This window comes from Shewanella kaireitica, from assembly GCF_023284045.1.
In the GTDB taxonomy this organism is placed as follows: domain Bacteria; phylum Pseudomonadota; class Gammaproteobacteria; order Enterobacterales; family Shewanellaceae; genus Shewanella; species Shewanella kaireitica.
Window position 1 is genome coordinate 1 of record NZ_JAKIKQ010000016.1, and the last position, 57671, is coordinate 57671.

The window sequence follows — 57671 nt, forward strand, 5'->3', positions numbered from 1 at the left end:
TCGCGAGTTCGAGTCTCGTCCGTTCCGCCAACATAAAGACGAAAGCCTCTACAGAAATGTAGAGGCTTTTTTCGTTTACATGCTAAAGCATTTAAAGCGATTAATAGTGACTACAGAGCGGAAGTTCAGTTGGTTAGGCTCCCTATGAACAGACTGCGGCCTGTCACGCCGGCGGGCGCTAGTTCGAGTCTCGTCCGTTCCGCCAACATAAAGACGAAAGCCTCTGCAGAAATGCAGAGTCTTTTTTCGTTTACATGCTCAAGAGCTAAAGCGGTTAATCACAACTGCAGCGCGGAAGTTGAGTTGGTTAGGCTCACTATGAATAGACAGCGGCCTGTCACGCCGGAGGCGCGAGTTCGAGTCTCGTCCATTCCGCCAACACAAAGACGAAAGCCTCTGCAGAAATGCAGAGGCTTTTTTCGTTTACATGCTCAAGAGTTAAAGCGGTTAATCGCAACTGCAGCGCGGAAGTTCAGTTGGTTAGGCTCCCTATGAACAGACAGCGGCCTGTCACGCCGGGGGTCGCGAGTTCGAGTCTCGTCCGTTCCGCCAACATAAAGACGAAAGCCTCTGCAGAAATGCAGAGGCTTTTTTCGTTGTGGAAAAAGTAAAGTTATATGCACCGATCACGAATTTGGTAAGATATTAACTTATTGCTAAACAGTATGTGATGTCATACCAACCTATTTTCATTTGATGAATGTATAATGAACATTGCTAATTTAAGGTATATAAATGAACTGTCGTTTAGGTTGCGGTGCATGTTGCATAGCGCCCTCTATCACTACACCCATTCCTGGAATGCCTGAGGGTAAACCTGCAGGAGTAAGATGTATTCAGTTAAATGACGGGAATTTGTGTAAACTTTTTGGCAAACCAGAAAGGCCTGTTGTATGTGGCCAATTTGCGGCAACTGAAGATGTTTGTGGTAGCAATACTAAAGAAGCTTTATGGTTGATATCTTCATTAGAACAGGCTACAAACTGCTAATTAGGCGTTATTTTGATCGTTTTTATGGATTGGTAAGCAATGCAACTAACTCGTTACACTGATTTTGGATTGAGAACACTTATGTACCTTGCTTTGCACCCAGGGCGTGAGTCGCTTTTCCGTATCTCTGAAATTACCGATGTTTTTGATTTGTCGGCAAACCATATCTCTAAAGTAGTGCATCACCTCGGCAAGTTGGGTTATTTAAAGACTGTTAGAGGTAAAAGTGGTGGCTTTAAACTAGCAATGCCTGCTAGCGAGATTAATGTTGGTGATGTGGTAAGAGCACTAGAGAACTCACTATCTCCAATTGATTGCAGTAAGCCATATTGTTTGTTTACACCTGCCTGTAAGCTTAAAGGCGTATTAGCTGAAGCGGTAAACGCTTATTTGGCAGTTCTAGATGGTTATACGCTTGAGATGATCGTTACTAACAATAAAGAGCTAAAGTCGTTATTGCCTGATCTTTCCATCTCAATCCTGCAGTAAAGTAGTATCACTCTTACTTGTAATACTAATAGGTAATAGCTTTGACGGTGGTACGAGTGCGATGTCAGCTTGTGTTAGCCGGTGTAGATTATTATTTAAAAAAGTAAGCGTTTCAGGATAGGGGTGAGCGATTACGACTACATCAGTTTGAGTTTTAGTTAGCGCTATTGCTTTTTGAAACTGAAACTCCAAACCCGCATCTGTTTTGTCATTATCAAGAAAAATAGTCCGCTTTAATAAGGGTACGCCAACTCTTTCCGCCACTGCACCTGCTTGAGTGTATTTGGTTGTTACACTGTCTATAAAGTAAATATCCCGCTGAAGAAGTGTATCCATTACCCAATGCATGGGTTTATCTAGCTGGGTAAGTAAGCTTCCCATATGGTTATTCGCACCTGATGCAAAAGGTACACTATCGATAGCCTGTTCTAATTGCAGTTTAAAGTCTCGCTCAGACATGGAATTGGTTAAAGCGCCTGGGCCAATTGTTTTGCCATTAAGCGCCTGCATAGGCAGGTGCACTAATATCTCGCTACCTTGTTGGTGCGCTTTAGTGGCGACAGCTTTACCCAAAGGTGTGAGTGGTAACACCGAAAGAGTCACGCTAGGCGGCAGTGCTAGCACTGCTTTGTCAGATTGACGATAACCTATATCGTCAATAATGATAGCAATCCTTGCTGCAAATGAACTTGAACTAAATAGTAGAAAACAAAGTAATAGATAGCGCACTGTATTGGTTATTTTTCTGTTTTAATCCAGGCAATTGCTGAGTTAACAAGTTTATCTTCAGCAATATCACCACGGAGTGAATTTGCATCGATTATAGGCATACTTTCATCCGTTGTTATAGTCTCTAGTGCCACTTTTATATCTGGTTCGATCCCTCTTGAGTGTATATCTTTACCATTTGGAGTGGTGTATTTCGCGATGGTGAGCTTAATTGCATTACCTTCAGTTAGCGTTGGGATAAGGCTCTGTACTGTACCTTTACCGAAGCTAGTTTGACCGATAAGCTTTGCTCTGCCATTTTCTTGTAGTGCTGCCGCGAGAACTTCAGATGCTGAAGCTGAACCTTTATTGATTAACACTAGCATAGGTACGCTTTTGACCATGGTTTGTGGTGAGGCATAGTAGTCAGAGTTTGCATCAAAAAAACGACCCTCTGTGGCAACTATTCTTCCTCTGTCTAAAAATATATCCGCTATTTGTATCGCTTGATCCAGCAACCCGCCGGGATTATTTCTGAGATCGAGAATCAGCCCGTTTAAAGGTTTTGTTTGCCATAGGGCAAGTTGTTTGACAAGGTCTTGTGTTGAGTTCTCTTGGAAGCTAGACAGTCTTATATAGCCAATTTGATTGTCTAACAGTTGCGCCTCTACCGAGTTAATAGAGATAAGGCCTGGGCTGATGGTGACTTTATAGCTGGTCTCTGAGTTTGCTCGTACAAGTTCTAAGTCAATCGCTTGTTTATCATAACTGTGCTGTTTAATTTCACTGAGCAAGCTCTCTAACTTATCTGCAGTGACTAATTGTTGGTTAAGCTTAATAATTCTATCACCCGGCATGATGCCTGCTCGTTCTGCGGGTGATTGAGGAAAGGGCGTTACAATGGTTATTTGGTCGTTGTCTGTCGCAATCTCAACCCCGAATCCATAATACTCACCGTCGTTGCTCTCTTGGATATTTGAAAAAGCCTGTTTATCTAGAAAGCTAGAGTAAGGATCGAGCTTGGAAAATATGCCTTCAATAGCAGCTTCGATAAGCTCTTCTTCGGTGAGTTTTTTTACGTAGTAGGTTTCAATTGTGTCGATGACATCGAGCAGAACAGGATAGTCAACTCGGGTCTTATATTGTTGAGTATGTTCTTGCCCAAAGAGTGTGAGCGACAAGCCCAGTGCTAATCCAGCGGCAGCAAAACTAAAATTACGAATAATACCTGACATATTAACCCCTTGTATCAAATGGGGTTATTGTGCCTACCGCTTACAATATCTAGCAGGATCGACCGCTTGCCCCTTATGTCTTACTTCAAAGTATAGGCCAGACTCGGTCTGTCCACCTGAACGACCGACTAATGCTATCGATTCTCCCTTAATAACAGAGTCACCTGCTGACTTTAAAAGAGTTTGTGCGTGACCATATAAGCTCATATAGCCTTTACCGTGATCGACGACTAGCACCATGCCGAAGCCACGTAGCCAATCGGCGTAGATAACCTTTCCACCTGCAATAGCTGCAATGTTTTGTCCTTCAGAAGCTGAAATGGTGACGCCTTTCCACTTCACTTGGCCAGAGCGTTTACTACCAAAACCAGATTTAATACGTCCCTTTGTGGGCCATTTAAGTTTGCGTTTACTTGATAACCCATCGAGCGACGGGTTATTTTTCATTGCCAATAGCGCTTGTTCGACAACTCGCTTTAAGCTGGCTTCTTCAATCTGCAGTTGCTCTAGTTTGGCACCACTGCTAGTTAAAGTTCGCTGTAATTGAGTGAGTGTTTGTTGGCGCTGGGATTGCTCTTGGTCTAAACGTTTTGCTTGTTGCTGTTGCTCAATGACTAATTTGTTGAGTCGAGTTTGGTTCTCTTGCTGTTTGAGTTTGACCTCATCAAGCTCAACAATGGTGGTCTGTAGCTGTTTAATTGAAGCGATACGCGCGTTATTCAAATACTGATAATAGGCTAACAAACGCTCAATACTGGCTGGTGATTGTTGATTGAGCAACATTTTACTGTAGTCATGGTTACCAGCTAGGTAGGCACTAGCAAGTTGATTTGATAAGGTTTTTTGCTGGATTGTTTTAAGTTTATCTAACTGGGTGAACTTCACGCTGAGTTCTGCCAGTGCTTTATCTATACCGGCCAAATCTTGTTTGGTTTTATTAACTTTTTTAGCCGCAGTAGCAATCGCTTGCTCATCTTTTTTAAGCAAAGAGATTAAGCGTTCCCGCTGCTTATTCGTATCCTTCACCGCAGATTGTTGTTTATTAATCTGCATCTGAATCGACTTAAGTTCAGATTGACGACGATCAAGATCGGTCGCTTGGGCTGATAAAGGCAGTGATATAAAGCCAGCAATAATGCTGGCTTTGATAAAAAGTCGAATGGTCATATTACTCTTTGAGTTTAATTATCGCTCGGCCTGTCATCTCTTCAGGCACTTCTTGTCCCATCAAGGTTAACATAGTCGGCGCTAAATCACTCAAACGACCGCCTTTTTCTATATCTGCGTCACGACCAACATAGATTAGTGGTACTAATTCGCTGGTGTGTGCGGTATGTGCTTGGCCAGTTGTTTCATCGGTCATCTGCTCAGCATTACCGTGATCGGCGGTAATTAAACACTCTCCGCCCACTTTATCGAGTGCTTCAACAACTCGACCTAAGCAGCTATCAACCGCTTCACAGGCTTTAACTGCTGCATCAAAGTTACCTGTATGACCAACCATATCGCCATTGGGGTAGTTACAAATAATCACGTCGTAGTCGGTAGACTCAATTGCAGCCACTAATTTGTCCGTTAGTTCTGCCGAACTCATCTCTGGCTGTAGGTCATAAGTCGCTACTTTTGGAGATTGGACTAAGATGCGGTCTTCGCCTTCGAAAGGTTCTTCCTTGCCACCGTTGAAGAAGAACGTGACATGAGCATACTTTTCCGTTTCCGAAATACGCAGCTGAGTCATATTCTGATCTTGTAAGGTTTCGCCTAAGGTATTGACCAAATCTGTCGATGGGTAAGCGATAGCGGCGTCAATATCTGCAGCGTATTCGGTTAGCATCACAAAATGTGCATTAGGAGTAACAGCGCGTTCAAAGCCATCAAAATCTGCATTCACAAAGCTGCGAGTAATTTGTCGAGCACGATCGGCGCGGAAGTTCATGAAAATGAGTGCATCGTTGTCTGCTAGTTTGGCAATTTTGCCATCAGCATCGGGAATCACTGTGCTACCAACAAACTCGTCATTCTCATCACGAGCGTAAGCGGCTTCAATACCTTCTACGGCATTAGCTGCGGTATGCAGTCCCTTACCCTCGGTAATAAGCTCGTAGGCCTGTGAGACTCGATCCCAGCGGTTATCTCGATCCATTGCATAGTAGCGGCCAATAAGCGAAGCAACTTGACCTGTACCTAGTGTTTTGAACATCTCTTCAAAGTGCGCTAAACCTACTTTTGCACTGCGAGGGGGCGTATCACGTCCGTCCAAAAAGGCATGAAGATATACTTTAGTTGCACCGCGTTTCACAGCAAGACGACACATAGCTTCTATATGGTCTTGGTGACTATGAACACCACCAGGTGATAATAGCCCCATGATATGAACCGCACCATTTGCTTTAATTGCATCGTCAATGGCTTTAGTCAGTGTTGGGTTGGTATCGAACTCACCATCATCGATAGCTTTACCGATACGAGTAAGCTCTTGATAAACAATACGGCCAGAACCGATATTGATATGGCCAACTTCAGAGTTACCCATTTGGCCATCTGGTAAGCCAACATCAATTCCTGAACCTGAGATTAAACTATTGGGATATTGCGCATTTAGCTTGTCGAGAACAGGAGTTTTTGCATGAAAAACAGCATTTTCTTGCGTATTTTCACGGTAACCCCAGCCATCGAGGATCAGCAATGCCAACGGGCGTTTGCGTGTCGTCATGGTAGTACCTTTAAGTTTGAAAGAATAAGATTAAAATTTGAATTGGTTAAATATTACTACCAATTGGGGTTCGGCATAAAGAAATTTACCTAGATTGTGGTTATCGTTTTAGTTATAGCGATGATCCAAAGCCTGTTGTCATGCACGTTACGTGACTAACATTCTGTATTCTGCCATAGCAATGGTATACTCTGTGCCTCATTATATTTGGGCTAATTAAAAGTAGGCAGTTAAAGCATGCAAGAATATATGGAATTTTTTAAAGCAAACCCGATGTTAAGTTTAGCTTGGGTTGGTTTATTCGTTGGACTCATCGTTATGGTGTTCAAATCTAGCGTATCAAAAGTTAAAAACGTTAATCATCAAGAAGCCACATTGCTGATGAACAAGCAAAGTGCAAAGGTTGTTGATGTGCGCGGAAAAGAAGAGTTTAAGAAGGGTCATATTGTTGATGCCGTTAACCTTCCTTTAGCTGATATAAAAAATAATCAGCTCGGTACCCTTGAAAACGCAAAAGGCAGTCCCATTATAATGGTATGCAACGCTGGCATGACTTCGTCTCAAGCGGCTCAACTGATGGTTAAACACGGTTTTGAAAACGTGAATAACTTGAAAGGTGGTATGGGTGAATGGCAGTCAAATAACTTGCCTGTTTCAAAGAGCAAAAGATAGAAGTGTCGGTGTAGCCATTGCATTATTGTTAAGTAATTGATTAAAGTGTCACGGCTTAGCATTAATGGTTACCGGCATTGAATTGAGGGATTACCCTCCAAAAAAGCGTCTGTTGACTAAATAAATCAAAAACTGGGACAGCTATTTGGGTTGTTACCCAAATAAGCAAACCCTGAGACTGGCTCTTTTGAAGTAGCCTCACAAACTTTTTAAGGTAGGAAATTATGGCTGAAGTAGCTAACAACGAAGAACAAGCACCACAATTCAACATTCAACGTGTTTACACAAAAGATATCTCTTTTGAAACACCAAACAGCCCAGCTGTTTTCCAAAAAGAATGGACTCCAGAAGTTAAGCTAGACCTTGATACTCGTAGCAACAAGCTTTCTGACGACGTATACGAAGTTGTTCTTTCTCTTACTGTTACCGCTAAAAATGGCGAAGAAACAGCATTCCTTTGTGAAGTACAGCAAGCAGGTATCTTCGCAATTACTGGTCTTACTGAGCAGCAACTTGCACATTCTCTAGGTGCTTACTGCCCTAACGTTCTTTTCCCATATGCTCGTGAAGCCGTTGGTAGCCTAGTTAGCCGTGGTACTTTCCCACAACTAAACCTTGCTCCAGTTAACTTTGACGCGCTATTCGCTCAGTACGTTCAACAGCGTCAAGCTGCTGCCGCTGAAGCGCCTGCAGAAGAAGCTAACGCTTAATAGCATGGAAAACACTGCCGATATTACGGTACTGGGGGCGGGCTCTTATGGCACCGCCCTTGCTATTTCTCTCGCGAGTAATGGCCACAGAACCTTGCTTTGGGGACATGAACCCGAGCACATTGAAAACCTAAAGAACGACAAGTGTAATCAAGAGTTCTTACCTGGTATTCCGCTTCCAGATTTGCTTATCCCTGAATCCGATCTAGCAACAGCACTTGCTGCTTCCAACAACGTATTAGTTGTTGTGCCTAGTCACGTATTTGGGTTGGTATTAGCGCAAGCTAAACCGCTGTTACGTAAAGATGCACGAATTGTATGGGCGACTAAAGGCCTTGAGCCTGAAACGGGTCGACTGATACAGGATGTGGCGCGAGAAGTCTTAGGTGAGGCGTTCCCACTTGCCGTTTTATCAGGACCTACGTTTGCAAAAGAACTTGCTGCTGGCATGCCCACAGCAATATCTATCGCAGGTACAGATCCGCAATTCACTAATGATTTAGTTGAATTGTTGCATAGCCCTAAGCGTTTACGCGTTTACGCCAACGATGATTTTATCGGCCTCCAATTGGGTGGCGCGGTGAAAAATGTTATCGCTATTGGTGCGGGACTATCTGACGGTATCGGTTTTGGTGCCAATGCTCGAACAGCATTGATCACTCGTGGTTTAGTCGAACTAACTCGTCTCGGTGAAGCGATTGGTGCGCAAGCATCGACCTTTATGGGGATGGCAGGATTAGGTGATTTAGTATTAACGTGCACCGATAATCAATCTCGTAACCGTCGTTTCGGTTTAGCGTTAGGTAAAGGCAGTGATGTTGAAGCCGCGCAAATAGAGATTGGCCAAGTTGTCGAAGGCTATCGCAATACTAAAGAGGTCTATACATTGGCAAAACGTTTAGGCGTTGAAATGCCAATCACTGAGCAGGTTTACCAAGTGCTTTATCAAGGTAAATTACCAGTGGATGCCGCTAAAGAGTTGTTAAGTCGCGAGAAAAAATCTGAAACATCGGCAGAGTAAAATCTGCTAACTATTACTATGAATGTGGTGATGGTACAAACATAAATAAGGGTGCTAAAATAGCGCCCTTTTTTGTGCCTTGTGAAAGCTAGGTGCAGTACAACAAGCTAAGATGATTTAGGAGTAAGCGAGTGGAACATCATGACGTTATTATTATCGGAGCGGGTGCAGCAGGACTTATGTGCGCTGCAACAGCTGGCTACCGTGGTCGTGATGTATTGGTACTCGACAATGCTAAACAAGCCGGTAAGAAAATTCTTATCAGTGGTGGCGGTCGTTGTAACTTCACCAATCAAAAAGTAGAGCCTGCGAACTTTCTCTGTAGTAATAGCCATTTTGTAAAGTCAGCATTAGCGCGTTACCGCTCAAGCGATTTTATCGAATTAGTTGAGCGTCATGGCATTGAATACCACGAACGCGATCATGGTCAGCTATTCTGTAACGACTCAGCCAAAGAGATTGTTGCTATGTTGCTTACTGAGTGCGATTGGGCTGGTGCACAAGTCAAGCTGCGGAGTGAGATTAAATCTATCAGTAAAAATGCCGATAGTCAGTTTGAAGTTCATACCGATAAAGCACAGTACACTTGTGAGTCACTAGTCATTGCGACTGGCGGGTTGTCGATGCCTAAACTGGGCGCGTCACCCTTTGGTTATCATATCGCTGAGCAATTTGGCCTTAAAGTGTTGCCGACTCATGCGGGCTTGGTGCCTTTTACTTGGCATAGTGATCAGAAACAGCGTTTTGAGCCACTGTCTGGTATTGCTGTACCGAGCACTATTACCGCTAAAGATGGTACTCAGTTTAGTGAAGCACTACTTTTTACTCATCGTGGCCTTTCTGGCCCAGCGATTCTCCAGGTCTCCAATTATTGGAACCCAGGAGAAGCCATCAGCATTAACTTGTTGCCCGGTAAAGATGCCCGAGCAGAGATAAAGCAACTGCTCGATAATAGCCCCAAGCAAAGTCTGCGTAATGCGCTGGCTTTATGGTTACCAAAGCGTTTAGTTGAAGCATTATTTGATGAAGCTCTGCTCAATAAAGCACTCAATCAATTAGTTCATGCCGAACTCGAACAACTTGCGTTGGATCTTGAAGCTTGGTCTATCGTAATGAATGGCACCGAAGGTTACCGCACCGCAGAGGTCACTTTAGGCGGCGTTGATACTGACGAGCTATCGTCTAAAACCATGGAAGCCAAAAACGTTTCTGGTCTATTTTTTATCGGCGAGGTGATGGATGTAAGCGGCTGGTTGGGAGGTTTTAACTTCCAATGGGCTTGGAGCTCAGGTGTTGCGGCTGGGCAAGCGGTATAGCTTCAGCGCAGAGACAATCAATATAGATAAGGCTTCGCATGACGAAGCCTTATTTTTTGCTGTTATTTTAAAAAACTAACCTAGAAAGTATAGCCAATATCTAAGCTAAATGAGCGACCTGGGGCAGGGACTTTTCCTGCTGGTGATACGTCTAATCCTCTAAAGAAGTACTCATTATCAAACAGGTTGTTGACTGATAAACCTAGTTTTAGGCTACTATCATTCTGTTTAAATAATTCTGTAGCAATGTTGAAGTTAACCAAAGTGTATTCTGGTATTTCACCCGCTGTTCCCGATACGTTTTCTTCAACTGTATTGGCTAAATCGGCAAATGATTCACTGTAGTAGAAAGCCATTAGCCCTAGGTCAATATCTTTAATGCTGTATAAGGCACTTGCTGATAGTTGATGCTTTGAGGCGAAAGGTAATTGATTACCTGCATATTGTCCTTCGAGTTGTTCGGTATCTAGGTAGTTATAGGCGCCTGTTAGTGTGAGATCTGGCAATGACATCGGCGAGTAAGTCCCCTCTAACTCAATACCTTGGTTTTTAGTCTTACCGATATTAACGAACATGCTGATATCTCGGCTGTACTCTGCTTTATTCTCAAAGTCGATTCGGTAAGCTGCCAAGTTTAAGTTGCTGCGCGCTGTTGGGGTAAAGCGTACACCGGCTTCATAGTTCCACGATAACTCTGGTTCTAATGTTTGCCCTTTAGGCCACAGTTGTGAAATTTGTGGGGTACGTAGTGAGCGCTGTGCATTGGCATAACCAAACCAAGTGTCGGTGAACTCATAGCCGACAGTAATACCCGGTAGCCACTCCTGCACATGGTTATCTTGGCTATAATCTTGTCCGACGTTGGTGAACGTCATGCGTACATCTTCGTAGCGGATCCCCGGCGTAACTGACAGCCTATCATCAAGGAAGCCAATTTTATCGCTGATGTAATATGCCATCGCATTGGTATCCATCTGCCAGTCACGAGGACGGACAGCGACTTGAGTTGTGTTGTCGATTTGGTTAAGTTGGTAGCTAATATCTTCGTTAACATAACGTACCCCTGCGATGATGTGCTGGGAAATATCGCCATCGAGCAGCAAACTGGCTTTGGGTTCAATGCCGAAAACAGCGAATTCACGCGGGGAATTACGTAAGTGTGTTGCGTCTTGAGTGGTGTCTGCCCAATGTGAGCCTAAGTCACCGTCAGTGTCGCTATTTTTGTTATAGAAGTCCCATTGAAAATTACGCTTACTTTTATTGCCAAACACGGTTAGGTCAAGTTCACCGTAGTCAATGGTTTTTGAGTCATCAAGTACGTGGTTGTAGTTGACCGAAATGCGTTTGGTATCTGCTTTAAACTCATCATTAGGGCGTAATGACTGATTGCGGTCTTCATCGTATGCCACTGAGTTCAGCGCGCCGGGAAGTTCGGAAAAAGCATCGTAATATTGCAGTGTAGCATCGAGGCTATTTTGTTCATCGATGTTCCAGACTGTTTTTAACATGACGTTAGTCACGTCAGTATCTGAGTGGTCTCTAAAAGATTCGCCTTTGATAAGGTTAGCGTCTAAACGCATAGAGAAATCTTGGTTAACAGCGCCACCAGTGCTGATATTAGTGTCATACAGGTTGCGACTATCACCAAAGAAGGTGATGCGCTCATTAAGGTTAGTTTGCCAATCTTCTGAGATAGGCTTTGATACTAAGTTAATGACACCACCAACGTTGTTGGGGCCATATTGAATTGAAGCGCCGCCACGAGCAACATCAATCCTATCAATCATAAACAGCGTTGCTGGGAATAATGATTGACCTGTATGACCGTACGGAGCAAGAGTCATCGGGATGCCATCCAGCAAGATCTGTGCATAACCACTACGACTGCTATCTAAGCCGCGTACTGAGATATTGGGTAATACACCTGTACCAGTTTCATCTTTAATTTTTAGCCCGGGTACTTGTTGCAGTGCGGTATCAATGGAGCGCACTGCTGTGCGCTCTAATTGCTCTTGAGTGATGATAGAGCGGTTACCGGTGTAGGTCTTTAGATCGGCAACTTCTGAGTCACCCAGTAAACTACCTGTGACGACAATGACTTCTGTTGCTTGCTTTTTTTCACTTGCCTCAGCAAAGACAGTCGAGCAGTACAAGCTGCTTGAGATAGCGACTGCAATCGTGCTCAAGTTGAATAATTTTTTGCGGTTTAACATATGTTTCCCTACGTTTTACTTGGTATTTTTGAGTTACTTGAATATGTGGAAGAGTGCTCTGCGGTCCTCATAGAGTAAGCGGCTAAACGCTCTGTGTTGAACTGTAAGTCTGTTTAAAAGTTAACTTTTTGAACGTTGGTGTGGCAGTCACTCTTATTGCGGGTTTAACTGAGGATGGTAATTATTATCATTTGCGTGGTCGTGATCAAGTGGTTTACTTGTAAAGGTTAGGTAATCAATGTCACCCAGAAAAATATTATTATTTATTAGTGTATTACCGTTTTTATTTGGGTTTAATGTGATTATTGAATAATGGTGTAAATAACCCTTTCAGCTGATTTATAACGTTTTACTTTTAATATAAGGCTACTCGGGAGAAGACCATGCTTTAATCCCTCTACCTCTTCTGCAGTGCAGCCTAAAGACTCGAAAAAGTCGGTATGTACCTCGGATAGATCCCTTTCAAACTCTATATGCCACTTATGTATGGCTTACTCATCCATACCAGACACTTTAAGAGTATTGACCCACTGCTCTTTATTCATGGTTTTAGCGGTTCTGATTAGCGAGTTATGACCGAGTAGTTTAACCACGTGTTGCTGCTGGTGGGAGGGATCTCATCGTTAGCGCAGTGGATTGGGGTGAGCCCTACAAGTATGGTGAGGCTAATGTGATTGCCAATGTTGAGTACAGCAAAATTATCAGCTCACTCATTTTTGGCTATTTTCTGTTTAATGAAATGCCTAATAGCATCGCGTTGGTTGGTGTTGTACTGGTCATTTTAAGTGCCTTTTTGCCATAGCTAACAAAGCGGCACTAGTGAATGAGTCTAGAGTCGAGATTGATTTGATTACTGTTGCTTAGTATCCGTTTTATGTTGCTGCCAATAGGGTTTTATCCATTGCCAAACTAGTGCTTGGTGTTGCCTAATCGGACTTTCGCCAAGTGTGGCACTGGGTCCTGGTTCAAAATAAGGGCTGGTCAGTGATTTTTGCAGTTGTTCACAAATATAGATGTCTTCTTGCATGAAATCGCCTGAGCCTAGAGGATGGCTGCTGTCATATTGAGGTTGGCTAGCCTTGGTTTTTTGCCTCCAGTAATTTGCAGACCTCATTCCTTGTTTTAGGTATTCAAGGTTACTGCAGTTTTTCACTTTGGTGCGCACAACCACCTTAGTCTTATCTACCGCACAAGGGATGATATGAAACACAGACCAGCTGCATTCGGTTGCTGCTAAGCCTATGGCCGGAAATAGCATAGGCACCCAAGTGCCTCTCTTTTCCTCTTGAGCATGATCAATCAGCGGTAGTGGAGCATTTTTAGCGAGATCTACAGCATAGTCTTGGGTTAATGGTTCCCAAAAACGAAAGTGATGACCAACAAAAGCAAATTCTGCTTTTTTATGGTCGTACATATTTAAACTGCCGGAATGGAGCTGTGCTAAATGGTAGTGGTCGATATAATTATCAACCACGATTTTCCAGTTGGCATTGATCTCCTCGATTTGTAAATCATCTTTGGATTCCACCAGAGACTCAACGTCATGTGGGCCTAAATACTGACTAAAAGGCCCGAACCACTGCTCAATCGATATGGCTTCAATATCGGGATGAACCCAGAGCATGCCGCTAAATATTGCCACTTTGGCTTTTTTTAGGCCAAGACAAGACTTGTCTATATCGGCAAATTCGCTGCGTTGCTTGGGCAGTGACAGCAAGTTACCTTCTAGATCATAACTCCAATCATGATAGGGGCAGGTTAATTTGCTTTTAAGCTGCCCTTTGCCATCTACTAAACGGGTGCCTCTATGGCGGCACATATTGTGAAATGCGGCGAGCTGCCCTTGGTTGTTCATTATCAGCAGTATATTGTTTAGGCCTGCTTGCACAGTGATATAGTCACCCACTTCGACGATATCTTCGACTAAGCCTGCTAATGCCCAAGTATTGGAAAATATATGCTGCATTTCAAGTTTAAAGAATGCCTGATCGGTATAGGCTTCTTTTGGGAGTGTGTCATTCATTGCATCACCTTGTTTCACTATACATATGGCCAATTGGGATAGATAAAGCAGCTTGCTGCGACTAAGCTCCAAATCAACATGGTTAACCAGTACATTGCAGGCTCTGTTCGACGTTCATACGACTGCCAGATGTAGGCTTTTCCTGTGACTAAATCCATTAATAGCCACAGTACTAATACGATTCCTAGCCAATAGGCCCAAGGTAATGAAAGCCACATGTTATTTCTCCTCATCAGCATTTAAAATGCTATTTAAATCGCGGTCTAGCGCAGATTGCCAACCTTTGCCAGGCACGGTACAAGTATAGGTGATGGTATTATTCGCCTCTTTAGCGAGAGCCACCATCTGCTCAGGAGTGAGCATAGGGTCTTGAGCTGCATCGCTGCGGTAATGTTTGCTTATGGGGTCAAACAGGTAGCCTCGTGCGGCACTGTTTATCGAGCCAAGGGCGATTAAATCGCACTCGGTGACTTCACCACCTAAAATTTTCGATATGAAGGGAGTCGCGGCGCGTTGTTCAAATAGTTTAATGCGCTTTTCAACTTCAGGAATCGATAATGCCGATAGGGTGATTTGTTGCCCTACAATGGGGGCTAAATCGTTATCAAACTCCATCATGTAATCGACGAGCCCTTGACGCACCGACTCATTTGGAATGCCTATCTCACCTAGATTAAAGTGACAGCCGTATCGCTCATCAGCTCCGTCTGGGCAACCTATTTCTCCATTATCAAATACGCCTCCTTTTAAGAAGTTGAGCAGCTGATCGGTTGCACCGTCATGAAGAAAACCAAAACCTCGGATCTGCTTGCCTTGATGCTCTTTGGTGTGTGAAGGTAAAAAACCTTCTCTATCGGGCAAGCCAAACATACCGACTCGGGTATAGAGGTTTCTAAGTTGTGGTACTTTTAGTATTTGAATTTCACCTCCGTGGGCTATTTCGCCTCTGCTGCCGTAAAAACCTTGGCTGGCATCAACACCATGGCAGCCTTCACAGTTAACGCCATCAACACTGTCACCATTTAATGGGGTGTCAGTTGCTGCGCCGTCAGCCCTACGTTCGCCATGAAAAAATAGCGAGCCACGCATTGCTGAAGCAGAAATTGAGTTATCAAGCCCTCTAATTGGGTTAGGTGGTAGTGCAACTTTAAGCATGAAATCAGCAAATTGATCTATCTCTTGCTCTAACGCTAATACTTGAGCTGATTTTTGGGTGGCATTGGCAGATCGGGGCAGGTCAATGTCTAGGCCTAATAACCCTTCAAAGGCGACAATGAAGTTCTTGAATGACGTTTTCTCATCAAGAGATTGAGCGGTATCTGTGCCAAAATAACCAACAGAGCGGTCGCCTCGCCAGTGCATGTGACCATGGTTGTGCATACCTCTTAAAGTCTGTGTTGCCATCGGGCCTTTCATCGAGGCAAATGTCCTCTTATCACCATTGCCATTAATTATCTCTAGCAACTGACAGCTCTCATCTTCAGTGCCCACAAGTACGCAGCCTAGCTCCGAAAGGTTTTCGGTCGGAAAGGGTTGTGGGTTAATGCCATTTGACGCATCTGGGTTACCTAAATTCCAGCTTAAGTGATCGGTATCGCCGAATATGTGGCAACTAGCACAAGATGATTCACCATTAGAAGATGAGCGATTGGCATCGTAAAGTAGCGAACGCCCTGCACTGAAGCTTGTAGGTTCTAGTGTGGCTAATGTTATTCGTTGCTTTTCGGTGCCGGTGCTGAGGTCAATATTAACCAAACTGTTATCAAAACGAGTAAATACATACAGTGATTGCTTGGTATCATCCAATAATAATCCCACAGGGCCGCCATCAACTGATAGATATGATTGGCTTGCCAAGGCTGGATTAAACTCTTCGGCTTCATTGTCCCAATAAGCATCTTGCTCTAGTTGCACTGTGGGTATTACCGCAACCTTGTTACTACCGATTACGGCGCTGTAGAGTGTTTTACCGTCTGCAGAAACTGCAAGCTGTGTTGGGGTTGAGAGTGAATGCTGCTTAATCGTTGCATTGCCTTTTAAGTCGGCGTAATTGATATGCCTATTGAGGTGACGCGGCTTAACGGTGCCGCTGCTTGGGGAGAGAACGCTAATGCGGCTTTGGGCAATATTACCTTGTACTGTTGAGCCTGCAAATAATCCAGGCCCTTCAAATCGAGTGGCATTATTTGCCTCGGTATTTGAAACGTAAACCTGGCCTGATTTAGGGTTAATCGCCAGATTGAATAGTGTGGTGCCTACATGGGCAAACGCAGTTTGTTTGGTTAAGCTACTACTATCAATCGCAAATACATCAAGGTCGGGCAGGGTAAAGCGGATGCCATTGGAGAAGTTACGCCCTTTGCTATCGAGCCATTGACCTGTCCTATTATCATATTGAACAATCATACTGGTCCAAGGTTGATATTCACCATCTACATTAACGCTTGGTTCCGTGCGTCCGCCGGGCAAGTAACCATCATCTAAACCATTTGGGCTGCTGATCTCATCGAGCACCTTGCACGGATAAGCGCCATATTGATCATCTTCAAAGCCGTAGCACATGACTGCTTCATGTACGGCAGTTGTTTGATTCCCGGAATTGAATACGCCTGCATAGACACGAGACTCATCGGGCGTAACAGCTAAGCCACGCAGGGTATCACCAAAAAGAGAGACTATTTTAATCGGTTTGCCACCTAAGCTCGCGCCTAGGTTATTGCTATCAAATACCCAAATATCAGCTCGGCCGACACCAGCCTCATGTAATAGTGGATCGCCTGCGCCATCAACTGATGCTAAAGCCGGGTTCATTCTTTGTTGGCCACGATGCGCAGTGGTGATGAAGGCTTTATCTTTAGCAAAAACAATATCTCTGGGCTCATCGCCAACCAACAATGTACGATTTACTTTTGCGACATCAGCGCTGATATCAATCAGGCTAATAGAGTCTGACAGGTGGTTTACCACCCATGCCATGTTGTCCTTTATTGCCACGGCAACAGGCTCCAGCCCAACATTAATACTCTGTTTATGAGTCACATGGCCATCAGCTGCGATATCAAAGAGTTCGACACTGTTATTCGAGGTGTTGGTCAGTAGTAATTGTTTACCGTTGGCTGTTTGGGCGATGGGTCTGACTGGGCCTGACTCAAATCCAATGAAATCCGCTTTTGGTTGCGGTGGCTTGACACTAACGGGCGGTGTTACCACCGCTGGTGGGACAACATGGTCAATATTATCTTTGCTGGAGCTACCACCGCAGCCCTGTAGCAAGGCGAGTAACACTGTAGCGGAAATGACTTTTTTCATGTTTTGTCCCTAATCAATGTTAGTAAATTGTCTTCTTGACAATTTATATCCTACACTGCTTGAATTTAAATTGTCAACGTGACAATTAAATCGGTTTTGTTATAGTGGCTATTCTATTTTTGGGAGGAGGCTCTATGGCAAGGCCGAGTATGGCGGGACAGCGTCGCGAAGAAATATTGGATGCCTTAGAAGCGTGCATTTTGGCGAAAGGTATTCAAGCAACCTCATTAGAAAACATTGCTGAAGCAGCAAAGGTAAAGCGCACAATACTGCGTCACTACATTGGTAACCGTGATGAGATTATCTGTGCGTTAAGTGAAAGATGGACTCTGAAGTATTCATTGCAATGGCAGGAGTTATTGAAGTGGCTGCCACAGAATAATCGCGCTGAAGCACTTATTGATTCATTGTTTTCCACACGAACCAATGAAATGGTTAACAGTACCATTATAGGTGAAGCGATATTCTCAGAAGCAAAAAGGTTGGCGCCGATTAAGCTGCATCAACAACAGATCATGCAAGAGTTTATTCAGCACTTAGTGAGTGTTCTCAGCATTCAGTTTGCCAATGCAGACCCCAAAAATGTTGAGTTAGTTGCATATGGCATCTACTCAAATTATCTGATGAGTGAATCTTTATTGCCGCTAGGGATGCTTGATGAAAGGTATAAACTGAAGCAATCGTCGATGCTGTTAAGCACTACTTTGTAGTTTTTAAGTAAATTGTCTGTTTGACAATTTAACTCGAGAGGTATAAATTGCACAACATATTCTAAATATGGATGTGTTGTATGAATCTGTTTAATTCAATATTAACCTCATTGGTAGTAGTTGCTCTCTTTTGGGGGGCTGCGCTGTTTCAAAGCAATATCGCAGCGGCATTTGTTGGCAAGGACGATGCCGTAGAGGTTAATGTCGTTGCGAATAAAGCAAAGCCGCAGGTAACTGTTGAAAGTAGCAAGGTAGTGGCTTTAAGTGTGCAGACTATTTCTGGAGTCACTGAACAGCTGTTATTGGCTGACATACTGCAGTTATGGCAACAATTTAATGCTGACAGCGAGCTACACAACAAACTGACAAATCAGCCAAATAAAGTCTATGTTTACTATCGTGGATTCTCCAATAACTATCAACAAGCGAACGTCACTATTGGCTATGACGTAGCGTTGCTGCAGAAGCCGCGACTCCCGGTCGTCATTGACACTCAAGAGCAAGAGATATTATTAGTCGCTGGAGAGCATGGCGAAGCAGAGTTGGCTGCAGCATGGAACCGGATAGACTACCAAGCACTACCGCAGCATGTGCTTGAGGTACATAGTTTAAACCCCGCCGGTGAAACCACATCGACTCAGCTTTTTGTATCGTACAAGTAGGGAATGAGCATGGAATATCTAACTCAGTTGTTATCTCCGAATGATGTTTGGTGGCTAGAGACGTGGATTGATGATTGGTTTTTTGTGGTCGCCATTGGTTTATTTGCTGTGGAGTGTTTGCGCTATATCTTTAAAAAGCAGTTCACAAAAAAGTTATTAGGCGACAGCATTGCTAACTTTGTCACCTTAGCGCTATTCATCGTGATCTTAGCGCTTGTGGGGGCAACCTATGCTGGCGTATTTATCTATACCTATGACAATTTCAGTATCACTGAATTGCCTATCAACGGCTGGACAATTCTCTGCTGTATCGTGTTAGCAGATCTGGCTTATTACTGGGAGCATAGGTTCTTGCATATGAACGGTTTCGGCTGGGCAACGCATACCGTGCACCATAGTTCGCCCCATTTTAATATTTCAGTCGCTTATCGACATGGGCCGATGGATTGGTTCTTCCCATTGTTTTTCCATTTACCGTTGGCCATTTTGGGTTTTCATCCATTTGTTATTTTCTTGGCCGAAATCGTGGTACAGGTTTTTCAAACCTTACTGCATACGGAAATCGTGAAGAAAATGATCCGCCCTATTGAAGCGGTCTTCAATACGCCATCGCACCATAGAGTGCATCATGCGACTAATCGGCAGTATCTCGATAAGAATTATGCGGGGATATTCATCATCTGGGACAAAATGTTTGGGACTTTCGCTGAAGAGAAAGAGCCTGTTACTTATGGTGTTTATCCTAGACTAAACAGTGTTAATCCCGTGCGTGTTTTCTTCTCTGGTTATGTGACCTTGCTACGGCGATTATGGCAAGCTCCTAGTTGGGGCTACCGTTTGAATTTGTTGGTGAAGTCACCAACATGGGCTTGGCAACAAGAGCAGTCCTCAAAAATAGATAAGAGGGGTTAATTAAGATGGGCTTTGTTGGCTCAACCAATACTTAAATTGGCTGGGGAGTTGTCCGGTCCAGCGCTTAAACGAGCGCCTAAAGTTATTACTATCAGCAAAGTGCAATTGCTTGGCGATGGTTAAATTACTTTCGCCTGATACAGCTAGCAGGAAGATAGCTTGTTGCATATTGGCTTCATCTTGTAACTGCTGAAAACTGATGTCATACGCTTTCAGGCGGCGTTTTAAGGTTGCTGGGCTTAGGCCTAAGGATTCCGCAACTTGTGGGAGTGTATAGCAACGTGTTTTAGGCCGAGTCAGTAATAAACGGATATAGGCGGGAAGCCCTATTTGATACTTGGCCGCTTGCCTTTGTTGATTAACTTGTTGCCTAGCGAGCTTTAGTCCCTGTGAGTTTGCTAGCTCGAACGGATCTTGTCTTGTGGTCGCATTGTAACTAATGACGCAGATAGGTTGATTAAATGACAAGTCATGACCTAAGTATTTGTAGTATTGGTCTAATAATTTAGGCTCGGTGTAAGGTAGGGCAAAATGACCTTGCCACGCTTGATGAGTCAACCTCTTATAGGTTGATACTAGGCTTGAAAGTGTTAATTCAGTAAAGAATCGCCGCTGGCGCTGGGCACCGATATCTAGTTGCAGCAATAAGTGTTGCATCTGCTTTGTACGCCAATGCCAGCCTTGAAGCCAAGGTTGGCTGGACCAGTGATACCTATGCCAAAAGTGCTGCATTTGCGTAAGGCTATTACAGCAAAAAAGACCATTAGTGAGTGGGCCGCTTTGGACAGGTAACCATTGCTGGCCAAGTAAAAATGCTAAATCATCTCCCGGCCAAAGCGCTATTGCATTGTCGATTAAACTCATGAGTTGAAGAGGGCTGATCATGTGCTCTATCAGTTGCAAGTCCTGCTTGAAAATTCCAGTTCCTTTCAGTAAACGGTCTACATTGAGCCGTCTATATTCGAACATCGCCACAATACTGGCTGCAAGTAATTGGCTATCAATACACTTGTCTTGGGCATAGGCGATGGGTTGCATCTAAATAGCCTGAGGCCAAGTTCTTGCTTGTTTGACACGCTCCATCTGTTGATTAATCTGATTGATCAAGCCGTCAGTATCCAGCGGGTGCTGCTCTGTATCTGGGTCGAAATGAATATAAGCACTGCTGGCATGGCAACCAAAATGTGCGATAACGCGTTGTAGCTCTGTTGCCATCGCTTGCGAGAATGGTGCAGAGCAGTTAGGCAGCAATATAATGAAACGGTCACCAGCAAAACGGCATACCAAGTCTTGGGAGCGTAGTTGGCAGGTGAGCATCTGCGCAATATTAGTAAGTAGCTTATCCCCTTGATTAAAGCCGTCGCGCTGATTTATTTCAGAAAAATTATCGATGTCTAACATGATTAAACTTAATGGCTTACTGCTGTTGAGGGCTATTTGGTGGCGAATCGCCCGGGCATCATAAATTTTAGTCACTCGATCAACGAGTTTGTGCTGGCGGAAAAACTGTTCTCGAGTGCGTAGCTGTTCATTAATGGTGATCTGTTCTTCGCGCCACAGCCATATGCCAGCTGTTAATGTCAGTAAGCCGATAGGTGTGGGCAGCTTTTCAATCAATGCGAACCAAGCGGGAAGGCTGTGGTTAATAAAAAACTCATCGAGCAGATCCATATAGCAGCCCAGGCTATAACCCAGTAAGCCGAAGATTAACAGTTGCGTGACTTTACCACCTGGTCGTGCCTGCAGTACCAATGCTAGCCAACTTAATCCAAGCAGCAATAAAGCGCCCTCGGTAGCCACATCGAACCAATCGATGTTCGCGCCAATTTTGGTCTCGCCCTGCAACAGACAAAGACTGAGTATTATGCTGCTAAGTAAGATGATACCTAGGGTAAATTTTGAGGTCACAAATCTGAGCATGCTGTATTTGTTCGTAAGCCGAGAATTGCATTTAACCTACTGCTATTTCATGACGACTTTATGAACCTGTAAGTAGTCAAATTAGCTCAATGGATAGTCAACGTGGGAGAGATTTTTTTAATATTAAGGCCACTTTTAGGCAAGGCAAGATGTGCTTTCTTGAGTTTAATTCTTTTTATACAGCAGCTTAACTAGGATTGGTTTGGCCTTTTAATTGATTCAGGATTAAAGCTAGCAGCCGTAACGGGTAGTCAAAATAGCTCATTTACGGCCAAAGTCGTTGAAAAACAGCCTTTTTCTCGCTGTTCAGATCTGGACGTCACCTTACTGTCATCTCTCTATTTTAGATTTGCCTGCAAATCAGCCATATAACGCAAACAAAAATAGGGATCTAACAACATGAAGCCGCTCGGTTTGCTTTCACCACTTTACCTCGCGCTATTTGCTACCAGTTTGGCTTTTCCATCCACATCATGGGCTGGAAAAGTTGAAGGTGCAATTACTGATGAAGCAACAAAAATGCCATTACAGGGGGCACTGATCAGTATTAAGGAGCTAAATCTTAAGCAAGAGTCTGGTAGAGATGGTCGCTTTTTCTTTCAGGAAGTCCCAAAAGGGAAATACACGTTGGTGGCCCAATATCTTGGAGGCTCGACATACACTCAGTCTCTTATCGTTGGAGAAGTGAGTCTTATCAATGCTCAAATTGAATTGAAAGGGCAGGGCGTTGAGCATATACAGGTTGTTGGTCAACGCGGCTCATTGAGTAAATCTTTAAACCGTCAGCGGGCTGCAGATAACTTGGTGAGTGTATTGTCTGCCGATGCGTTGGGTAATTTTCCGGATACTAATATCAGTGAGGCTCTGCAAAGAGTACCAGGGATCTCAATTGAGCGAGATCAAGGGGAAGGTCGCTTTGTGCGTATTAGGGGCATGGCGCCAGATTACAATGCGGTATCGATGAACGGTACCCGACTGCCGTCACCTGATAGTGATCGCCGAGCAGTAGCACTTGATGTTGTGCCAGCAGATTTACTGCAGTCTGTTGAGGTAACTAAAACCTTAACGCCAGATATGGATGCAGACTCATTGGGTGGCGCTATTGAGGTTAAGAGTTTATCTGCCTTTGACCGTGATGATACTTATGTCAATGTCAGCACCGAGGGCAGCTATGACGAAATGACAGGCAGTATCAACCCTAAACTTGCGGGTAGCTATAGTGATATTTTTCAAGAAAATATCGGCGTAGCCATTGCCGCTAGCTGGTATAACCGTGATTTTGGCTCGGATAATGTTGAGACGGGTGGCAAATGGAGCTTCGATGAGCCTACTAAATTAGAAGAGGTAGAGCAGCGAGACTACTTGATTAACCGTGAACGTGTCGGGCTAGGAGCAAACCTAGATTTTAGACCTAACGATGACAATGATCTTTTTATTCGAACCCTCTATAGCAGCTTTGTCGATACTGAAACTCGCAACGGCAATGAAATCAAATGGGAAGAAGGTGCACTTGCTGATACACCTACAGCCGCAGAAGCGACCCGTTCACTAAAATCTCGAGAGGAAGATCAAGCTATTTACTCTATCGTATTAGGTGGTGAATCTCGGTTTGATACTTGGACTGTTAACTACCAGACCAGTTGGAGTCGAGCAGAGGCTGATAAGCCCCGCTATATCGGCGGCGCAGACTTTGAGGGTGAGTTTGATGAAGTTGAATACCAAAATAGTGCAGTGCCAATCATCACAGCAGAGGAAGGCTTTTATAGTGCAGACAACTATCTGCTAGATAAAGTTGAAATAGCAGAATCCAATACTGTCGATACGATGGCATCAGCCAAGTTTGATTTAAGCAAAACTTGGTTGCTAGCAGATAGGCCTGTAGCTGTTAAATTTGGCGCAAAATACAGTGCTCGGACTAAAGAGAACCAAGAAGATATTTGGATCTTCGAGGATTTTGATGAGCAAGGTATTACTGAGCAGCAACTATCCATGAGTCAGTTCGCAGGTGCGCAGCCTGATTACAATCTAGGGCGATTCGGTCCCTCTATTGAAGCCGACCCTGTGTGGAATTTGGTCAATGGCATGGATAGCACGGCTGCAAAAGATGAGATTGAATCGCGGATCAATGACTTTGATATTGATGAAGATATTAGCGCTGCTTATGTGATGGGGCATATCGATATTGATAACCTGCGTCTGCTGGCTGGGGTGCGTTATGAGCATACAGCGATGCAGTCGAAAGGCTCTGGCTTTGATGAAAGTCAGGATGACTTTGTTGCCAATAACACTGACCGCAGTTATCAGCACTGGTTACCTGGCATTCATCTTAACTATAAGTGGAGCGATAAAACTGTAGCGCGAGCATCTTGGAGCAACACCATTGTGCGACCTACTTTTGGTCAGTTAGCGCCAGGGTTTCTTATTGAGCAAGATGACGATGAGCTAGAGGCAAGCTTTGGTAACCCAGATCTAGAAGCATTGGAGTCGATGAACTGGGATATCAGTATTGAGCACTATATGGGCGGGCTTGGCGTTATCTCTGCCAGTGGTTTCTATAAAGATATTACTAATTTCATCTATGAGGCAGATCTGGGTGGCTACGGTAAATATCAAGATTTTGATAGCGCAGAGACTTTTGTAAATGGTGATGATGCCGACATTCTTGGGCTTGAGCTCGCTTACGTACAGGAGTTTGGCTTTATGCCTGAGGGTTGGAAGGGACTGATTTTTACCAGCAACCTGACTTTGAGTGATTCCACTGCGCATATCAGTTGGCAAGATGATGGTGTGCAAGGTCGTGATATTCCACTGCCTAGTCAGTCAGAGCTAACCGCTAACGCCTCTTTTGGTTATGAAAACCCTTACGTTAGTGTCCGCCTTTCTGCTGCCTATAAGTCTGAATATCTGGTTGAAGTTACAGAGCTTGATGATGCTGCTTTTGATGTCTACCAAGATGCGCACACCCAATGGGATTTTGTTGCTAAAAGCTTTATCACTGAGGACATTACCATCTACTTCAAAGCAATAAACATTACTGATGAGCCTTTCTACGCTTATACCGGACAGAGCCGTTATAACGCCCAATACGAAGAGTATGGTCGCACTTTCCAGCTCGGCATTCAGTTCATCAATTATTAAGCCTAGGAACCCACATGATTAATCTAAAAAATATAGTGGCTTTAGCCATAGCGACTTTTGTTAGTAGCCCGTTAGCAGCCCAAAGTAACAATGATGTCCAACAAAACAGAACAATTTGGCAAGGACCGGCCGCTGCCAGTGAAATGGCAATTTGGCAGCAAAGAGCATTGTTTGCCAGTGAACTGCATGGGTTAGTGTTGGCAGATAAACAGCTGTTAAATGTTATGGTCCCTGGGCAGTTTGAGTATTTAGCTGTGCATGGTGATACCGCGTTAACCTACGATACGCAAGTTGATCAAGTGCAGGGGATCAGTTTAAGTTTCAGCAATACTCAGCGTTTATCACTGCTACCAAAGCGTGCCTTCCAAGTAGAGTGGCTCTGTTTACAGCCTAGGCTAGCAGATGGCAATCTTTATGCTTGGATTGGGGACGATGCCGGTCATTCTGAGCAATGGTTATTATCGTCAGGCGGAGAGTGGCAACCACAACTGGTGCGTAGCTTAGCGATATCGATGGGAGCCTTAAAATGTGCTGTCGATGATAATGAACAGTTGTTTGTACTCGACAATCATCAAGGTGTTTGGCGTTATCCTGCAGCGCCTCATATGGCGGATGAGTCAGAATTGGTGAGTTATCTACCTGATAATCAGTACTCAGGGTTGGCTTTCGATAATGGCAACATTGTGCTGATGGATGAAAGTGGGCAAATTTTTGATATTGACGGCAGTCAAATTGCAGCGCCTTTCAAAGGCCGCGAAGCGCTCGAAAGCTTATATGTAGCGGAGAAACAGCTTTGGGCTTATTCAGATGATGACGATCAATTCTATCAGGCAAATTGGCAGCTAAAAGCCGCACTAACATCGACCGTGAGTGAGCGAATAAAAGAGATCCCCACTGCAGTCGAAAGTGATATCTCCGATAGAGCGGGTGATACCATGGATGATCCTGCAATATGGGTTCATCCAACCATGCCAGAAAAAAGCCGTGTACTAGGCACCAATAAACGCTGGGGATTATTAAGCTTTTCAATGCAAGGCAAGCAGTTGCAAGCCATTGCTGCTGGTCGGGTAAACAATGTCGATATTAGGCAGCAAGTATTATTGGGCGGCGAGTATCGTGATATCGCTGTGGCCAGTAATCGCGACCGCAATAGCTTAAGCATATTCAATATCAATGAGCATGGAAAGCTAACGCAATTGGCAGAACAAGCAACAACCTTAACTGATATTTATGGCCTTTGTATGTATCAACCTAGTGAGGATGAGCTGTATGTATTTGCTAACGAAAAGTCAGGCTTGGTCAAACAGATAGCATTACAGTGGCAAGGTAACCACCTTAAAGCGACAGAGGTGCGAGAGTTTAGCGTTCCTAGCCAGCCAGAAGGTTGTGTCGCCGATGACCTCAACAAGCAACTATTCCTTGGCGAAGAAAATGTGGGTATTTGGGCATTTAACCTCGATAGTCGCTCTACTAAATTAACTGGCGAGATGATTATTAAAGCAGGCGGGCCGCTGGTGGCTGATATAGAGGGGATATCGCTGTATCAAACCAATAATGAAACAGGTTATCTGGTGGTATCTAGTCAGGGAAACGATAGTTATTTGCTGTACAAGAGTACTGCGCCGTATAGCTACATTGACCGTTTCCGAATAGGGATTAACGGCAAGCAGGGGATGGATGGGAGCGCAGAAACTGACGGACTCGATGTAACCGCGCACTCGGTGGGTCGTGGAGTTTGGTCGCAAGGTATGATGGTGGTCCAAGATGGTCGCAATCGGATGCCGGATCAAAACCAAAACTTTAAATGGGTGCCTTGGAGCGAGATAAGCCAAGCGTTGCTGCTAGAACGGAAAGATTAGTATTCATGTACTTAGCCACTAACAAGCTCATTGCTTGTTAGTGGCATTTTCTGATTTGGTTTTATGGCCTTTTGAAGTTTAAGTTTTCTTCTATTTCGCCGTCACCGTTTTCGTCAACACTTAGGGTCAACACATCATCAACCACAGTTAAATAAAGTCCTAGACTGCTATCGGTGGCAAAGTCATTGAGCCCAGCTTCTTCATTGCCGTCGAATATCTGGCTTACGGTTACACGATTGGTGTCTGTGTTTATGCTGTAGGTTCCCCATTCCATACCTGATTCTTCAATAACCTCATTGGCATCAACTCCGGCTTGAACATAAGTGCCGTCAGCATAAAAGATAAACATCAATAAGCCGTTTTCATAAGCTTCTCCATCGATGTCATGGATTATCCATGCACCCAATTCGTTGCTGCTATCAAGCGCTTCAAAATTAAGGGTTTCATCAATAGTACCGTCGGCGTCTTCATCGACTGTTACGTTCAACTCTCCATTTGTGACGGCGATAAATAGTTCCGGTGAGCCAGGATCTGTGGTTAAGTCATTGAGACCGACGTTTTCGTTGTCATCAAACTCTTGGCTTGCTGTGACTCGGTGAGTTTCACTGTCTCGTTGGTAAGTGCCCCACTCCATGCCAGAATCTTCATAGTCGTCATCTGAGTCGACTTCAAAAATAACGTAGGTACTGTTATCAATGAATATGATGCTGAGCAAATCATTATCGTCATTTGTTGCATTCCAGCTCCCGATGATCCCTATCTGAATATCTTGTTTCTCAAGCTCTTCAGATAAATGTTCCAGTGCTGCTTCAGTATCGATCAGCTCTGACACCGCGGTATCTTGTCCACCATTTGCAATGGTTGCTTGCACCGCTGCAGAGGTTGCAAAGTCAGCTGTCGACATGCTGAAGTCAACAGGTTCTGCGCTATCAATCGCTGTTTGGGTGATGCTAATGCCATTACTTGGGTCACCATCTTGATCTAGGGTTTGCAGTAGTCTGGCCATATTGATGACAGCGGTATTTGTGACATCGTCGGTCGCGGCAATATTGAGGGGGGTGACGATACCTGTTGCCGTTGTTGCTGGGAACTCTAAGCCTCCAATGAAGAAAGTGACCGTTTCACCAGGCAGGTACTGATACTTTCCTTCTGCATCGGTGGTGCCACTAAGTGTTTCGGTTCGATAGCCAATGCCGATAACAGCACTATCCAAAAATACACCTGTGTTCGGTGTAACTGTGACAGGAATGGGCTGCGGTAGTGCTTTTGGCTGGGGGTCATCATCACTGCTGCCACAGGCAACGAGAGTTAATGAAGCCAATAAAGCGGTAGTGATTGAGTATTTAAAATTGAAATTACAGGCAAGACTAGACTTAAACATATCAAGCTCCTTTACAGATCTGGTTAGACGATTTGCTGCTGTGCTTCATGTTCAGAACATCCATCTCAGAAGCGACAACATAGTTGAGTTGACTCTAGGTTTAACACATAAATTTCTCGACAAAATTATGTCATCATCAAATTCAAGATATTTCAGTAACTTTCATATTTACGGCCGTTGCTGCAATTTTGAATCAATCACTTAGGAGGTGTTTTGTCTATTCAGGCAAGCTTTACTTTGGCTGTGGTGAATTCAATCATCATTAAAATCCAACGCTAATCGATGTTGATGACTACTTTTCTATTACTCTCAATATCACTGTCAGGCTCATCGACCCTCTATGAAAGGGGGCTGTTTTTTGTGTTGCGTATTGCCTAAAACCTACTTATACCAATCAGTATAAGAAGTTGATCTACTCAGAGTGGTTGTTGCGAATTAATTCAAGGCAGACGAATCCAAAGAGAGTAATAACATAATGGTTACTCCCTTATGAATTTATTCTTTGCCGAAGTTGGCAGCAAAAAAACACTTAGATATAATTCACTTTTAGTGAATATATATTTGCTTTTATGTGAGAATTAAAAAGGAAGTTTTCTGAGACTGTATCGATAATATTTTAATGGTGGCTTAATCTATAAAGAGTATGCTGGAAATCAGGAGTTAAATATGAACACTTGTTTTAAAACCGCTCCAATTATTAATGCTTGAAGCGGCTTTCACTCAATTATAACCAAGAATATAACTTGGTGTTTCATCCTCCTGCTCATAGGTATATAGCAGGCTTTCATGCAGTGTCGAGTCCTCTTCTGTGTTTTTTGAATGTTCAATTTCGCCCTGTTTATAGTTATTGATGATATATTTTTCCATTACAACGTCCTTTAATTTAACTAGCGCTCTCTTTATATATAGTTTAAATAATTTACTTTGCTTGTTTCCTTAGTAATTAATTTCGTATTTACTAATTTAAAATAGAGGCTAGCGCCGAATTCACCCCGCTATTGACGATATATTTACTACGGATTTATATGAAATTTATTGTTGTTTTAAGCTTATTACTTTTATTAAATGCTTGTTCAAGTGCACCAAATCGTGACGAAAACCTGCAAGCTGCGCCGAGAAATAAGATTGAATTAGACAATGGTATTGCTGTAAAAAGTCAATTAATGCAATTACATAAAGAATGGAAGGGCACACCTTATCGCTTCGGTGGCTTGAGTAAGCAGGGTGTTGACTGTTCTGGTTTTGTGCAAGTAGCCTTTCAGACCAAATTCGGTTTAACATTACCGCGCACCACTGATGAACAAAGAGCTGTAGGCCGAAGTGTCAGTAAAAGTAACTTGAGGCCAGGAGATCTAGTTTTTTTCAAAACGGGTTGGAGCACGCGACACGTTGGGATCTACATAGATAACCATCAGTTCTTACATGCTTCAACGAGCCAAGGGGTGATGATCTCCAGTTTGCACAATAGCTACTGGAAGCAAAAGTACTGGCAGTCGAGAAGGTTGTAGCAGGGACTTTCTGTTTTGGCTATTATTTTTGAAATGAGTATCTTTAACTTGGATAGAGATATATTAGATATTTATCAAATTCCATCAGCTAACTTTATGCTACTTTGAAAGCCATTCTTGAATGCATCTATTTAGTCAGGGTTTATGCACGCTAGGTAAGAACTGATATTATGGCCTCAACAGGTTTTTTACATTCGAAGCAGAGTCGCGGCGGATGTAATCGCAACAGATTAAAGTGAAAGGATTAAGCAATGAGCAAAGCAAAAATAGGTATTGTTACTGTCAGTGATCGCGCGAGTGCTGGTGTGTACGAAGATCTATCAGGTAAGGCGATTATTGACGTACTCAATGAGTACCTTACGTCTGAGTGGGAGCCTGTTTATAAGGTTATCCCTGATGAAACTGATGCGATTGAAGCGACGCTAATTGATATGGCGGATGTGCAAAACTGTAGCCTAATTGTCACCACTGGCGGCACTGGCCCTGCTAAGCGTGATGTTACCCCTGAAGCGACTGAAGCGGTATGTGATCGTATGATGCCTGGCTTTGGTGAGCTGATGCGGGCTGAATCATTGAAGTTTGTACCGACTGCAATTTTGTCTCGTCAAACAGCTGGTCTTCGCGGTGACTCTTTAATTGTTAACCTACCAGGTAAGCCAAAATCTATCCGTGAATGTCTAGATGCGGTATTCCCTGCTATTCCTTACTGCATCGACCTTATGGATGGCCCATTCCTTGAGTGTGATGAAGCGGTCATCAAGCCATTTAGACCCAAAGCAAAGTAGTTTGCCCAGGCAGGTTTGAAATACACAGAAGCCCGAATCAACTCGGGCTTTTTTGTGTCTGGAACACTTATGCCAAAACCCATGGATGGTTTAGTTTTGGTAGCTGCACTCAGCTTTGATCAAGCAAATGCAATCACAATGCGGCTAGCATTTCTTGTTGCATAAGCTGGCGGCATTTAGCCCGGTGATGAGTAGCAAAGCAGGGATCATTACGAAGTGCACCATCGCATTGGGCTCGATACTAAAATTGAGCCAGACCAGTAAGCCCCAGCTCAATAACCAATAACTGATACTGAATAGATGTTTAGTAGCGAATGACTTCATAACGAACTCCTTGTTTTCTAGCTTGTGCCTGTTTGGCTGAACTAATAACAACTTGGATACAGTTTAAATTCTGGACAATTAGTAGATAAGTGTCATTATTGACAAAATAAGGGTGATTAGTGACAGGTGGCTACAGTGAAAAGAATTGTGATTTTGGCGGCTGATAATGCTGTTGCTGGTGGCATCATTAGTTTTATGGATGTATTTAGCTTCTGTAATACTTACTGGAAGGTGACACAAGCCAATGCTGAAGAGGATCTGTTTGAGTGTAAAATTCTGTCACCTAACGGAGAACCAATTCGCAGTGACTATGGCTTATCGTTACCTGTCGTGCCTCACGCAGATGCAGAACATTATTTATCACACGCCGATGCGGTAGTCGTTGCTTCATCCACCATCACCAACCGCACAGAGTTAGAAAGTTACTTAAAAGCATTTCACCCACATATGTCGAGCCTGCATCAGTTCGCTCAAACGGGCAAGCCGATAGCTGCCTACTGCTCTGGTACGTTGGTGTTAGCAGCAAGCGGTTTACTCGACGGTAAAACCGCTACTTGCGTCTGGTGGTTGGCAGAACTGTTTAAGCGCAGGTTCCCAAAGGTGAACCTGTGTATGGAACACTTAGTCATGAGTGATGGACCCATGTACACCGCTGGGGCGACAACCGCTAACCTAAGTTTAGCACTACAACTCGTTAAGCTGCTGGTAGGGGAACAGATAGCCACCCAAATGGCTAAGGTTTTGCTCATCGATCCTAACCGTATCTCGCAACAACCATTTATGACACTGGATAGTGAGCCACGGCATAAAGATGAGCTTGTGAGGCGAATTCAAGATTGGATGCAGCTACATTTAACCCAGAGTTTCATATTGGATGATATCGCGGATAAATTCGCGGTGGGTAAGAGGACTTTGATCCGCCGTTTCAAGAAGGCACTCAATGAAACGCCTGCAAGCTACATGCAACGGCTTAGAGTGGATGAAGCTAAACGCTTACTGGAAACCACAGAGTTAGCGTTAGAGCAGATTGTCGAACAGGTAGGTTATGAGGATGTCAGCTCATTTCGGAAGCTGTTTATTCAGTTAACTAGCGTCTCGCCCAGAGCCTATCGGCAGAAGTTTAATACTCACAGTTGCTGCGAGTATTAAATTCATTTCTGATGGTTGCGATTAAGCTTGCTTCTGGCCCCGGTTGGCGTACTTGTCGACTGCTTTGCCAGTAGTCGCCCAAATCAGCACACCACCCCAAGCAATCAGTGAAAAGCCTGCAGGAATACAAGCGACTAAGATTAATTTGAAATGTTTGCGGTTGAATACCAGTGCCAGTAGCGCTGGCAGAAACCATAGAAACACCACCGCTATTGCAAGCAATGCTAAGAATAAATACCCGTTCTACCTGAAGATGCAGGATTCAGTGGGAATTTAATGGACTTTAATCACGGCATTGATTGCCACTAATGGTCATTCCCTTGGTAAAATCAATAACACTGAGTAAAGTCCATTAAAGCCCATCGCAGAAGGCTTTGTGCCTGCCCACTTCGTTGTTGCACTAATTTAAAAGGGAATAACCATTTCTACATTAATGCGCCTAGAATTGAGCAGCCACAATGCCTCTGAAACGAGCACCTTCAAGTAGAATGGGTATAGTTATCACTAGCCAAAATATTATCGATAAATTCCATTTTACTCATCTCCTATATTAAGCCTCCTAAATAGTTAAGAGACTTATTGTTTTACTTATAAGCCAAAGACAATTTTTTCGCTTTTAAGTGACTTTTGCATACCCATTGCTAAACCTGCCGAAATAACCAATGTGGTGATTGATGACACTGCGAGCTGCACTACCGGTAGCTCACGCCCCTTGATAAACTCCATCAAGGCTTGTAGTTGGCCAGATACTGGTAGCCATTGCAAAGTATCGGGAGCAATATCATAGCTGGCTGCCATTGCTAGCATCATAGGCAAAATAAGTACGATGGTGAGGTACGACTGGGCTTCCTTAAAGCTCTTAGCCATAAACGATACAAACAGCTGCAGGCAAGCGGCCATTATGGCAACGGGTAGGCCGATTAGCATCATCATGCCGATGAAATTACCATTAACGCTGACGCTAAAGCCTAGCTCCTGCCAAGGGACAAAGCTGTAAGCAAATTTCGATACGATTAAGGTCAGTAGCAGGCCGATCATGGCAAAGATGGTCACGGCAAGAATTTTAGATAGTACAATCTGCCCTGTTGATACTGGATGACTGAGCAATAATGCTAACGAGTTACGCTCGCGCTCACCGGCACTGGTATCAATAGCGAGATTCATGCCTGAAATAAATACCGCGTAGATCATTGTCATAGTGGCAATGCCCAAAATCATGCCTGCTTTTGAGTCTGGTGTCGCTTGGTCTTCTACATTTAGCTTAATAGGCTGCATGACTCTAGGGTCAATACCGCGAGCAATTAAGCGTAAACTGCCCATTTCAGAGCTGTATGCCTGCAAACGTTTCTCAAGGCGGCGAATCGATTTTTGTAGCTTCTCATTGGAAGCATCAGCGATAAGGGTAACGTCAGCGCTGATCCCTTTAGCCATATTGCTGGCGTAATCATCACTGATAACTAACAAAATGTCCTTAGTATTCTCGCCGTCGGTTTGGTTAATCCCTTCGCTAGATAAGTACTTTACTAGATCAGGAGCGCCTTGCGGATTGTCGATGTTAATATTCAAATCTTCAGGGCTAGTCAGCTGGCCGATCAGCATAAAGAACATGCCGCACATCAGCAGTGGTGCACCCATCGCATAGTAAAGTCCAGCCATTACCGAGCGTTTGTCTCGTGCGGCATCAATAAGCTCTTTGCGGAGCATGGTGATTATTTTATTACTCATTTCAATATCCTTTTGTTGCCGATGTGCTGTGTTGCATTGCGTGTTTTTATTATTGAATGCATCATGCGGCAATCCCTTCATCGGTGCCGATAAGTTGAATAAAGGCATCCTCTAGTGAGGCTTTACCCGTTTGTTGGCATAAAGCGTCAGGGCTACCCACGGCAACCACTTTACCTTCTGCCATCACAATCACTTGGTCGCAGAGTGCGGCAACTTCCTGCATCACGTGGCTGGAAAACAGTACACAGTGACCTTGATTTTTAAGGTCTCGCAATATGTCACGCAGTACTCGAGTGCTCATTACATCTAGCCCTCGTGTCGGCTCATCGAGAATAATATTGGTTGGCTGGTGGACAATGGCTTGTGCCAGCGCGGTTTTCATTCGTTGACCTTGAGAAAAGCCTTTGCACTGTCTGTCTGCAATATCAGCTAAGTGCAGTTTATCAATCACATTGCTGGTGGCTTGTTTGGCATCTTTACGCGATAAACCATTGAGCTCGGCAAAGTAACTGATGTACTCCCGCGGGGTTAAACGTTCGTACAGACCAAATGGGTCGGGGAACAACCCCAGCTGCTGCTTGGCTGCAACCGGTGATTTGGCAATGTTAATTCCGTCGATTTCAGCGATACCATTGTCGGGTTTAAGTAAACCAAAAACAGTGCGTAAACAGGTTGTTTTACCTGCACCATTAGGGCCAAGTAACCCTGTGATTTGACCGTCGAGTGCAGAGAAGCTTAAATCGTTCAGCGCCTGCACATCTCCGATGCGTTTTGACAAGTTTGATACTTTAATCATCAGTGTTTCCTTACTTATTCAGGGCTTGTTGTGGGCTCAAAGCTTTGTCAGCATCGGCACTTAATGTCGTTTCTTGTTGGCTGCCTTCAGCTGGAATGGCTTCTACGGTACTCGCATTCAAATAGAAATTACGGCGAGTATCTTTGCTTAAACACTCTGCATCGATGTCGGTTACCGCGCCTGTTTCGACCAGTTCGGCAATCAAGTTATTGCCGCAAGATTGGTAGGCAACGCCGTGAGTCGCATAAGGGGCGATAAAGTGTTTAGCGTTGGTTAATTTTTCCATTGCCATCTCTCCCCAGCTCGGTGGTGTTGCCGGATCTAATTCACCTGATAACAATAAAGTAGGAATGTCACTGGCGATGGCTTGGCTGAAACTGTCGTCAACTGCTGGCATATTCCATACGGCGCATGACTGCTCAAAGGTCTTGAGCATCTCTTTACCGAAGTAGTTTGCTGCGGTAGTAGCACGTAATTCGGGTGTTAATCGCTGCCAATCTTCGCCACATACCACCGAGGCGTGCATGCCCATTGCGATGCCAGTACTGTCCATAGACATGGCATAGAGGCCGGTAATCGGTTGAAAGTTACCTTTCGAAGCTTGGTGAATAGCGTGGGGGATCAAGGCTCGGACGCTGGGTGAGTAAAGTGCCATGCGTAGCGCACCTTTAAACTTACTGCGAGTCATGGTGAGTTGGGTTGCTTCGCCAGTGGTTGGATCTGCAATAGTGCTTATTTTCGGCGCTTCAGCCAGTTCGCTATCTACTTTTTCTAGATCGGCTGCGAGCTGCGGAAACTGCTTATGACATAAAGCGTTGTTGTTACAATCTTGGATCACCAACTCAAAAGCACGGGCAATCGCATCACCAATCGCCAATACACTTTGCTGCATTGGCACGACACCATCTAAGGTGACGGTGGCTAAATGTTCAGGGTAGTGGCGCATATAAAGCTGTGCCATGCGAGTCCCATAAGAGACTCCATAAAGGTGCAACTTTTGATAGCCTAGATGGGCTCTTACCGCTTCAAAATCTTTCAGTGCGGGTAGGCTGCCATATTGGGTAACATCGGCGTCTAATTCATCTAAACACTTTTGGGTTTCGACGCGAGTATCAAAGTCGCTTTCGTTAATCGCGAGTGTATTGTCAAAGCCATCACCGATGCATTGCAGTTGGTTTGATTGGCCAGTACCACGCTGATCGATCAAGATAACGTCTCTAGTTTGGCGCACCTTAGTTAGCATCTTATCAAAGCCTTGGGCATTCTCTATCGCTGATTGTCCAGGGCCTCCAGCAATCGCTAACAAGGCTTCACTTTTGCCACTGCTCTTAATTGCTGGCATCACCACGTAATGTACTTGAATCTGTTTGCCGTCTGGCTTGGCATAATTTTCTGGTACGCTGACCGCTCCGCAGTTCATCTGCTCTGATAGCCCGTCAACATAACAGCTGTTATCAGTACTCGATGTTGAAGTTGTCGTTGAAAGCGCAAGTGGCTGCGAATGAACAGAAGGAAGCAGTACAGCTGCCCAAATGGCAACAGCGATGGCAACTTTCTTACGGCGCGTCAGAGTTGGACAAACTCCTGCTCGTAATTGCGAATACATTCCTTGGTGCATGATACTGATTCCTTTTTGCAATTTAGCGGGTATATGTTAACTTATCACTGTATCGGTGTATCAATGTATTAATACAGTGACTAAAGGCTAATGTTAGAGCAACTAAATGTCAACCCCAGTAGTGGTGAGCCAATTTATAAACAGTTAAGCGAGCAGATCGTGCGTTTGATTGTGGGCGGCCAGCTACAAAGTGAGCAAGTATTGCCGTCAGTGCGGCAGATGGCTGAGCATTTAACGGTAAATCCGATGACGGTGAGCCGAGCAGTGCAACAGCTAGTGGAGCAAGGTTGGCTGGAGCGCCGCCGTGGTCAACCTACTCGCGTGGCACCACGTGATCAGAGTGATATCAGCTCCAATGGACAGTTATTACACCCGCAGATTGACGCGGTGGTTGAGCAGGCTAAACAACTCGGCATCAGCTTAGATGCGCTAAAGACACTGCTTGGTGATCGCTGGAAGTAAAATTTAAAGGATTTTTTTCGATGGATATGAACGAAACACCCATTTTAGTCTGCAAGCAGCTGACAAAAAAATTTGATGATAAAGTCGCGCTTAATGGCTTAGATATGGCGCTGTACCCTGGGATGGTTGTTGGCCTGCTTGGCCAAAATGGCGCGGGGAAATCGACCTTAATTCGCTGTGCTCTTGGGATCATGCAAGCCAGTTCTGGCAGTATTGAGGTGCTAGCTACGCCCGTTGAACAGATGACGTCAGAGATCAAAACGCAAATAGGTTATGTGCCGCAGCAACCTTTTGGTTATGAGGGCTTTAGTGTATCTAAAGCGCTGGATCTGCATCGGAGTTTTTACCCTGAGTGGGACAAGTCATTAGAGGCTGAATGGCTACAACGATTCGATCTTGATGCTAAACAGCAGGTGCAGCGTTTATCGGTTGGACAGCGTCAGTCGTTAGCACTGATTATGGCAATGGCTTACCGGCCTAAGCTGCTTATCCTTGATGAACCCGTCGCCAGTTTGGATCCCATCGCCAGACGTAAATTTATGGCCGATCTTTTTGAGTTAGCAATCGAGTCAGGCTCTTGTGTGCTGTTTTCTTCTCATATCACTTCCGATCTTGAACGGGTTGCTAGCCATCTCGCGCTGATTAAGCATGGCGAACTAGTCATATTTAAAGAGATAGATGAGCTAAGAGAGCAGGTGAAGCTATTAAAGCTGAGTGAGTCTGCCGCACTGCCTGCTGAGCTAAATGTACTGCATCGAAATGGTTGTAATGTGCTGGTTGATAACTATCAACAGCAACAGTTTGCAGGACTGATTAGTGCTAACTCACTTAACTTGGAGCAGCTGTTTATGGAGCTGCACTCATGAACTGGGCATTGATAACCTCGGGAAAGTGGTTAAAAGGTTCTGTTCGGCTGTGGTTATTTGATCTTGGTTGTGCCAGTTTTCTGGGTGTTGGCTTGCTGGGGTTGGTTATGGCTTTTGGGATGCCTTTTTTGCTCCCTGATGACGCTGAGCGCAAAGTCGATACACTAATTTTGCTGATGAATATGTTTGTCGCTTCAACTTGTGTCGCTATCGGTTGGCAGATGAACCGCTTAGCAGCCACAGAGTGGGCCGCTATCGTACCTCAATACCGGCAAAGTGTGCTGCTACAAGCGCTTGGATTATTGATAACAAGTCTTATCATCGCCACCATTTTTTTAGCAGCACATGACGCATTTGATAAGTTTGATGAGCTACTACTGACACTGTTGTTCGGGCTCAGTTTTCTCTATTTTAGCTTGAAGAATAGCAGTGCTTTTCATCTATCATTTGTATTGTTTGTCTCTTTGCCGATGTTGCCCTACTTGGCAGGTCTTTTGCCTGCTAGTGGCAGTGCTTTATTACTGCTTGCAGATCTGCTTTTAGCAGCGCTTTTATGGCGCAAGCTATCAAGGTTTGGCTGGAATAATAAGGCGCGTATTGTTTACCTTAATGGTCTCGAGATGGGCTGGTTATGGTTACCATCATTTAAGTCTTCCAAGTTGCTTAACCGATTCGAACGTTATCTGCATCCCGCTAACTATTTCATTGGCCCTATGCTGACAATGATGTTGTTAGCAATGCCAGTAGTCACGCTGTTTTTAGCACTTGGGGCGTATCTACTCGATGTGCAGTTGCCTGTGCTATTTCTGTTGATTCAGTTTAGTAGTATCGCTTGCGCCATGTTGCACTGGAGCCGCATTCAACGTTGGCGCGCGGTAGAAAGTCTATTCGTATTGCCTGGCTTTGATGGCAAAAAGGGCATGATCAATGCCTTCATGTTAGCTCAATACCGTTTGCTAGCCATATTGACCGTGAGCATGATGGTGACTGCTGCATTAGTCAGCTTGCTATCACCACTGATGAGTTTGTCGGTTTGGCTACACATAGTCTTGAGTAATGTGATTGGCTGCGCGGCGATATTAGGTTTAGGGTCTATGTGTCGTACTTCAATGCAGATCTCCGCCACAATCTTTTTAGTCGCACTGCAATCTGGCTGGGTATCATCTTCGCTTTCTACGGTGCAAAGTGGCGGAGATATTTGGCACTGGGTAGCTTGGGACGTTCCGTTGTTAATTTTGGCGTTTTTCTGTCTTTGGTATGGCAAATATCGACTATGGCGTGGAGATCTATTGTCTAGCTAACTGTTTGAAACTGTTATTAACAGGCTGGTTTTGTTGTGTTATGGATTGTAGATATTCATTGCTGAGCATATAAAAGGCTATGTTTGAAATCAATATAGCATTCATTAACCAGGCTTTTTGCGGCGTAATTACATACACTTGTTACTGAGGTGTTTCTGTTTTAATTGAGCTGGTTAGCTTAAGATATTTTTTGTTAATCGAAGGCCGTTCATCAGCATGAGCGGTCTTTTTTTGTGTTTGACTTAACACTAATAGAGCAAAAGCTCTTAGTTTTTGAGCGAACTTCGAGTAAACTTACTTTAAAGCGGAACACTTGTAAGCTAAAAGGTAGTTATTTTATGTCACTCGAGTCATTTCACGTTATACGTCTTATACAGCAACAGAGCCAAGCACTTGGCGATGCGATAGCACTCGAAGGATTCGAAATGGCCGCGCCTTGGCATCAAGTTAGCTGGGGCCAGTTTGATGTTATCACCTCAAAAATTGCACGGGTGTTAATCCAGTTTGGTATAGAGTCGCAAGACCGTGCTGTGATCCTTTCACAGAACTGTCCGCAGTGGACCTGTGCTGATTTAGGCTTATTAAAGGCTAAAGCAGTGGTTGTACCTATCTACCCTACCAGCACTTTAGAACAAGCTGCTTACATAGTTAACGATGCACAAGCTAAACTTATTTTTGCTGGCGACGCTGAACAATACGCTATGGCGTGTGATTTGGTTGCCCAGTGTGATTCAGTATCACGCATTGTGGTTTTCGATAAGAGTGTGCCGTTACAAGATAGCCGTAATCACTTTTACTTAGACACACTACTTGAGCGAGAGCTGGATAAGGTCGCCGATACTGAGTTGCAAAAGCGACTCGCTGATACCAATCTTGATGATCTACTTACGCTTATATACACCTCTGGTACCACGGGTGAGCCAAAAGGGGTGATGTTGGATCATCGTAATATCGCATCGACAGTGCGCCAACACGATCAGAAGATGAACTTCGAAACTGGCGATACTTCATTGGCATTTTTGCCATTAAGCCATGTATTTGAGCGTGGCTGGAGCTTCTATGTGCTTTGTCGCGGTGGTCACAATGTTTATCTGCAAGATCCAATGACAGCAAAAGACGCCATTACGGCTGTGCGCCCGCATACATTATGTGTTGTGCCGCGTTTCTTAGAGAAAGTTTACAGCGCAGTACAAGATAAAGTGAGTAAAGCCCCCAATGCACGACAGAAAATGTTTGCTTGGGCGATGTCAGTTGGTGAGCGCCAGTTTGAAGTAAGTCAAGGCCGAGCTAAAGGCTCTGCAATGCTGAATTTGCAGTGGGCAATAGCTAACAAGCTAGTTTATAGCAAACTGCAACAGGTATTGGGTGGTCGTCTTAAATTTATGCCCTGTGGCGGTGCTGCGCTAGACACTAAAGTGGCTAGCTTCTTCCATAGCATTAATGTGCCTGTGCTGTGTGGTTATGGTATGACTGAAACCACTGCAACAGTGACCTGTAATACCTTGAGTAACAGAGTGACTGGCTCAAATGGACAAGTATTGCCTGAAACCGAGATTAAGCTTGGTAAAGACAACGAAATTCTTGTTCGTGGTGATACCGTTATGCGTGGTTACTACAACCGCCCACAAGAAACTGAAGAAACCTTTGAAGATGGCTGGCTTAAAACCGGCGATGCGGGTCACATTGACGAAAACGGCAACCTGTTTATCACTGACCGTATTAAAGAGTTAATGAAAACCTCAAACGGTAAGTATATTGCGCCGCAGCGTGTTGAGGGCAAAGTCGGCTGTTGTCCATTCATCGAACAGGTAGCGATTATTGCTGATGCGCGTAACTACGTTACCGCATTGATTGTGCCTGCATTCGAGTCTTTAGAAGTATGGGCAAAAGAGAAGGGCGTGCATTATGAATCGCCACTTGAGTTGCTGCGTCATTCCCATGTTGTAGAGCACTTTGAAGAGCGCTTAAAGACCTTACAAACAGAGCTTGCAGGATTTGAGAAGATTAAAAAATTCACCCTACTGCCAGATGCATTTTCAATGGAAGCGGGTTTGATCACTCCAACAATGAAGCTACGCCGTAAGGTTATTTACAATAAATACGCTCGTGAAATAGATAAGATGTATGCTCGTTAAATTGAGTTAAAATATCAATAAAAAAGGGATGCAATGCATCTCTTTTTGCTATCTAGCTTAAAGCAATTAGGGCGGGCATAACTCGAGGTGAGCAAGTACTGCGTTGAAAAAGAAATATCGGTAGAATGAATCGATAACATGACAACAATAATAACAAGCATAAGGAAGAGATAGCGTGCAGCAGAGTGAATTTAGCTTAACCATACAACCGCGTTTTTGTGAAACAGATGCACTAGGTCATATCAATAATACGGTGATCCCGGTTTGGTTTGAAGCGGGCAGAGAACCGATTTTTAAGATCTTTAACCCAACTCAAGATTTGTCGAAGTGGAATCTCATTGTTGCAGGCTTTACCATCGCCTTTAACGCACCGACTTACTTTGCGAGTGATGTGACAGTTAAAACTTGGGTTAGTCGTATTGGCAATAGTAGTTTCGAGCTTACTCAAAGTTGTTGGCAAAACGGCAAAAAAACTGCAGAAGCTCAAACTGCGATGGTGCATTATGATTATGCCACCGAGAAAAGTGTGCCTTTGAGTGAAGAAGTGCGCCAACAGCTGGCTTTGTTAACGGGTGAATAGTGTCATCTACGTTATTCCATCTCAATAATGATAAAGCTGCAGTTTAGCGGTGTAAACTGGCTGATTCGTTGTGGGGTAAACAACTGAGCGGGGCTATTGCCTCGCCATGTCTTTCTCATTATCTCTTTACGTATATAGTCCTGCTGGTGCTCCATGATGTGAATAGTGAGCGTTTGGCCATCAAATAACCACTGGCCTTTATAGCTATCTAGTTGCTCTAATTCTGTATCTAACGCTTCATGTTCGAGGGTGGCATTGCCCCCTGAGCTTAATGCTACTAGCGTGTCGCCTGCTGTACAGTTGTCGCTTCTTAACCAGCTAGGTGGCATGGCTGTAGACTGACTGCCGCGGATATAGAGACCGATATTATCGATACTGTAAAAGTGTTTTCTCTCAGCAAATTTATAGGTTTGCGGCTGATTAAACCCAAGCTGTTGTAACTGAGTTATCAACAGCTTGATAGCATCTTGATTTTGTTGGGCGGGGTTCATGGCGATACTGGTATCTGAAAATTCCGCAGGGATCTCCAGTTGTGTCAACGTCACCTGCCAGCCTTGGGCTTCAAGTTGCTGGCTTAATGCATTGAGTTTAGCTGGCTTAACACCATTAGCGCTGATAAATGCGTGCTGTTGGGCACAGCCTAATAGCAATAAAACGCTGGCTAAACTAATTATTACTAGCTTAACTAATCTAAAGAAATTTATGTACATACCAGCAACTAGCTTCTATTTGCAGGTCTTGTGATTTTGCCCAGCTTAAGCCATGTCGAACTAACTTCTCAGCTAAGCCTTTTCCTCGTAACTCTTTTGGGACAAAGGTGCGGCTGAAGTTGCATAAATCTTGGGTATTTAGCGCTGTGTTACTGGCCGATAACTCGTAAGTGAGTACCGCTTGTGCTGTGCCGACATTAATCACAAATTGGTAATTATCAGGCTGGTGAATAATCTTTTCACTCATCTCAAATCCTTTGAATTTACTTAAACTTCAAAAGAAAACCATACAGATATATCTGGCTCGGAGCTACTGTTGATAAGTTTTTAACGCGTCCAATAGCTGTGGCGTTAATTGTGCTTTTTGCCCCGTTTTAAAGTTAAACATCACCACTTGAGATGAGCCAATAGTGGTTACAGCTTGTTGGGTTTGGCTAAAAACGTGGTAATGCATCATGAATCGGTCATCATTAATATCACTGATGCTAACGCCAACTGTTAGTGTATCTGGGAAGGTTACTGGGCGCTTGTAGCGCGCTTGGTTTTCGCTAATAACGGGGCCAATAGCTGTTTTTTGTAGGTCTTCTAGCAGATTTATTTGGTTAAAAAAGTCGATTCTGGCGGTTTCGAAATAGCGAAAATAAACCACATTGTTGACGTGTTGCAGTGCATCCATCTCACCCCAAGCGACATTTATAGTGGTATTTATTGGGTACTGGGCTAGAAAGTGTTCCATAATGATTGCAGATCCTTGGTTAAAGCTAATATTAAATTAAACGTTTGTTTGATTTTTATTCAGCATAACAGTAAGCCAATAATGCAACAAGCGTATAGTACTGTTTTAAAATGAAGATACGGCAAAGCTAGCCAAAAAAAAGGGCATTCAATGAATGCCCTTTCTCATCAATCTATCGCTTACAGTTCAAGATCTGAAAAACTGCTGATTTGCTTAAAGTCGCCAGTACGTTGGCTGCTATCGCGCACCATCTGTACTACGTTTAAGCCTGCTTCACTGGCTGCTTTTAGCTCTTCAAGCACATCAGAAACAAATAGAATCTGCTTCGGGCTAAGGCTAATTGTATTGAGGATATTGCAGTAAGCTTGCTTAAAGCGTTTGTTACCCGTGCGGGTGTCAAAGTGGCCGTTAAACTTATCAGTTAAATCGCCAGCATCGCTATTACCAAATAGTAACTTCTGTGCATCAACAGAACCGGATGAGAAGCTATACACTCGCAAGCCTTGCTGCTTGTAACCGTCTAGCGCTTCGATAAAGTCTGGGAAGATATGCCCTTTAAACTCACCGTTAGCGTAACCTTGCTTCCAAATTAAACCTTGAATAGTTTTAAGTGGTGTCGCTTTGCGGTCTTCTTCAATCCACTGCAACAATATTTCTGTTACTCGAGCAAGATCTGCGTCAGGTTCTAGTGCGATATCTTGTACATCACAAATGCAGTTTTCAACTAAAACATTATTCTTATTCTCTTCAAGAAAAGCGGGTAATACCTTAGCTGAATAAGGAAAAAGAATATCCTCAATAAAGTTAAGATCGGTAGTTGTACCGGCTGTATCTACGACAATGGCTCTGATACCCATGATGTTTGGTTACTCCGCAATGTGCTATTGATCTGTTTATTGCTCAGATCCTAAGCTGAAACGGTCTGTTTGGCTAGTTTATTCGGACTGCAAATCGTAGTTAATTTTCAGTCATGTAGGTTTGGTAAAACTTTCGAGGAATTGTTATCGATTTCTTTAGCTAACGAAGGGGATAATTCTGAGTAAGTTGGTTGCTCACTAACATGTAGTAAACTTAAACGGACTGCTTTTCTGGCATTGCACAGGTAAGGTTGTAGTCGTCAGTTTAATCGTTGATTCATCTAGAGATGGACTTGCTGCGTGTAACGAAAGTGTCTGCGCATATAGCTGCTGCAGGTAATTGGATCCACGTCTGTCGGAAGCCACTCCAAAGCTCCAGATACAATAAAGACTAACACCACTTCCAAACGATGAGTTGCCTCATCGCTCAGGTGTTCCACTTTTTAGATGAATTTACTGATGCACTAAACGGCCATTCTTAACTACTTCAATACATGAACCAACACCATAGGTGTAGGAAAGCTCCGCTGGGGTGCTGATATTCCATAAACAGAAATCGGCGGTCATTCCTGCTTCGATAACACCCACTTGCGTTTCGATTCCTAAGGCTTTGGCAGCATTGCGAGTCATACCTGCGAGTGCTTCCTCTGGCGTTAAACGCATTAAGGTACAAGCCATGTTCAGCATCAAAAGGCTAGAACACATTGGCGATGAGCCTGGGTTATAGTCACTGGCAACCACCATGGGGACTTGGTATTGGCGTAGCAGCTCAATTGGAGGTTGCTGGGTTTCCCGTAGGAAGTAAAAAGCACCGGGCAGCAAGGTGGCGCAAGTGCCACTTTCGCTCAGGGTTTTGACCCCGTCCTCATCTAAGTATTCGATATGGTCTACAGACTTGGCGCCTAGCTTGGCTGCCATGGCTGAACCGCCTAAATTTGATAGCTGCTCAGCATGGAGCTTGATATCAAGTCCAGCATCTTTGGCTGCTGTGAGTACTCGCTCAGTTTGCGCGAGGCTAAAGGCGATATTCTCACAAAACACATCAACGGCATCGGCAAGATCTTCGGCAATCACTTGAGGCAGCATCTCATTGATCACTAAGTCGACGTACGCATCACTGTCATTTTTATATTCTGGTGGGATCGCATGTGCACCTAAAAAGGTTGTTTTCACGTCCACGTGGTGATGCTTACCTAGCTCACGTGCTACGCGCAGAAGTTTTAACTCGGTTTCAATATCTAAGCCGTAACCTGATTTGATTTCAACTGTGGTCACACCCTCTTTTGCCAGTGCATTAAGGCGCTGACGGCCTAGCTCAAACAGCTCGGCTTCGTCGGCTTCACGGCACGCTTTAACGGTTGAGATAATACCGCCGCCACTGCGAGCAATCTCTTCGTAGCTAGCACCTTGTAGGCGTAGCTCAAATTCATTGGCGCGGTTGCCTGCAAATACTAAATGGGTGTGAGCATCAATGAGCCCTGGAGTGATCCAGCCACCTTTACCTTTGTAAATTGGCGTGGCGAGTACATCAAATTCTGGCAGCTTGCTACGTTCCCCTACCCAGGCAATTTTTCCATCTTTAACCGCGAGTGCAGCATCTTTGATTGCACCGTAAGGCTCTGAAATGTTTGGTGACATGGTAGCGATATTGATATCAATCCAGACTTGATCCCACGACATACTGCACTCTCTTTTTGTTGTTTTAGCTAGTGGTTGAATACTAACACTAAGCATCGTCACTAAAAATAATTTGTGAGCTAGCTTGTATTTACTTGTATATACAAGCTAGGATTGTAGCCGAGTTTTTGATCATTATAAATAGCAGACTACTGCTAATTGACTGCTAACAACCAGCACTTTGAATCGGTCATCAAAAACTCAAACCGTGACAGCAAAACAACCGATAAAGGTAATTAGACCTGATATGGCAACGCCGAAGTTTGAAGAGATTAAGCAATATATTTTAGCCCAAATAGAATCTGGTGAGTGGGCTGAAGACAGCCGAGTACCATCGGAAAACCAACTGGCTGAATTGTTTGGCTGTAGTCGAATGACCGCAAGGCGTAGCTTAACGGAGCTTACCGAATCTGGTGTGTTAGAGCGTTCTCAAGGGTTAGGCACTTTCGTTGCGGGGCTTAAAAGCCAATCTTCTATGATGGCAATTCGCAATATTGCTGATGAGATCAAAGACCGTGGCCATGGTTATAGCGTGCAGCAAGTTTCTTTGAGCCAAGCTAGCGCCACAGGTGCCATAGCCATCGCATTAGGGCTAGAAGAGGGCAGTACTGTTTATCAGTCAGTGCTAGTGCACTGCGAGCAGGGTACGCCGCTGCAATTAGAGGAACGTTTCGTTAACCCTAAACTCGTGCCTGAATATTTAGCGCAAGATTTTATCAAACAAACGCCGCACGAATATTTATCTATGGTGGCACCGCTGACTGAAGCCAAGCATACCATTGAAGCCAAAATGGCCGATGACGCGCAGCTAGCACTGCTCAACATCGAGGCCTCAGAGCCCTGTTTACAGATTACTCGTCGCACTTGGTCACGCCAAGGTGTGGTGAGCTTTGCACGTTTAGTGCATCCCGGAAGTCGATTTAGATTAGGTGGTCATCTGACCTTTAACTAGAGGTTGGTTTGCTACAGCTCCACAAGTAAAACGCTCGAACAAATGAGCGGAAAATGGTTCTAAAAAACAAAAAGACAGTTATAAAAACAAGCATATAAAAACAAATTGAACGAGGTAGTACCGATGGATAAGAGACACGATCCAAGCCGCCGCATCATTGCGCCGACAGGAACAAAGCTAAGCTGTAAGAGTTGGTTAACCGAAGCACCAATGCGTATGTTAATGAACAACTTACATCCAGATGTTGCTGAGCGCCCTGAAGATCTCGTGGTTTATGGCGGTATCGGCCGCGCCGCACGTGACTGGGAGTGCTACGACAAAATCGTTGAAGTACTGCAGCGCCTTGAAGAAGACGAAACCTTAATGGTGCAATCGGGTAAACCAGTCGGTGTATTCAAAACTCACAATAATGCACCGCGTGTCATTATTGCTAACTCAAACCTAGTACCTCATTGGGCCAACTGGGAACACTTTAACGAGTTAGATAAGAAAGGTTTGGCGATGTACGGCCAGATGACAGCAGGTTCTTGGATCTACATCGGTTCGCAAGGCATTGTGCAAGGGACTTACGAGACATTCGTGGCGATGGCTAAGCAGCACTTTGGCGGTTCATCGAAGGGTAAGTGGATCTTAACTGGTGGCCTTGGTGGCATGGGTGGTGCACAGCCGCTAGCTGGCACTATGGCGGGGTATTCGGTGCTGACCTGTGAAGTTGATGAAACGCGTATTGATTTCCGAATGCGTACTCGCTACGTCGATAAAAAGGCGACGACCTTAGATGAGGCGTTAGCGATGATTGATGAAGCAAACGCCAGTGGCAAGCCTGTATCAGTTGGTCTACTCGGTAATGCTGCTGATGTTTTTGCCGAGCTGGTTGAGCGTGGGATTACACCAGATGTGGTTACTGACCAAACGTCTGCGCACGATCCGCTAAACGGCTACCTGCCACAAGGCTGGACGCTAGAGCAAGCGATTGAAATGCGTAAAACTGACGAAGCGGCTGTCGTTAAAGCGGCTAAACAGTCAATGGCAGTTCAAGTTAAAGCAATGCTAGCACTGCAAGCTGCCGGTTCTGCGACGACAGACTATGGTAACAACATTCGCCAAATGGCGTTTGAAGAGGGGGTTGAAAACGCATTCGACTTCCCTGGTTTTGTGCCTGCTTACGTGCGCCCACTATTTTGTGAAGGTATTGGTCCATTCCGTTGGGTAGCGCTGTCTGGTGACCCAGAAGATATCTATAAGACCGACGCTAAAGTTAAAGAGCTTATTCCTGATAATCCGCATCTGCACAACTGGTTAGATATGGCGCGTGAGCGTATCGCCTTCCAAGGTCTGCCATCTCGTATCTGTTGGGTAGGTCTTAAAGACCGTGCCCGTCTAGCATTAGCCTTTAACGAAATGGTTAAAAATGGCGAGCTTTCTGCGCCAATTGTGATCGGGCGTGATCACTTAGACTCTGGCTCTGTTGCCAGTCCTAACCGTGAAACTGAATCTATGCTTGATGGTTCTGATGCAGTATCTGATTGGCCGCTAATGAACGCACTATTGAACACTGCAAGTGGTGCAACTTGGGTGTCGCTGCATCACGGTGGTGGTGTCGGTATGGGCTTTAGCCAGCACTCAGGTGTCGTGATTGTGGCTGACGGAACCGATGATGCCGCAGCGCGCTTAGGCCGAGTACTGTGGAATGACCCTGCAACAGGCGTGATGCGTCATGCTGATGCTGGATATGATATCGCCAAAGATTGTGCAAAAGAGCAGGGTCTAGACCTGCCGATGTTGGAGAAGTAGAACATGAGCCATTTAGTATTAACGCCGGGTAGCCTAACCCTGAAGCAAATTCGTGAAATTAGCCGTGGAAAAGTCACCCTTGAGCTGGCTGATAGTGCCATTGCCGACATCAATACCAGTGCCGGTCTAGTACAGCAAGTATTGGATGAAGGCCGCACGGTTTACGGGATCAACACAGGTTTTGGTTTATTAGCTAACACCAAGATTGCCGCTGATGACTTACAACTGCTACAACGCTCTATCGTGCTGTCGCATGCTGCGGGCACTGGTCAATACATGCAAGACGCTACAGTGCGCTTGATGATGGTATTGAAGATCAACTCGCTAAGCCGAGGCTTCTCTGGTATTCGCTTAGAGGTGATTAACTTCCTTATCGCACTGGTGAACGCTGAAGTTTACCCTTGTGTGCCAGAAAAAGGCTCTGTAGGGGCGTCGGGTGATTTAGCGCCGCTATCACATATGTGTTTACCGCTACTTGCTGAAGGTGAGATGAGCTATAAAGGTCAGCTTATCACGGCTGCCGAAGGGCTTGAAATCGCCGGTCTTAAGCCGCTTGAATTAGCCGCTAAAGAGGGCTTAGCACTACTTAATGGTACCCAAGCTTCAACCGCATTAGCGCTAGAAGGTTTATTTAACGCAGAAGACCTGTTTGCAGCAAGCTCGGTGATTGGTGCCATGAGTGTTGAAGCTGCAATGGGTAGCCGTAGTCCGTTTGATCCTCGCATTCATGCTGCTCGTGGCCAAAAAGGTCAGATTGATTCTGCTGCTGTCTTCCGTCATCTACTGGGTGACAAGTCTGAGATCAGTCTTGATCATGTTAACTGCGAAAAGGTGCAAGATCCTTACTCACTGCGTTGTCAGCCACAAGTATTGGGTGCCTGTTTAACCCAAATTCGTCATGCGGCGGAGGTGCTAGGCACTGAAGCTAACGGCGTTACCGATAACCCATTAGTATTCCAAGATACTGGCGACATTATCTCTGGTGGTAACTTCCACGCCGAGCCAGTTGCGATGGCTGCAGATAACCTAGCGATTGCGATTGCTGAGCTAGGTTCTATTGCAGAGCGACGTATCGCGCTGTTGATCGACTCAAATCTATCTAAGCTTCCACCGTTTCTTGTCGAAAATGGCGGGGTAAACTCAGGCTTTATGATCGCTCAAGTTACGGCTGCGGCATTGGCATCTGAAAACAAGACTTATGCGCACCCAGCGTCAGTTGATAGCTTACCAACTTCTGCTAACCAAGAAGATCACGTGTCTATGGCGACATTTGCGGCGCGTCGCTTGCGTGATATGTCGGAAAATACCCGTGGCGTGTTAGCAGTTGAACTACTTGCTGCGGCGCAAGGCTTGGATTTCCGTCGTCCATTGCAACCCGCTGTTGCTGTGGCGAAAGCGAAAGCTGAGCTGCGTGAATTGGTGACGTACTACGATAAGGACCGTTTCTTCGGCCCAGATATTGAAGCCGCTACTGACTTATTGATCACTGCCAGCTACAACGCTTACTTGCCAGCAGATATTCTGCCAAGCTTGTAATCCAAAGTGATAGTGGACTGACAAAAGGGCCTAACGGCCCTTTTTTATGCCTGTAAAGCAGCCCGGATTAATAATGGATAATCTCATTTTCTATACGTATGCTCCACCTCTAACGCACAAATGACTCGCTGTGAATACATCCTTGTAAGCTCTGCGACAATATCCATGTTGTCGAAGGTCATTTGGTGCATCAGAGAGCGCTGTTTAGGCACTAACAGCCGTGGAAATATTAACTGTTTGCAAATGCGAAGCTGCAATTGTTTAGAGCCTGGAAGGGCTGAATATCAGGAAGTTAATCATTAGTCTTAAGCCTAATGTCTGCATTGTCGAAACGGTTAATGTGTAATAGCGTAGTTTGGAGTTGATGGTCGTTGAAGCGAATTAAGGTGCGGTAATGCAAGCATTTCAAGATTTATACCCAGAAGAACTCTGCCATTGTTATGGTTGCGGTAAGAATAACCCTCATGGGCATCAACTCAAAAGTTACTGGGACGATGATGAAACCATCGCATTGTTTACCCCTAAGCCTTTTCATACAGCCATTCCCGGCTTTGTTTACGGTGGATTAATAGCTTCACTTATCGATTGCCATGGAACGGGTAGTGCCAGTGCTGCCGCAGGGCGGGCATTTGCCGATGGTACGCAGCAGCCACCAAGGTTTGTTACCGCGGCGCTCAATATCGATTATCTCGCGCCAACGCCCATGGGCGTAGAGTTGGAATTGCGTGGCGTTATTTGCGAAGTAAAGCCCAAGAAAGTGGTGTTAGATATCAGTCTTATCGCTGCAGGCGTTACTTGCGCCAAAGGACATATGGTGGCGGTTAAAATGCCAGAAAGTATGCTTAATACGAGCGGGACGTGAGATGTTTTTCATCCTGCCTCAATTTCGATATAAGAACTCCAATTACTCTTAATGACAAAAGAGTAATAGGAGTCTCTTAGTTGGCTATATTTTTTGTAATACAAACAATTGATAGCCAAACTCTGCCGCAAACTGGCTGCAAATATTCACTTCATGTTTGATATCGTTCAGCGCTGCAGAAGCTGCCATTTCTGATTCAAGCTCTTTTGCACGCTCACCTAACGGGCCGTAATAATCTAACCAAGCCTGTTTGCTCTGAGGGAAATGCTCGACAACACGGTAGCCCGCGTGCTTCATTTGCTCGATTCGGGTTGCGACAGGCTGAATATCTGGATAGTTTTGACTCCAAAACTCAACGGATTTCTGACTTGGATTGTCAGTTTTCCAAACGAGATCGCTAATCACTAAACAACCTTGCTGCTGTAATAGTGGCAGCCACTGCGCGAGTGCTTTTTCTACGCCCATAATGTAGGCACTGCCTTCTGCCCAAATAAGATCAAAGCTCTCATTAGTAAACGGCAATTCGGTCATGCTAGCGCAAACAGTTTCGAGCCGATTAGAAAAACCGAGCTGCTCAAGGCGTTGTGCTAGCCTATCTAGTGCGGACTGCTCATTATCGGCGGCGGTAATGTTTGCTTTGCTATGTTCGGCTAACACTTTAGTTGCTAACCCTTTGCCACAGCCTATCTCTAAGATATTGTCAGGTGCTTTGGCTACCAGTGATAAAGCTTTTTGTGTATCACTGTCGCTTCCGGGTCCCCAGCGCTCTAATGGTTCGAAAACCGTCATAAAGTCAGCCATATATACATCGTGTTCGTTCATATCTTTTGATAACCATTTTAGTCGCAAGGCCTCTTTCTCACTAAAGCCTTGCTTTGTTAACCAGTCTAGATGAGCATCTGGGGCCAGTTTATCTAAACTCGTGTGCCATGCTTTGAGGTCGCCCTCACCAAGCATGGCTGCAAGTAAATTTCGTGACTGTTGCTTTTGCTCTATCTCTTTGTCTAGCGCTTTGAGACGGTTTTGCAGTAATTGTCTGTCAACTTTAGCTTCTAGACATACTTTGCACTCTTTCAGTGTTAAACCGCCAGCCAGTAATTGTTGTATCAAACGGAGGCGTTGCAGATCTTTATCGCTGTAGACGCGATAGCCATTTTCAAGCCTACTAGCATTGATAAGCTTTTGCTTTTCATAATAAAGTATCGCGGTTCGAGAGAGTCCGACTGCTGCCGCAAGCTCAGAGATCTTATACATGATCACCAGCCTTGTATCCGTTGATGGTTAAGCACTTTAAACTATAAAGCTGTAGACGGGTCAATAGAAAGCTATAGTTATTTTTATGGGGCTACAGGATGGTTTAAAGCAGATAGGTATTCATAGCCATTTCAAAATAGCTATATTTGTCAGTAGCTGGCTACACTGACTTTTCATAAGCTTGCGACAACCAACTAATGACTTCTCCATTAATATCATCGAGAGTTTTCAATTGAATCCGGTGAGTACACATGGCGCCGAATGGTCCGGAATCTTCTAGTCGACCTTGTGGCTCGACTCCCTTGAGTTTTAGTCCTAGGTCTACTCTTGTTTTGGTTGCGGGTTTTATGAGTGCAAATTGATTTTTTCTTATTAAGCTGACACTGGCCTTTTTAGGTGTAATGGTGATGTCATCACCGAACTTCTTGATGGTTGCTATTAGCTTTTCATAAATGGGCTTAAGGCTTTCTTTACCGCTGTATTGAGTGATAACGAGATCTTCTACTGGCTGATTAGTCTCGCGAGATAAAGTAACAATGGTATTGGCAAATCCATGAGTGACACCATGTTCAGTTTTAAGATATTTCACAGCAGCAGTATGTTTGTCGAAATTCTCTTTTGTTAATATTTGAATCCACTCTTCAAGTGCTTTCCCTGTCTTTTCGGGCATATTGTTAATCATGGTTTGCAGTGCTTTATCCATATTGTTCAACCTTTATCCATAGCAATTGGTATGAATGTTCATTTATGCATTAGTTTAGCAAAGAAACAATCTACTATTGTTTTGTAGGGCATAGAGCAGCATGCATTATTTAAATGGTTGTTGGGTTAAAAGAGGGGATTATTTCGGTTTTACGACGGGAAAAACAAAAAGACCTAGCTCAAAGCTAGGTCTCAAAAAGATCTGGATCAACGATTGAAACTACATGCGTGAATCCATCTCTTTCATCTTCAGGCTCATTAGCTGCTTAGTCCATTGCGCTTTATCGATGCCCTCTATCCACAATACGCGGCTCTCGCGGGTTTGGCCTTTACGTAGGTATGTATCCGGCATTCTGAATACCGCTTGCCATACTTTTACTGTTTCTCTTTTGATTAAGGCGCCAGAGTCGGCAAACAAACTCACTTCAAGTTCGATCATGACGTAATGTTCAGAGCTATTGCTTGAGAGCTCAAAGGTTAGACCTAAACGGCCATCATCATCCCACTGGCTATCTAAAAAGCTGACTTTAACACCACTTTTGGCAGTTGATTTTAACAGTGCTGACTGAGCGATTGCACTTGAGGTGAGTGCTTCGCTATTCGCTACAGGAGTCGTTGGGGTGACGGCTGGAGTTGCTTTCTCGTTGACGGCAACTGCTGCGGCTGTTGCCGGCAGTGTTACTGGAGCGGCCGTGTCTGCTTTAGTCTGACTTTCAAGAATGACATATTCCCAAGTGAAGTCATCGTTGAGCTTAACGGTTGCGCCATTTTCTAAGGTGACTCGCGCCACTTCATCGGCATAGACTGGAGTTGCTAGCGAGAACAGGGCAATACAGGCATAGGCCATTAGCGTTTTGTACATGATTATTAACCTTGTAAAGGAGATTGCCCTAGCATAGACAAACTCCCGTTAGATTAACACTGACAAGATCAAAATAGCTGACTTATGGTTGTTCTACATTGTATAACCAATGCTAAATACAGCAGATTCTGTGGCACTGTTATATCCAGCAGCTAAGGTAAAGTTTGGACCTAACACATATCTAATGCCGGCTTCTGCACCCCATGTGGTGTCTTTGTCAGTTTCCCATACCGGCTCGGCGCCGACAACATAGGGAACTATATTGGTGGTAGAGGATACTTCATGAATATACGCCGTTGCTCCGCCATATAAACTTAAGCCTGCAGCGAGCGGATAGGTTAAACCAAAACGCCAAAGCGAACTCTGTGAATAAGCTTCACCGGGCTCTTCAACAACTAAATCATTTTTTTTGCTCTGTGCATAGCCAATGTAATAACCCCACTGAGCATAGTCAGTATCGTAGTGGCTAGGAGCAATGGTGATGCCATAGAGATCGTCGATTGCCGGAATATAGTCTAGGGTTATACCAATTGTAGGTTTTGGTAAAACAGGTGCATCTTCACTGTAATCCTTGGCGAGTACGCTAAAGCTACAGAGGGTGATAACACAGGTAATTAAGTATTTGGTCATTTTGATCTCGATAAACTTCAGGCAATAGAAAATGGATTGTTGTGAATCTTTAGATTACAGTCAACTGTGATAGCTCAAATTGCTGTTAAACTTAATAATTGTGATTGATTTGTTCGCCACATGATTGTGGCTTGTTAACCCTATTTTGCAAGCTTGAATAGATTGTTTGTGTCTGTTCACTATTGGAGATATCTATTTTGGATCAGGAATTACGTGCAAGTATCACTCAATGGTTGGCAACTGTCGGGATCGACAGCCAACCTGCGGACGGTGTTTCAACCAGTATTCTTGTGATTGTCTGTTTCATTGTGGCTTTTATAGGCTACGTCTTTGTGAAACGGGGTGTTGTGAGCACCATGAATATTGTCATCACTCGCTCGCGCGTCCATTGGGACGATATCTTCATGCGCTATCGTGTATTGGAGAAGTTGGCCAAGCTGGTTCCTGCATTAATTCTCAATATCATTCTGCCGCTGGCACTAACCGAGCATGAAGTGTTGGCGAGTCTGGCTGACAGGCTACTTGATGTCACCATTGTGATTTTATTTGTGCGTGCGGTTTATAGTGCATTAGATGCCGCCAATGAAATTGCTGATGTTAATTTAGTTAGCCGTCGACTGCCGATTAAGAGCTTTGTACAGCTGTTTAAGTTGTTTATGTTTTTCGTCGCTATCATCATCTCCATTTCGGTACTGGCTGACCAATCGCCAGTTTACTTCTTAAGTGGCTTAGGTGTTGCGACAGGTTTGGTGATGTTGGTTTTCAGGGACACTATTTTGGGCTTTGTGGCTGGTATTCAGCTAGCGGCTAATAGAATGGTCAGTCCAACAGATTGGATCCAAATGGATAAGTACGGCGCAGATGGTGCCGTTGAAGAGGTGTCGCTAACAACGGTTAAAGTGCGTAACTGGGATCAAACAATTACCATGATCCCCGCTTATGCTTTGGTGTCAGATGCCTTTAAGAACTGGCGTGGCATGTCAGAGTCTGGCGGCCGGAGAATTAAGCGCTCAGTACAAATCGATATTAGTTCCATTGGTTTTTTAACTGAAGAAGATAAGCAGAGATTGTCGAAGATCAACCATCTTAAGTCCTATTTCGCTGCAAAATCGCAGGAGATTAGTACATTTAACGCACTGGTGGAAGATGCTGATATGCCAGTGAATAGTCGACACCTAACCAATGTTGGTACCTTTAGAGCCTATATGCTGGCCTATTTAAAACAGCATGAGAAAGTACATAAAGATATGACCTTATTGGTGCGTCAGCTAGCGCCAACATCTACAGGTGTACCGATTGAGCTGTATATCTTTACCAATGACATTAGGTGGGCAGCCTATGAAGATATTCAAGCGGATATCTTTGACCATGTGTTTGCCATATTGCCGGAGTTTGGTTTAAGGGTATATCAAGGGCCGACTGGTGCGGATATACGTAGTTTGCAAAGCCATTAGTCACGATAGTTGAAGCTAGAAAAGGCACCTAATTAGGTGCCTTTTCTAATATGATTAAACCAAGTGGCGGCCGCCATCAATTTTCAAGGTTTGACCGGTAACATAGTGACTCTGCAATAGGTAGCTGACTGCACTTAAGATCTCTATCTCACCACCCTCCTTGGTCATCAGTGACTTCTTCAATGCCTTCTGTTTGTACTGTTCGTCATCATCAGGGTTAAACATGAGCAGTGCAGGAGCAATACTATTGACCTTAACCTCGGGGGCATATTTTGCGGCAAAAGATAGAGTCAGGTTTTGTAACGCAGCTTTACTGGCAGCATAGGCAGCATGTTTCTTACTGCCTTTCTCTGCAACATAATCGGTAATGTGAATAATATCAGCCATGCCACTATTGGCCTTAAGCTGCTCCGCAAGGGCAAGGTTAATGGTATAAGGCACACTCACATGAATGCGCATCATTTTGTCCATAATCGATAATGCAGAGGCTGCATCACCGTCAGGTAACCAGTCTGATGCATTATGGATTAGTGCTTTAAAGGCAGGTTGTTGAGCTAGCTTTTTCAGTAGCTCATCGAGTTGAGCATCGTGGTAAAAATCACACTGATGTAGTTCAACACCTAAGACTTCGAGTTCTTGCAGTTGTGGATATTGGCTACGGTAAGTGCCAATGACTTTATGGCCTTGTTGCGCTAAATGCTTAGCAAGGTAGAAGCCGACACGCTTGCCGACTCCGGTTATTAAAATAGCAGCTGTCATCAAAATCCTTAATGGCTGACTAGCGGAAAAACTCAGCCCGAGTTGCGGCGCTGGTTTTAAACTCGCCTCCGAGGGCAGTGGTTTGCGTTTGCGATTGGGTATCCATCACCCCTCTGGATTTTACGCAGTAGTGGGTGGCGTCGATGCTCACTGCTACATTATCGGTAGCGAGCAATGTTTGCAGTGCGACTAAGATCTGCTTGGTTAAGCGCTCTTGCACTTGTGGTCGCTGGGCAAAGAAACGCACGATACGATTGATTTTAGACAGACCAATAATGGTGCTGCTGGGGATATAAGCCACTTTGGCTAAACCATCGATGGTAACGAAGTGATGTTCACAGGTGCTGACGACGCTGATATCAGTGATCCGCACCATCTCATCGACCGCCATCTTATTTTCAATTTGGGCGATTTTAGGAAAGTTTGCATAGTCTAAACCTGCAAAGACCTCGTTGACATACATCTTAGCGATACGGTGTGGCGTCTCTTGTAAGCTATCATCGTTAAGATCTAGTCCTAAGGTCGATACCACTTCGGTCATTAAGCCTTTAATGCGCTCATACTTCTGTTTGGCGGTCATATCCGATGGAATTAAAGGGGTCTCGAGTCCTTGCTTGACGAGTGCATCTCTCACTTGTTGAGCCTGAGGTACGTCCATAATTGACTCCTGCTGAGATTGAATGGATTGGCTGCGGGGCATTAAGGCTTCCGATACTCTAAAGACAGTGATACGGAGTCTGCGAACCTTAATGCATGGGGCTTATCAATGGTTACTCGGGCATATTGCACCCATGGATGCTGACTACTGATATCGAGCACATCAGAGACTAATTTTTCTAATAGTAGAAAGCGCCCCTCTTCGACGTGCTGAATGACAGCCTTAGTCACCTTCTTGTAATTGAGTGCCTCATCGACGTTATCTTCGCGAATGGCATTACTCGCGGGGTAGTGGATCTCGATATTAATCACTACATCCTGCATTTTCTCGCGCTCTTCAATATTGAAACCGATGAAGGTGCGCAGGCGCAAATTGGTTACTTTGATAATGGCGTTGCTTGTTGTCATTTATAGTCCTTTATTGTTCTTTATAACTAACTATAGGCAAAGATACGGATAATTCAGCAATTTAGATCATCCCTTTAAGTACCAATTTACACCAAGCAGAGATCTAAAAGTCAACTGACATCGTACAGATTGATAATGTTTGTTGGCTGAGTTGAGTGAACTATGGAGCGAAACGAACGTATTTGGCAAGGTCTAGGTTATGCCGGGTTGTTGCCTTTTATTATTGCAACAACAATGGCTTGGACAGGGTTGAAGTTAACTTGGTTAAACGCTGAGTTTGCCTTTATTAGCTATAGCGCGGTCATTCTTAGTTTTATATCTGGCACTTTGTGGGGGCGTGCTATTGCGCTATCAACCAGCAGCACGACTGGGCGTTTGCTTATACAGAGTAATCTGTTTTCAATCTTAGCTTGGATAGCTTTATTACTAAATCAACAGCTGATCAGCCTAGCGATATTGGCTGTGGGATACTTAAGCCTGCTAGCAATTGAAAGGAAAGCTAAAGAGTTATGTCTTAACCAAGACTACATCTCAATGAGACTCAGATTAACGCTGGTAGCGATAACTTTGCATCTACTGATGTTAATCCAT

55 protein-coding genes (1 of these 55 running past the window's edge) are annotated in these 57671 nt (G+C 44.4%); 26 read left to right on the plus strand and 29 right to left on the minus strand.

Translation table 11 applies throughout. The features are described 5' to 3' along the window. The first annotated feature begins 735 nt into the window (after nucleotides 1-735). Both L2730_RS16930 and L2730_RS16935 read left to right on the plus strand, forming a co-directional pair. Entirely contained in the window at nucleotides 736-990 is a 255-nt protein-coding gene (locus tag L2730_RS16930; RefSeq protein ID WP_248975676.1) for a YkgJ family cysteine cluster protein, read from the plus strand. A gap of 39 nt (nucleotides 991-1029) precedes the next feature. Next, nucleotides 1030-1479, plus strand: a complete 450-nt coding sequence (locus L2730_RS16935; RefSeq protein WP_248975677.1) for an Rrf2 family transcriptional regulator — start codon at nucleotides 1030-1032, stop codon at nucleotides 1477-1479. Here L2730_RS16935 and L2730_RS16940 read toward each other — a convergent pair. Genes L2730_RS16940 through gpmM form a run of 4 tightly spaced genes read right to left on the minus strand, consistent with a single transcriptional unit; the run spans nucleotide 1465 to nucleotide 6135 of the window. Beyond that, a complete protein-coding gene (locus L2730_RS16940) occupies nucleotides 1465-2208 on the minus strand; it encodes a divergent polysaccharide deacetylase family protein (RefSeq protein ID WP_248975678.1) in 744 nt (247 codons plus the stop codon). The genes L2730_RS16935 and L2730_RS16940 overlap by 15 nt on opposite strands. An 8-nt stretch (nucleotides 2209-2216) precedes the next feature. Further along, nucleotides 2217-3422, minus strand: a complete 1206-nt coding sequence (locus L2730_RS16945) for a S41 family peptidase (protein WP_248975679.1) — start codon at nucleotides 3420-3422, stop codon at nucleotides 2217-2219. Between the two features lie 33 nt (nucleotides 3423-3455). Beyond that, nucleotides 3456-4589, minus strand: a complete 1134-nt coding sequence (locus L2730_RS16950; protein ID WP_248975680.1) for a murein hydrolase activator EnvC family protein — start codon at nucleotides 4587-4589, stop codon at nucleotides 3456-3458. Nucleotide 4590: 1 nt separating this feature from the next. Beyond that, nucleotides 4591-6135 carry a 2,3-bisphosphoglycerate-independent phosphoglycerate mutase gene (gpmM, locus tag L2730_RS16955; RefSeq protein ID WP_248975681.1) on the minus strand — a complete coding sequence of 515 codons (1545 nt, stop codon included), beginning with the start codon at nucleotides 6133-6135 and terminating at the stop codon, nucleotides 4591-4593. 237 nt (nucleotides 6136-6372) lie between these two features. Here gpmM and L2730_RS16960 point away from each other — a divergent pair, with 237 nt between their 5' ends. From L2730_RS16960 to L2730_RS16975, 4 genes are all read left to right on the plus strand, one after another. After that, a complete protein-coding gene (locus L2730_RS16960; RefSeq protein ID WP_020910308.1) occupies nucleotides 6373-6807 on the plus strand; it encodes a rhodanese-like domain-containing protein in 435 nt (144 codons plus the stop codon). Between the two features lie 224 nt (nucleotides 6808-7031). Next, nucleotides 7032-7517: a protein-export chaperone SecB gene (secB, locus tag L2730_RS16965; protein ID WP_020910309.1), complete on the plus strand. Its 486-nt coding sequence runs from the start codon at nucleotides 7032-7034 to the stop codon at nucleotides 7515-7517. A 4-nt stretch (nucleotides 7518-7521) separates the two neighbouring features. Beyond that, nucleotides 7522-8538: an NAD(P)H-dependent glycerol-3-phosphate dehydrogenase gene (gene gpsA / locus L2730_RS16970; RefSeq protein ID WP_248975682.1), complete on the plus strand. Its 1017-nt coding sequence runs from the start codon at nucleotides 7522-7524 to the stop codon at nucleotides 8536-8538. A 131-nt stretch (nucleotides 8539-8669) separates the two neighbouring features. Beyond that, nucleotides 8670-9854 (plus strand): BaiN/RdsA family NAD(P)/FAD-dependent oxidoreductase, encoded by a 1185-nt coding sequence (locus L2730_RS16975; RefSeq protein ID WP_248975683.1) that lies wholly within the window; start codon nucleotides 8670-8672, stop codon nucleotides 9852-9854. A gap of 80 nt (nucleotides 9855-9934) precedes the next feature. Here L2730_RS16975 and L2730_RS16980 read toward each other — a convergent pair whose 3' ends face one another. After that, nucleotides 9935-12067 (minus strand): TonB-dependent receptor family protein, encoded by a 2133-nt coding sequence (locus L2730_RS16980; protein ID WP_248975684.1) that lies wholly within the window; start codon nucleotides 12065-12067, stop codon nucleotides 9935-9937. A gap of 631 nt (nucleotides 12068-12698) precedes the next feature. Between L2730_RS16980 and L2730_RS16985 the strand changes: the two genes are divergently transcribed. After that, complete coding sequence (locus L2730_RS16985; protein WP_248975685.1) at nucleotides 12699-12869, plus strand: hypothetical protein; 171 nt, start codon at nucleotides 12699-12701, stop codon at nucleotides 12867-12869. Nucleotides 12870-12917: 48 nt separating this feature from the next. Here the strand turns inward: L2730_RS16985 and L2730_RS16990 are convergent, their stop codons facing one another. The 3 genes from L2730_RS16990 to L2730_RS17000 are packed head-to-tail and all read right to left on the minus strand — an operon-like array spanning nucleotide 12918 to nucleotide 17399. Beyond that, nucleotides 12918-14090, minus strand: coding sequence for an aromatic ring-hydroxylating oxygenase subunit alpha (locus tag L2730_RS16990; protein WP_248975686.1), 1173 nt, complete (start codon nucleotides 14088-14090; stop codon nucleotides 12918-12920). A 17-nt stretch (nucleotides 14091-14107) separates the two neighbouring features. Beyond that, a complete protein-coding gene (locus L2730_RS16995; RefSeq protein WP_248975687.1) occupies nucleotides 14108-14308 on the minus strand; it encodes a hypothetical protein in 201 nt (66 codons plus the stop codon). Between the two features lies 1 nt (nucleotide 14309). Further along, entirely contained in the window at nucleotides 14310-17399 is a 3090-nt protein-coding gene (locus L2730_RS17000) for a hypothetical protein (protein WP_248975688.1), read from the minus strand. 134 nt (nucleotides 17400-17533) lie between these two features. Here L2730_RS17000 and L2730_RS17005 point away from each other — a divergent pair, with 134 nt between their 5' ends. From L2730_RS17005 to L2730_RS17015, 3 genes are all read left to right on the plus strand, one after another. Beyond that, nucleotides 17534-18109 (plus strand): TetR/AcrR family transcriptional regulator, encoded by a 576-nt coding sequence (locus L2730_RS17005; RefSeq protein ID WP_248975689.1) that lies wholly within the window; start codon nucleotides 17534-17536, stop codon nucleotides 18107-18109. Between the two features lie 80 nt (nucleotides 18110-18189). Next, complete coding sequence (locus tag L2730_RS17010) at nucleotides 18190-18771, plus strand: hypothetical protein (RefSeq protein ID WP_248975690.1); 582 nt, start codon at nucleotides 18190-18192, stop codon at nucleotides 18769-18771. A gap of 9 nt (nucleotides 18772-18780) precedes the next feature. Beyond that, entirely contained in the window at nucleotides 18781-19683 is a 903-nt protein-coding gene (locus tag L2730_RS17015) for a sterol desaturase family protein (RefSeq protein WP_248975691.1), read from the plus strand. On the opposite strand, the gene L2730_RS17020 is transcribed toward L2730_RS17015, so the two are convergent. Both L2730_RS17020 and L2730_RS17025 read right to left on the minus strand, forming a co-directional pair. After that, nucleotides 19684-20721, minus strand: coding sequence for a helix-turn-helix transcriptional regulator (locus L2730_RS17020; RefSeq protein WP_248975692.1), 1038 nt, complete (start codon nucleotides 20719-20721; stop codon nucleotides 19684-19686). It lies immediately after the preceding gene. Further along, complete coding sequence (locus L2730_RS17025) at nucleotides 20722-21591, minus strand: GGDEF domain-containing protein (protein ID WP_248975693.1); 870 nt, start codon at nucleotides 21589-21591, stop codon at nucleotides 20722-20724. Between the two features lie 411 nt (nucleotides 21592-22002). Between L2730_RS17025 and L2730_RS17030 the strand changes: the two genes are divergently transcribed. Both L2730_RS17030 and L2730_RS17035 read left to right on the plus strand, forming a co-directional pair. Beyond that, a complete protein-coding gene (locus tag L2730_RS17030) occupies nucleotides 22003-24741 on the plus strand; it encodes a TonB-dependent receptor (RefSeq protein ID WP_248975694.1) in 2739 nt (912 codons plus the stop codon). 14 nt (nucleotides 24742-24755) lie between these two features. Then, nucleotides 24756-26600: a phytase gene (locus L2730_RS17035; protein ID WP_248975695.1), complete on the plus strand. Its 1845-nt coding sequence runs from the start codon at nucleotides 24756-24758 to the stop codon at nucleotides 26598-26600. 61 nt (nucleotides 26601-26661) lie between these two features. Here the strand turns inward: L2730_RS17035 and L2730_RS17040 are convergent, their stop codons facing one another. Together L2730_RS17040 and L2730_RS17045 are read right to left on the minus strand one after the other, a co-directional pair. Continuing rightward, nucleotides 26662-27981 (minus strand): hypothetical protein, encoded by a 1320-nt coding sequence (locus tag L2730_RS17040; RefSeq protein WP_248975696.1) that lies wholly within the window; start codon nucleotides 27979-27981, stop codon nucleotides 26662-26664. A 720-nt stretch (nucleotides 27982-28701) separates the two neighbouring features. After that, a complete protein-coding gene (locus tag L2730_RS17045) occupies nucleotides 28702-28848 on the minus strand; it encodes a hypothetical protein (protein WP_248975697.1) in 147 nt (48 codons plus the stop codon). A gap of 158 nt (nucleotides 28849-29006) precedes the next feature. On the opposite strand from L2730_RS17045, the gene L2730_RS17050 reads away from it, so the two are divergent. Beyond that, the gene (locus L2730_RS17050) at nucleotides 29007-29489 is read left to right on the plus strand and encodes an NlpC/P60 family protein (RefSeq protein ID WP_248975698.1); all 483 of its coding nucleotides are present in this window, start codon (nucleotides 29007-29009) and stop codon (nucleotides 29487-29489) included. Between the two features lie 251 nt (nucleotides 29490-29740). Continuing rightward, nucleotides 29741-30274 carry a molybdopterin adenylyltransferase gene (mog, locus tag L2730_RS17055; RefSeq protein ID WP_020910330.1) on the plus strand — a complete coding sequence of 178 codons (534 nt, stop codon included), beginning with the start codon at nucleotides 29741-29743 and terminating at the stop codon, nucleotides 30272-30274. Between the two features lie 144 nt (nucleotides 30275-30418). Here the strand turns inward: mog and L2730_RS17060 are convergent, their stop codons facing one another. Next, nucleotides 30419-30598, minus strand: coding sequence for a hypothetical protein (locus L2730_RS17060; RefSeq protein WP_248975699.1), 180 nt, complete (start codon nucleotides 30596-30598; stop codon nucleotides 30419-30421). Nucleotides 30599-30733: 135 nt separating this feature from the next. On the opposite strand from L2730_RS17060, the gene L2730_RS17065 reads away from it, so the two are divergent. Beyond that, nucleotides 30734-31747 (plus strand): GlxA family transcriptional regulator, encoded by a 1014-nt coding sequence (locus tag L2730_RS17065; protein ID WP_248975700.1) that lies wholly within the window; start codon nucleotides 30734-30736, stop codon nucleotides 31745-31747. Between the two features lie 21 nt (nucleotides 31748-31768). Here L2730_RS17065 and L2730_RS17070 read toward each other — a convergent pair whose 3' ends face one another. From L2730_RS17070 to L2730_RS17085, 4 genes are all read right to left on the minus strand, one after another. Beyond that, nucleotides 31769-31951, minus strand: a complete 183-nt coding sequence (locus L2730_RS17070) for a superinfection immunity protein (RefSeq protein ID WP_248975701.1) — start codon at nucleotides 31949-31951, stop codon at nucleotides 31769-31771. Nucleotides 31952-32335: 384 nt separating this feature from the next. Then, entirely contained in the window at nucleotides 32336-33472 is a 1137-nt protein-coding gene (locus L2730_RS17075; protein WP_248975702.1) for an ABC transporter permease, read from the minus strand. A gap of 61 nt (nucleotides 33473-33533) precedes the next feature. Beyond that, nucleotides 33534-34268, minus strand: coding sequence for an ABC transporter ATP-binding protein (locus L2730_RS17080; protein ID WP_248975703.1), 735 nt, complete (start codon nucleotides 34266-34268; stop codon nucleotides 33534-33536). 10 nt (nucleotides 34269-34278) lie between these two features. Continuing rightward, the gene (locus tag L2730_RS17085) at nucleotides 34279-35886 is read right to left on the minus strand and encodes an alpha/beta hydrolase (RefSeq protein WP_248975704.1); all 1608 of its coding nucleotides are present in this window, start codon (nucleotides 35884-35886) and stop codon (nucleotides 34279-34281) included. Nucleotides 35887-35976: 90 nt separating this feature from the next. Here L2730_RS17085 and L2730_RS17090 point away from each other — a divergent pair, with 90 nt between their 5' ends. The 5 genes from L2730_RS17090 to L2730_RS17110 all read left to right on the plus strand — a co-directional run bounded on the left by L2730_RS17090 (nucleotide 35977) and on the right by L2730_RS17110 (nucleotide 41230). Beyond that, nucleotides 35977-36348 carry a GntR family transcriptional regulator gene (locus L2730_RS17090; protein WP_248975705.1) on the plus strand — a complete coding sequence of 124 codons (372 nt, stop codon included), beginning with the start codon at nucleotides 35977-35979 and terminating at the stop codon, nucleotides 36346-36348. Nucleotides 36349-36368: 20 nt separating this feature from the next. Continuing rightward, nucleotides 36369-37214, plus strand: a complete 846-nt coding sequence (locus L2730_RS17095; protein WP_248975706.1) for an ABC transporter ATP-binding protein — start codon at nucleotides 36369-36371, stop codon at nucleotides 37212-37214. Then, nucleotides 37211-38515: a hypothetical protein gene (locus tag L2730_RS17100; protein WP_248975707.1), complete on the plus strand. Its 1305-nt coding sequence runs from the start codon at nucleotides 37211-37213 to the stop codon at nucleotides 38513-38515. Before L2730_RS17095 ends, L2730_RS17100 begins: the two co-directional genes overlap by 4 nt. A gap of 338 nt (nucleotides 38516-38853) precedes the next feature. Next, entirely contained in the window at nucleotides 38854-40650 is a 1797-nt protein-coding gene (locus tag L2730_RS17105; protein ID WP_248975708.1) for an AMP-dependent synthetase/ligase, read from the plus strand. A 175-nt stretch (nucleotides 40651-40825) separates the two neighbouring features. Continuing rightward, the gene (locus L2730_RS17110) at nucleotides 40826-41230 is read left to right on the plus strand and encodes an acyl-CoA thioesterase (protein WP_248975709.1); all 405 of its coding nucleotides are present in this window, start codon (nucleotides 40826-40828) and stop codon (nucleotides 41228-41230) included. Between the two features lie 11 nt (nucleotides 41231-41241). Here the strand turns inward: L2730_RS17110 and L2730_RS17115 are convergent, their stop codons facing one another. The 5 genes from L2730_RS17115 to hutI form a co-directional block, all read right to left on the minus strand. Continuing rightward, the gene (locus tag L2730_RS17115) at nucleotides 41242-41940 is read right to left on the minus strand and encodes a hypothetical protein (RefSeq protein WP_248975710.1); all 699 of its coding nucleotides are present in this window, start codon (nucleotides 41938-41940) and stop codon (nucleotides 41242-41244) included. Next, nucleotides 41921-42187, minus strand: a complete 267-nt coding sequence (locus tag L2730_RS17120; protein ID WP_248975711.1) for a GNAT family N-acetyltransferase — start codon at nucleotides 42185-42187, stop codon at nucleotides 41921-41923. The genes L2730_RS17115 and L2730_RS17120 overlap by 20 nt, the downstream gene beginning before the upstream one ends. A 63-nt stretch (nucleotides 42188-42250) precedes the next feature. Next, nucleotides 42251-42676 (minus strand): acyl-CoA thioesterase, encoded by a 426-nt coding sequence (locus tag L2730_RS17125; protein ID WP_248975712.1) that lies wholly within the window; start codon nucleotides 42674-42676, stop codon nucleotides 42251-42253. A gap of 179 nt (nucleotides 42677-42855) precedes the next feature. After that, the gene (gene mtnC / locus L2730_RS17130; protein ID WP_248975713.1) at nucleotides 42856-43533 is read right to left on the minus strand and encodes an acireductone synthase; all 678 of its coding nucleotides are present in this window, start codon (nucleotides 43531-43533) and stop codon (nucleotides 42856-42858) included. A gap of 453 nt (nucleotides 43534-43986) precedes the next feature. Further along, nucleotides 43987-45213, minus strand: a complete 1227-nt coding sequence (gene hutI / locus L2730_RS17135; RefSeq protein WP_248975714.1) for an imidazolonepropionase — start codon at nucleotides 45211-45213, stop codon at nucleotides 43987-43989. A 244-nt stretch (nucleotides 45214-45457) separates the two neighbouring features. On the opposite strand from hutI, the gene hutC reads away from it, so the two are divergent. From hutC to L2730_RS17155, 4 genes are all read left to right on the plus strand, one after another. Next, entirely contained in the window at nucleotides 45458-46162 is a 705-nt protein-coding gene (hutC, locus tag L2730_RS17140) for a histidine utilization transcriptional repressor HutC (protein WP_248975770.1), read from the plus strand. A gap of 123 nt (nucleotides 46163-46285) precedes the next feature. Then, complete coding sequence (hutU, locus tag L2730_RS17145) at nucleotides 46286-47956, plus strand: urocanate hydratase (protein WP_248975715.1); 1671 nt, start codon at nucleotides 46286-46288, stop codon at nucleotides 47954-47956. A 3-nt stretch (nucleotides 47957-47959) separates the two neighbouring features. Continuing rightward, nucleotides 47960-49492, plus strand: a complete 1533-nt coding sequence (hutH, locus tag L2730_RS17150; RefSeq protein WP_248975716.1) for a histidine ammonia-lyase — start codon at nucleotides 47960-47962, stop codon at nucleotides 49490-49492. A 394-nt stretch (nucleotides 49493-49886) separates the two neighbouring features. Further along, nucleotides 49887-50354: a PaaI family thioesterase gene (locus L2730_RS17155; RefSeq protein ID WP_248975717.1), complete on the plus strand. Its 468-nt coding sequence runs from the start codon at nucleotides 49887-49889 to the stop codon at nucleotides 50352-50354. An 84-nt stretch (nucleotides 50355-50438) separates the two neighbouring features. Here L2730_RS17155 and L2730_RS17160 read toward each other — a convergent pair whose 3' ends face one another. From L2730_RS17160 to L2730_RS17175, 4 genes are all read right to left on the minus strand, one after another. After that, nucleotides 50439-51608 (minus strand): MerR family transcriptional regulator, encoded by a 1170-nt coding sequence (locus tag L2730_RS17160; protein WP_248975718.1) that lies wholly within the window; start codon nucleotides 51606-51608, stop codon nucleotides 50439-50441. Nucleotides 51609-51768: 160 nt separating this feature from the next. After that, complete coding sequence (locus L2730_RS17165) at nucleotides 51769-52311, minus strand: DUF4287 domain-containing protein (protein ID WP_248975719.1); 543 nt, start codon at nucleotides 52309-52311, stop codon at nucleotides 51769-51771. 219 nt (nucleotides 52312-52530) lie between these two features. Further along, complete coding sequence (locus L2730_RS17170; protein WP_248975720.1) at nucleotides 52531-53172, minus strand: DUF3157 family protein; 642 nt, start codon at nucleotides 53170-53172, stop codon at nucleotides 52531-52533. Between the two features lie 93 nt (nucleotides 53173-53265). Then, a complete protein-coding gene (locus L2730_RS17175; protein WP_248975721.1) occupies nucleotides 53266-53802 on the minus strand; it encodes a TonB-dependent receptor in 537 nt (178 codons plus the stop codon). A 197-nt stretch (nucleotides 53803-53999) separates the two neighbouring features. On the opposite strand from L2730_RS17175, the gene L2730_RS17180 reads away from it, so the two are divergent. Then, nucleotides 54000-55256: a mechanosensitive ion channel family protein gene (locus L2730_RS17180; protein WP_248975722.1), complete on the plus strand. Its 1257-nt coding sequence runs from the start codon at nucleotides 54000-54002 to the stop codon at nucleotides 55254-55256. A 54-nt stretch (nucleotides 55257-55310) separates the two neighbouring features. Here L2730_RS17180 and folM read toward each other — a convergent pair whose 3' ends face one another. From folM to folX, 3 genes are read right to left on the minus strand one after another with little or no spacing between them, the layout of a single operon-like run. Next, the gene (gene folM, locus L2730_RS17185) at nucleotides 55311-56015 is read right to left on the minus strand and encodes a dihydromonapterin reductase (protein ID WP_248975723.1); all 705 of its coding nucleotides are present in this window, start codon (nucleotides 56013-56015) and stop codon (nucleotides 55311-55313) included. 19 nt (nucleotides 56016-56034) lie between these two features. Continuing rightward, the gene (gene folE / locus L2730_RS17190) at nucleotides 56035-56673 is read right to left on the minus strand and encodes a GTP cyclohydrolase I FolE (RefSeq protein ID WP_248975724.1); all 639 of its coding nucleotides are present in this window, start codon (nucleotides 56671-56673) and stop codon (nucleotides 56035-56037) included. A gap of 41 nt (nucleotides 56674-56714) precedes the next feature. Further along, nucleotides 56715-57080, minus strand: coding sequence for a dihydroneopterin triphosphate 2'-epimerase (folX, locus tag L2730_RS17195; RefSeq protein WP_248975725.1), 366 nt, complete (start codon nucleotides 57078-57080; stop codon nucleotides 56715-56717). 162 nt (nucleotides 57081-57242) lie between these two features. Here folX and L2730_RS17200 point away from each other — a divergent pair, with 162 nt between their 5' ends. Beyond that, on the plus strand, nucleotides 57243-57671 hold the 5' portion of the coding sequence (locus L2730_RS17200) for a DUF3429 domain-containing protein (RefSeq protein ID WP_248975726.1). 18 nt of this gene lie beyond the right edge of the window; 429 of the gene's 447 nt are visible here — the first part of the coding sequence; it begins with the start codon at nucleotides 57243-57245; its stop codon lies beyond the right edge, outside the window.

Excerpts from the sequence above, each read along its gene's own strand:
- L2730_RS17100 (WP_248975707.1), top strand. The coding sequence starts at position 37,211 with ATGAACTGGGCATTGATAACCTCGGGAAAGTGGTTAAAAGGTTCTGTT.
- L2730_RS17045 (WP_248975697.1), bottom strand. The coding sequence starts at position 28,848 with ATGGAAAAATATATCATCAATAACTATAAACAGGGCGAAATTGAACAT.
- L2730_RS17075 (WP_248975702.1), bottom strand. The coding sequence starts at position 33,472 with ATGAGTAATAAAATAATCACCATGCTCCGCAAAGAGCTTATTGATGCC.
- L2730_RS17125 (WP_248975712.1), bottom strand. The coding sequence starts at position 42,676 with ATGGAACACTTTCTAGCCCAGTACCCAATAAATACCACTATAAATGTC.
- L2730_RS16945 (WP_248975679.1), bottom strand. The coding sequence starts at position 3,422 with ATGTCAGGTATTATTCGTAATTTTAGTTTTGCTGCCGCTGGATTAGCA.
- L2730_RS17175 (WP_248975721.1), bottom strand. The coding sequence starts at position 53,802 with ATGACCAAATACTTAATTACCTGTGTTATCACCCTCTGTAGCTTTAGC.
- L2730_RS16980 (WP_248975684.1), bottom strand. The coding sequence starts at position 12,067 with ATGTTAAACCGCAAAAAATTATTCAACTTGAGCACGATTGCAGTCGCT.
- L2730_RS17090 (WP_248975705.1), top strand. The coding sequence starts at position 35,977 with ATGTTAGAGCAACTAAATGTCAACCCCAGTAGTGGTGAGCCAATTTAT.
- hutH (WP_248975716.1), top strand. The coding sequence starts at position 47,960 with ATGAGCCATTTAGTATTAACGCCGGGTAGCCTAACCCTGAAGCAAATT.
- L2730_RS16930 (WP_248975676.1), top strand. The coding sequence starts at position 736 with ATGAACTGTCGTTTAGGTTGCGGTGCATGTTGCATAGCGCCCTCTATC.
- hutU (WP_248975715.1), top strand. The coding sequence starts at position 46,286 with ATGGATAAGAGACACGATCCAAGCCGCCGCATCATTGCGCCGACAGGA.
- L2730_RS17040 (WP_248975696.1), bottom strand. The coding sequence starts at position 27,981 with ATGTTTAAGTCTAGTCTTGCCTGTAATTTCAATTTTAAATACTCAATC.
- L2730_RS17080 (WP_248975703.1), bottom strand. The coding sequence starts at position 34,268 with ATGATTAAAGTATCAAACTTGTCAAAACGCATCGGAGATGTGCAGGCG.
- secB (WP_020910309.1), top strand. The coding sequence starts at position 7,032 with ATGGCTGAAGTAGCTAACAACGAAGAACAAGCACCACAATTCAACATT.
- L2730_RS17020 (WP_248975692.1), bottom strand. The coding sequence starts at position 20,721 with ATGCAACCCATCGCCTATGCCCAAGACAAGTGTATTGATAGCCAATTA.
- folE (WP_248975724.1), bottom strand. The coding sequence starts at position 56,673 with ATGGACGTACCTCAGGCTCAACAAGTGAGAGATGCACTCGTCAAGCAA.
- L2730_RS17000 (WP_248975688.1), bottom strand. The coding sequence starts at position 17,399 with ATGAAAAAAGTCATTTCCGCTACAGTGTTACTCGCCTTGCTACAGGGC.
- L2730_RS16935 (WP_248975677.1), top strand. The coding sequence starts at position 1,030 with ATGCAACTAACTCGTTACACTGATTTTGGATTGAGAACACTTATGTAC.
- L2730_RS17155 (WP_248975717.1), top strand. The coding sequence starts at position 49,887 with ATGCAAGCATTTCAAGATTTATACCCAGAAGAACTCTGCCATTGTTAT.
- L2730_RS17165 (WP_248975719.1), bottom strand. The coding sequence starts at position 52,311 with ATGGATAAAGCACTGCAAACCATGATTAACAATATGCCCGAAAAGACA.
- L2730_RS17035 (WP_248975695.1), top strand. The coding sequence starts at position 24,756 with ATGATTAATCTAAAAAATATAGTGGCTTTAGCCATAGCGACTTTTGTT.
- L2730_RS17010 (WP_248975690.1), top strand. The coding sequence starts at position 18,190 with ATGAATCTGTTTAATTCAATATTAACCTCATTGGTAGTAGTTGCTCTC.
- L2730_RS17115 (WP_248975710.1), bottom strand. The coding sequence starts at position 41,940 with ATGTACATAAATTTCTTTAGATTAGTTAAGCTAGTAATAATTAGTTTA.
- L2730_RS16950 (WP_248975680.1), bottom strand. The coding sequence starts at position 4,589 with ATGACCATTCGACTTTTTATCAAAGCCAGCATTATTGCTGGCTTTATA.
- hutC (WP_248975770.1), top strand. The coding sequence starts at position 45,458 with ATGGCAACGCCGAAGTTTGAAGAGATTAAGCAATATATTTTAGCCCAA.
- L2730_RS17050 (WP_248975698.1), top strand. The coding sequence starts at position 29,007 with ATGAAATTTATTGTTGTTTTAAGCTTATTACTTTTATTAAATGCTTGT.
- mtnC (WP_248975713.1), bottom strand. The coding sequence starts at position 43,533 with ATGGGTATCAGAGCCATTGTCGTAGATACAGCCGGTACAACTACCGAT.
- L2730_RS16990 (WP_248975686.1), bottom strand. The coding sequence starts at position 14,090 with ATGAATGACACACTCCCAAAAGAAGCCTATACCGATCAGGCATTCTTT.
- folX (WP_248975725.1), bottom strand. The coding sequence starts at position 57,080 with ATGACAACAAGCAACGCCATTATCAAAGTAACCAATTTGCGCCTGCGC.
- L2730_RS17015 (WP_248975691.1), top strand. The coding sequence starts at position 18,781 with ATGGAATATCTAACTCAGTTGTTATCTCCGAATGATGTTTGGTGGCTA.
- L2730_RS17060 (WP_248975699.1), bottom strand. The coding sequence starts at position 30,598 with ATGAAGTCATTCGCTACTAAACATCTATTCAGTATCAGTTATTGGTTA.
- L2730_RS17095 (WP_248975706.1), top strand. The coding sequence starts at position 36,369 with ATGGATATGAACGAAACACCCATTTTAGTCTGCAAGCAGCTGACAAAA.
- L2730_RS16995 (WP_248975687.1), bottom strand. The coding sequence starts at position 14,308 with ATGTGGCTTTCATTACCTTGGGCCTATTGGCTAGGAATCGTATTAGTA.
- L2730_RS17005 (WP_248975689.1), top strand. The coding sequence starts at position 17,534 with ATGGCAAGGCCGAGTATGGCGGGACAGCGTCGCGAAGAAATATTGGAT.
- L2730_RS17085 (WP_248975704.1), bottom strand. The coding sequence starts at position 35,886 with ATGCACCAAGGAATGTATTCGCAATTACGAGCAGGAGTTTGTCCAACT.
- folM (WP_248975723.1), bottom strand. The coding sequence starts at position 56,015 with ATGACAGCTGCTATTTTAATAACCGGAGTCGGCAAGCGTGTCGGCTTC.
- L2730_RS17030 (WP_248975694.1), top strand. The coding sequence starts at position 22,003 with ATGAAGCCGCTCGGTTTGCTTTCACCACTTTACCTCGCGCTATTTGCT.
- gpsA (WP_248975682.1), top strand. The coding sequence starts at position 7,522 with ATGGAAAACACTGCCGATATTACGGTACTGGGGGCGGGCTCTTATGGC.
- L2730_RS17120 (WP_248975711.1), bottom strand. The coding sequence starts at position 42,187 with ATGAGTGAAAAGATTATTCACCAGCCTGATAATTACCAATTTGTGATT.
- gpmM (WP_248975681.1), bottom strand. The coding sequence starts at position 6,135 with ATGACGACACGCAAACGCCCGTTGGCATTGCTGATCCTCGATGGCTGG.
- mog (WP_020910330.1), top strand. The coding sequence starts at position 29,741 with ATGAGCAAAGCAAAAATAGGTATTGTTACTGTCAGTGATCGCGCGAGT.
- L2730_RS17105 (WP_248975708.1), top strand. The coding sequence starts at position 38,854 with ATGTCACTCGAGTCATTTCACGTTATACGTCTTATACAGCAACAGAGC.
- hutI (WP_248975714.1), bottom strand. The coding sequence starts at position 45,213 with ATGTCGTGGGATCAAGTCTGGATTGATATCAATATCGCTACCATGTCA.
- L2730_RS17160 (WP_248975718.1), bottom strand. The coding sequence starts at position 51,608 with ATGTATAAGATCTCTGAGCTTGCGGCAGCAGTCGGACTCTCTCGAACC.
- L2730_RS16960 (WP_020910308.1), top strand. The coding sequence starts at position 6,373 with ATGCAAGAATATATGGAATTTTTTAAAGCAAACCCGATGTTAAGTTTA.
- L2730_RS17170 (WP_248975720.1), bottom strand. The coding sequence starts at position 53,172 with ATGTACAAAACGCTAATGGCCTATGCCTGTATTGCCCTGTTCTCGCTA.